Below are 57671 nucleotides of genomic sequence, written 5' to 3'. Positions count from 1 at the left end.
CTATTATTACGACTCTGAAACCGTTAATACTTACGAAATAGGGCTTCGCTCAGCCCCTACTAGCGATTTAAATATCAGTTCAAACCTCTTTTACAATAACTATAAAGGCTATCAAGCGAACGATCCAGAGTACAAGATTGCTAACATGGATAAAGTAATCACTTATGGCGCCGAGTTTGAGGTGTCAGCGATGCTTACTCGTAACCTCCAGATCCGTGGTGGCGCAGGACTATTGAGAACAGAAATCCAGGATGATTCAGCGAAATTCTCAGCATTTGATGGCAATGAACTCAGTTCAGCACCAGGTTTTACAGCAAACCTAGCGTTGAAATACTGGTTAACTGATGATTTGCACCTCGGATTCAGTACCATGAAAGTAGACGAGTATTACGGTGAAATTGGTAACACCAAAGAGCGTATTGCTGGTGATTACACTATCTCCCGCTTTAATGTCGATTATGAAGTTAATAACTGGTTGTTTGCTGCATTTGTAAATAATGTTTTTGACAAGCAAGCATTTACGCTAGTTTCTCCGAGTAGTCGTCGCTATGAATATGGCTATGTTGGTGTTGTTGACCCACGCAATATGGGGGTTTCGGTTACTTATCAGTACTAGGGCTTTCTACTTTTGCTAATTGGTAGCAAAGCGCAACAACTTCAATTGTTGCGCTTTTTTAATTCCCAAATTACCCTTACAAGAGGTAATTTGGGATGCGCTTGTCAATGCGGACTTTTCTATTCTTATTAATCGCTATCGCTTGCACAGCAATGCAGGCAAAAGCCGAAAACAAAGACATACATATTTGTTTTGAAAGGTGGTGGCCATACAGCTATTTTGATAAGCATAAGCAAGCTAAAGGGATAGAGGTTGACATTATAAAGGCTGCCTTGGCTACTAGTCACTATCGCGTCACATTTTATGAGTTGCCTTACCGTCGTTGCCTGGCGGGCGTCACCGATGGACTCTTTGATTTTACTTTACACGTTGATAGCGCGGATGGCTTTTCCACTATTTCAACCTCCTTTACTACTTGGCAACTGTCTTTAGCAGTCAAGCAAGGTCGCTTCACAAATCCCGATGACTTTTACCAACTTAACGCGCCAAGAGTTATGATCTCAGAAGACTACAGCTACCCAGAAACCGTACTCATGGGATTAAAAAAGCTCAATGCCGCCATTGTTAAGCGTTCATTCTATGAGCAAAATCATGAAGATGGGAAAAAGTTTTTTTCGGTATTGAGTAATAACCGTGTTGATGCTGTGTTGGTGGATAAAATATGGGCATTAGAAATGATAAAGCACCATCAATTAGCAGTCACATTTTTACCTCGTCCGTTTCATGCCGAACCGCAATTTATGGGCTATAAAACGTCAAATGAAGTAGATGCGAAGCAGGTTGAGTCGCTGTTAAAAAAAGTGCCTAAAAGCACTTTAAAGTCTATTAAAGTCAAATACCTAGGTGAAAGTTTTTAACGCTACACGCAATTTTTTCATGTTCAAATAACAAACAAATAACCACATGTAACCGTTCCGGCTTCTACACTTAAGGTATCGCTTTGCTTGAGTGGCTAGCACGCCTAGGAGTCCATTTATGAAGCCTCGTTTTATGTGGTTAACTGTATCACTGCTATTCGTTTTCTTTGTTGGATGTGGCTATTGGTATTGGGTGATCAATCAGCAGCCTGAAATACTTAGTGTGAAGGAAATTGCGACCAGCGATGAGCGTCCGACACTAGATTTTTATCCTCATATTGCTCAGATTGAAAGGCCACAAGAAACATTTCAGTTTCCAATCGCTATCGGCCAAATAGGACCGACAACTAACTTATATTCAGGGCCAAATCAATATCCCTTCTATTGTATGACGTCTAACTCGGGCCTGGGTCAACCTGAAGTCGATAATCAACTCGGGCTGGGTGTGCCAGTCGTAGCAAAGCCATCTGGTAAAATCATTGGCTACAGCAAAGATTGCTCAGCTAAAACTCGCCTAAGTTACTTTAAGATCACGCCACAAAACCAAATTATTGCTGTGGATAAACACACAGCACTAACTACCAGCGGTACGCTGTTACGGGTAGAGCAAGGAACAATAAATCGCTTTATCTATACGCTAATCATGCCAATATCTACAGAGGAAATAGGCGATAGAAAGGCGAAGTCTCGTTGGAATAAACGACTTATTTATCAATTTAATGGTGGCTCAGGTATTGGTTTTAGACAAGGCAGACAAAAGGCAAAACGGGTTATCGACAGACAAATTGAACAACTGAAGCTTGGCTATGCGGTAATAAGCTCAAGTGGCAACAAAACCAGTTACACCTACAATATGTTGCTCGCAGAAGATACCGCAAGACGAGTCAAAAAACAGTTCACTAGCCTCTACGGGGAGCCTCTCTATACTGTGGGTATCGGTGGCTCTGGAGGTGGCTTAGCTCAGTATCTGATAGCACAAAATAGCCAAGGGATTTTAGATGGCCTAATCCCCTTGTACAGTTACCCAGATATGATCACACAAACCACCTATGCCCTTGATTGTGACTTGCTCAATAATTATTTCACCTTTCGTGCAAACGATCGTAAAGCATGGAGAGACTGGACACGACGTCGTCATATCGAAGGAATGAATGCCATCAATGATTTTCCGCAAAGGGCTGGGTTTTTACAGCCGTTAAATCAACTGATGTCTGGATTTGTTCCGTCATTTCCAGATGGAAACAGCGAGTGTATTAACGGATATTTTGGTTTGTCTGCATTTATTAACAATCCTCGGCAAGGGTTTTTAAGAGCTTTTTTTGAGGATGATGTTGTAGACAGGACAAATTGGAGTTACTGGCAGGACATGGCAAATGTATTCGGCACCGACGAGCAAGGACTGGGGTTGAGTACATGGGACAATCAGGGCGTTCAGTACGGCTTAGAAGCATTAAAAGCGCAGCAAATCACCTTAGAGGAGTTTATTGATATTAATAAAAATATCGGGGCATGGAAACCACAAGCACAGATGCAGCAAGAGGAGATAGCCCTCCCCTTTGGTCACAATATGCCTATTTGGCTAACACTTTGGGGCAACCATAATATTACGACTCCAGATGAACATGGTGTTGCACCTCGGCATCAAGGCAGCCTTCAGGCGATGGAAAATGCTTATCGCTCTGGTCAAGTGTTTATTGGCAAGGTCAACTTGCCCATTATTGACGCTCGACATTATTTAGAAAATGAATTAGATATGCACCATATGTCTGCTTCTTTCTACACTCGTTTAAGAATCGCAGCTGCAAATTCAACCCCTAGCAATCAAGTAATTTGGGTCGCCCATCAATTATTTAATCCAACAGAACTAGCATTTGAAAAAATGGACGAATGGCTACTTAATCTCAAAAAAAATCCCAGTTTATCGGTAGCTGACGCAAAACCTGCAACGCTATTTGACACTTGCTTTGATGAACAAGGTAACGTCATCGCTAGTGGCGATAGTGTCTTTAATGGGATCTGGAATAACCAACCTCAAGGTACTTGCACAGCCAGATACCCGATGTTTTCTACTAGTCGGATCCAAGCTGGGGCAAGTTGGGCTGGTGATACATTTAAATGTGCACGAATTTCAATTGAACAGGCTATCGCCAAAGGCATCTATGCAGGTGTCGATATTACGCCAGCGATCCCCGCATTACGGCAAATTTATCCAGATGGGGTATGCGACTATAGTCAACCTGACGTTGGCAGGCCGCCAGACCTATATTGACTGCATTAAAGATGTACCTTAACCTCAAATGTATTAAAAAAAGGAGCTATTTGAGGCGCAGAAATAGCGTTAATAGCTAAGCCAAAATTTTGCTATTTAGTTGTTCTAAATATGAAATTTTTAACGATACTACGATGCTATTTCATCCTTCAAATTGATTAGAAAATTAATTCAATTGGTATGAGCCGTTATGCAAGCATTGTTTTCCTATGGCACCCTTCACCAGAAGCAAGTGCAATTAGATACTTTTGGTCGTTTACTTGAAGGTGAAAAAGCAGTGCTGTTCGGCTTTAGAGTCGGCCAAGTAAAAATAACAGATCCTGCCGTTATTGCCAGTAGCCAAAAGGATATCCACCCTATTTTGCTGTCCACAGATAACCAAGAAGACAAAGTAGAAGGGACTGTCTTTTTAATTACAGAAGCCGAGTTAGCTCAAGCCGATGAGTATGAAGTAAGCGACTATCAGCGAGTGTCTGCTCTCCTTGATTCAGGAAAAACGTGCTGGATTTACACCGCATCACCTCATGCACAAATAATATAAACCCACAAAAACCTGAAAAGCCTGAACTCGGCATAATAACTAGCTCTCTAGCTGCTGTTATAGCTACAACCGGCTAGAGCGACTATATACACTTTTGAACTTATGCATGTTAGTTGATTAACTCACTTGAACTTTGGTTAATTAATACCATTCTAGCAGCCCATTTTGGTGCTAATTGCGTTGAATTCACTTCCAATAGCCCGCTATTAGTACGTAAATTCGCCTTGCCTACAGGAGATTGAGACCTTGGCGAGAATAGGTCACGGAAGCGATGCTATCCCCAAAAACGTTCTGGTTAGGTAAGAAAATAACTTAATGTGTTCTGAAAGAAACAATGAGTTAGCACATCCCTTATCCAAACCTCGGATTAGATAAAATTCAAGCCATTCTCATCGGTGGCTGTTGTCTTAATTCTTTAAACTTTCATTAATTGAACGTTCAATAAAAATGAGATGAGCTGTCATAAAAGTTCCCCATAATTGCGCCGACTCTTTCAGCGATCACAATAAATTTAGAAGTTGGAACAACTATGAAAACGCAACGTAGATTAAATCTAATAACCACCACCCTACTTTCAACCTTAGCAATGAACTCCTACGCCAATGATGGCAAAAACCAAGACGAGCAGGTGCTTGAGGAAGTTACCGTTGTAGGACAGAGTGTTTCTTTTGCGAATAACGCAACAAGTGAAGAGATGACCAAGCAACAGTCAGCGATGACTTCAGCTCTTGCTGTTATCGACAACCTACCTGGCGTATTAATCAACGAAGGAGACACTTTTGGCTCTGATGATTGGTCCACTACAGTTTCTATCCGTGGTTTTCAGCTAAGCCTTGATGAGCAACAGATAGGGATCACGGTCGATGGTATCGCCAACGGTAACTCTAACTATGGTGGTGGTGCAAAAGCTAACCGCTATATCGACACCGAAAACTTGAGTGCAGTGCAAGTATCACAGGGTACAGCAGACATTGCTTCACGCTCAAATGAAGCGCTAGGGGGTACATTAAACTTTACCACTATCGACCCAAGTGAGAAAAAAGGTTTAACACTATCGCTAACCTCAGGCGACTTTGAAGCACAAAAATACTTCGCTCGCTACGAAACCGGAGAGATCTTTGCAGACACCTATGCGTGGATAAGCGTTTCAAGTTCAAGTAACTCAGATTGGATCCAACAAGTGGCCAATAACGAGCGTGACCACTTGGCGGCAAAAGTAAAACATCAGCAAGGCCCACTTACGGTAAAAGCTTACGCCTCATATGATGATGTGGTGGAGGCAAACTATCAACGTGTAAGCCAAGAGCAATTTGAAGCAGATCCAGCATGGGATAGGCTAACGGATACTATCACTGGCATTCCACATATTGACCAAGTATACCGCAATGGCTGGCGTACTCACCGCGAAAACATTTTCGGCTATATAGAAGCAACCTATGAACAGACTAATTGGACACTCACAGGAAACGCTTATTATCACACCAATGAGGGTCGTGGTGATTGGGTACCGCCCTATCTAGTTGACATTAACAATGACGGCCTTAATCAACCTCACTCAGAAGTGACAGGTAGCGCACCTTACACCGGTGGTAGCCCCATTGGACGAATTTACTTTGTTGATAATGAAGGCAAAGCGCTCAAGCCAAATGCTAAATGTACTTCAAGCCTCACATTCCCTTACGGTGGCGCTGACGAAGAATACGACCCAGCTTGTTACGGTGCGGGCGCCATTCCAGTCGGCTCTTATCGACATACGCACTACGGTAAAGACCGCCTCGGAATCAATGCCGACTTTACTTTTTACGGCAAGTTAGCTGATATGGACAACACTATTCGCGCAGGTTTTTGGTATGAAGATTATCAGCGTGAAGAGTGGCGAGATTGGCACAAACGGATTGACGCTCGAGTCTCCGCTAACTTTGACCATACGCCGTATTGGATCCAATATAGCCGAGAATTTAATGTTGATACAACAATGCTTTACATAGAAGATGAGCTGGACTTTGGCTTGGCTCGTGTACGCCTTGGTGCCAAAAAGTTCTTAGTGGAGCTTGAGGGAGTCGACAAGTTTAGCGGTCAAAAAGTCGCCCTAGACTCAGACTCGGATGCACTGCTAAGCGCGGGTATTGTTGCCCCCATGCCGATAGAAGGGTTAGAGCTTTTTGCCGGTTATGCCGAGAACTTTGCGGCCATCAAAGATAATGTATTGGAGCGTGAAGCTTCAGCACTTGAACAAATTGAGCCGGAAACCGCTGAAAATATAGACTTAGGTTTTAGATATTCGTCTACCGAATTTAATGCCAGCTTAACCTATTATGATGTTACCTTTGATAATCGGATCAGCTTTATTGCGCCAGATTCACCAGATGGCATTGATTATCTGATCGGTACAAATGGTTCTTATGTCAACGTGGGGGGATTGAGTCAAATGGTTTTGAAGCGTCTGCAACTTGGTATGTGACCACGAGCTGGGGCATTTATGCGTCGTACACTTATAATGACTCAACCTATACCGGTGGGTTAAATGACTTCCCAGCAGGCAATACCGTATTCGGTTCAGCTGAAGATTTAGCCGTCATCTCTATTGATTGGGCTGAAGGTCCTTACTTTGCAGGCTTGTCGACAAAGTGGGTTGGTGATCGCTACATGGATGCCAAAAATACTCAGCGTGTTGATAGCTATATGACTTCTGATTTCTATGCGGGTGTTGCAATCGATTCACCATTATCAGGTGTTGAAAATATGGAACTCAGACTCACTATTAACAACCTCACAGATGAAAGTTACTTAGGCGGAATAGCCGGTCAGTCGGCATGGATTGGTGCTCCTCGTACCGCAGCGGTAAACTTTAAACTGACTTTCTAATAATAAAAAATAAACGAATTGGGGCACTCTGGTGCCCTTTTTTGCTTGGGAGATGAAATGAAACGTATCATTTTTATATTGCTGTTCAGTTGTAGCCTATTTTCACAAGCGCAACAATCTGCACCAAATTTAATCTTAGTAACCATTGATGGGGTAAGGTGGCAAGAAGTCTTTTATGGTCTTGATGATGAACTACTTGCCGATCACACCTCAACAAGTAAACCGCAAGCATTAAGTGCGCTATTTAAAGGTCAAAATGTTGAGGAAAGTCGTGAATTACTAATGCCTTTTTTATGGCAAAAAATAGCGGCCGAAGGGGTCATATTGGGCGATAGAAAACAAAACTCTAATATGCGGGTTGCCAATCCTTGGTACTTTTCTTATCCCGGTTACAACGAGGTAATTACCGGCCATGCAGACCCGAGTATTGATTCAAATGAAAAGAATTCAAATCCAAATGTGTCTTTTTTAGAGTGGCTACAAACGCAGCCGGGTTTTAAACAGAACCTGGCAGTATTTGGGAGTTGGGATGTATTTCCTGCCATTTTTAATCGTGAACGAAGCCAATTACACATAAACGCGGGATTTGAAGGTGCAGAACAAACTCAGGACGCTAAACTCGCTTTTTTAAATGAATTGCAAAAACAAATTCCAAGCCCTTGGTCTTCTGTACGCTTCGATGCTTTCACCTATCAATATGCCAAAGCTTACCTGCAAACACGAAAGCCCAGAGCGATGATGCTAGCGCTTGGTGAGCCAGATGATTACGCGCATAACCGCAACTATGATGAGTACATAAAGGGGATCCACCGCGCAGATAATATTCTGGCTGATTTATGGCAGACATTGCAATCGCTGCCACAGTACAAAGACAATACCTACCTGCTTATAACCACCGATCATGGTAGAGGTATGCATCGCGAAGATTGGACACATCACTCTTCCAAAGCAGCAATCGAAAAGAACTACCCCACTATGCTTGAGCAGCAACCGAATGGCATTGTCGGCTCAGAACAAATCTGGTTTGCCGCGATCGGGCCGAAGATTACCGCCAAAGGACTGATCATACCAAAACAAGAGCAGACTTTGGCGCAGGTGACTGCCACCGCTCTATTGCTTTTAGGGCAAGATCCAGATGCATATAGCGATAAAATAGCACAGCCGATTGAGGGCGTAGTACCATGAATTGCTTCTCTTTTACTCTTCCTCAACGGTTAAAAATAGGAAGCTACCTATTACTATGCGTTCTGTGGATTCTCTTTACCGTCAATGCAAATGCCAATGAGCAAGCAGCAATATCGAAAATACGCTTCGGTTCTTGCTCACATCAAGATAAAGCCATGCCAATTTTGGATGCAATAAATAAAGAGCACCCCGAGCTTTTTATCTTTTTGGGGGATAATATTTATGGCGATACTAGGGATATGGATGTGCTTGCAAAAAAATATCAAACACTCGGGGAAAATGCCGGAATTAAGTTGCTTCGCCAACAATCAAAAGCCATCGCAATTTGGGATGATCACGACTATGGTGAAAATGATGCCGGACGGGAATACCCGCAAAAATCCGCCTCGAGGCAACTGATGCTAGACTTTTGGAATGAGCCTAAGAACTCACCTAGGCGGACTCAAGAAGGGGGAATTTATACCTCTTACGAATTTGGCGACAAAGCGCAACTAATCCGCGTCATTATGCCTGACTTAAGATGGAATCGCCCTCCAATAGCCTCCGTCTCAAAGTCAGATTACTATAGTAAACGAAAACCAAAAAACATGGGACCGTATAGCCCATTAGAAAGTACCAGTATGCTGGGTGAAAAACAGTGGCGATGGCTTGAGTCTGAATTAAAAAAGCCCGCAGCTATCAGAATAATCGCCTCAAGTCTGCAACTTTTACCAGAGTTTACAGGCTGGGAATCATGGGCAAACTACCCACAAGATAGACAACGCCTATTAGATTTCGTCACTCGCGAAAAATTAGCGGGTGTTATCATGGTTAGTGGTGACACCCACTGGGGTGAGATTTCAAAAGTGGATTACCGAGGTTACCCTTTTTGGGAAGTTACAAGCTCGGGACTTACCGAGGAGTGGAAACAAGTGAGTCCAAATAAACACAGAGTGTTAGGGTTTACTCATGATGTTAATTACGGTTTTATCGACGTTGACTGGTCGCAAGCTGACCCCACGATTACCATCGGCCTTAAAGGTCTTAACGGTGAAAAGGTGATGTCAAAAATGCTTAAGCTATCAACCTTAAGAATCAATAATATAGTGAATGTGGATTAATTATTAATGCAAACAAGCAGTGAAAGTTACGCCAGAAAAACACCTTGTTGTAAAATGTTATAATTTGTAAATTCCCATTCTAGATACTGTAAATATCACATACACTAAAGAAAGACCAACAGATATCAACAGCAAAGGATATGAAAGTGAAACATATTTATAGTTTGACAGTTTTGATCTGTGCTTTGAGCGCAACGGGCTGCTCAACAGAGTCAACAACATCTGATGTAGTTAAAACTGAAGGGATATGGGCTGACATTCGATTGACCTCTGATGGAGATCGCTCAAGAGTTGTCACAGAGTTCAATGTTAATCGCAGTACAGGAGCCAATATAGTTCTTAGTGATAATGACAAAGTACAAGCGACTGTAGGCAACGAAACTAAAGTGTTGGAGATGGATGAAGATTTTTTTGATATCGATTATCAAGGATATTTTAGCCAGACGTCTCAAGGCATTGAGTTTAAGCTAGAGCTAATGCGAGATAAGGAAAATGAAACACTTACCTCAGTAGTTAACCTCCCTTCCAAAGTCACATTGTACGCTCCCGTAACGTCTACTTTTAAACTCCAAGAGCAAATACTTATAGAATGGAAAGCAGCTTCAGAACCGAATACAATTTTAGAACTCGACTTTTCATCGACTTGTACTTCCAATACCAACGATCCTTTCTCGTTTGGTTACAACGTCAAGCTAGATGATAGCAAGGGACAATATAACCTTGAACTTAGCGACGTTGCATGGTTCGAAGATGAGACTATTGATAAAAGTAAACCTTGTAAATCATATGTCACCCTTTCTAGAAAGCGTAACGGCACGATTGATAGTCGCTTTAAGTCTGGCAGTACCATTTATGCAATTCAGCGAACACAATCTGAAAAATTCAGCGTTACTCTGAACTAAAGCAAAATGTTACTTCCCCCCTCTTCAAAGTAGATTTTGTTAATTCCTAGTAACACATAGCCCAAAAGCTCTCGTAAGAGAGCTTTTTACTATTTTATATTGGGCTTTTATTTGCCTAGAAGAGATACCTTATGTTGCCATAAACTCGGGTTAACAATAGCAAATTTTTCAATGAAGTAACTTGCTTTAACAAGAAATTGTGAAGGTTAACTGGTAGCACTACATATTCATAGTATCTCCATATTTACGAATTAATATGGCGATGTTTTTATCTAGGAACATGGATGTTTCCTTTTAACGCTTTCTTTTTATTAATTTGTTACATATTATTATATACCCATTACAGTAACTAAAAATTGTGTATACACTAAGTCGAATTCGACAAGTCAAAGGAAATGAAAATGAAAGTGAAAGTGAAACATCTTTACAGCTTAGTAAGTTTGCTCTGTATTATCGGTACCACCGGTTGCTCAAGTGAATCAACCACATCCAATGTCATTAAAACGGAAGGGATATGGGCCGATATCCGTCTTACTGCGAATGGCGAGCGTTCGAGGGTTGTGACCGAATTTAATCTAAACAGTAGCACTGGGGCTAACATTATTCTTAGCGATGGCGATCAAGTTCAGGCTACTGTGGGCGAAGAGTTTAAAGTGTTAGAAATGGATAAAGACTTTTTGGATATCGACTATCAAGGCTACTTTTCTCAGACAACGCAAGGGACTGAGTTCAAACTGGAGCTGATCCGTGAAAAGGAAAATCAGAAACTAACTGCATCTGTCTTCTTACCTGCTACTGTTACTCTATATTCTCCCGTACTCTCTAGCTTCAGAAAGGATGAACGAATCATTGTTGAATGGAAGCCAGAGATTAACCCTGATACGTCTTTGATCTTAGACTTTACTTCTACTTGTACAACTAAGTCGGGAGGCATCTCTACTTTTTCTCACCAGGCCGAATTAGATGATAACTCGGGCCAATTTACACTTCTACTTGGCAGTGTTGACGGTTTTAATGATGAAGACCTAGACAAAAGTAAAGCCTGTAGCTCATACGTAACCTTGTCTCGAATGCAAGAAGGCACTGTCGATAATCGTTTTAAGTCTGGTAGTAAAATCTATGCTATTCAACAAACAAAGTCAGAAGAGCTAAAAGTGACGCTTAATTAACCTGAGCTTCGGATAATTAATGCCTTTCTAACTGCTGGTTTTAGCCGCTAACTTCGTTGAACTTACTGCCAGTAGAGAGCTATTGGTTTGTAAATCCACCTGCCTTCAAGGTGTAGATACCTTAACGAAAGTAGGACACGGAAGCGCGGTTATCCCCAAAACTTACTGACTAGCTCAGGAAGTGATTTAATGTGATTTAAAAACAATGAGTGAGCTAATTCCTTATTCAAACCTCTGATTAATTAGAGAAAAGGTGTCATCTTCACCATTTAAATCATGCTTGGCAAAGATAAATATAAAAAGACCTCACAGTATGTGAGGTCTTTCGTTTAACCGTAGTGCTTGAAATTAGAAACGATAGCTAAGGTTTAGTGCTAGCTCCTTTACATCATTTGCAGAAACAAAATAGTGGCTATAATCAACACCTAAAGAAAGTGAATCAGTCAATCGATAATGAACCCCACCTCCGATATAGCCACTGGTACCACTATCCTCATAGCGCGTTGAGAATCGCCCCTCTCGCACACTATTTATCTTATAATCCCAATTAAAAGCTCCTAAGAACATTTTACCTACAAACTTATCCGCAAAACCTTTTGAATAGTTAAATTGTAGTGCTGGCCCTTCCGGTAATACAGGCGCAACACGCGCGAGGGCCGCCTGACTTTGCTCAGGATCGTCGCTCAAACCACTGAACTCAACTTTTCCACGACCAAGGTCTATATATCGAAATCCCACTTGCCAATTTGGAATTAGCTCGTAAAACGCGCCAATTGACCAACTGCTGCTATCTTCGTCTACATTTACAAACTCTAAATCGCCCGAATATAGCTCGCTATCAGCAGTTGATTGACCAAGTGTTGCTTCTAGTTGCCAATCACTTGCATGTACCTGCGTGCTCAGCAAACAAGTACTGCTTACCAAGGTAAATGCAGGTAACAGTGACTTTTTACGGCGGATCACCAACGCACTCACTAGTAGTAACAACATGCCTCCCATAGTCCCCGAAGACTTATTTGTAATAGATGTAACTTGTTTCACTGACACGGTAACACTGACCAGCCCTTCTGAAGTTGCACCAAACTCATCTTGAACAACATAGGTAATAGTATCAACCCCTTCAAAGCCAGCTTTTGGCGTATAGCTTAATGTACCATCTATGTTGATAGCTACACTCCCTTGAGTCGCAGTAGCAGAAACTAAGCTCAATACGCCCCCTTCAGGGTCCGTATCATTTGCTAACACATCAATGGTGATTGGTGAGCCATTTGAGGCTGCCGTATCATTCACTGTTTGCGGTGCTTGATTGGCAACAATAGAAACCGTTGCCGTGCTGCTGCTAGATCCTCCTTCACCATCGGTTACACCATACTGAATTGTTGCATTTCCAATGAATGAAGTTGGAGGGGTATAATGGAGCTTATTCTCATCAATCACTACATTACCAAAATCAACCGTTGCACTGGTAATGGTCAGCACATCATTGTCATCATCGGTGTCATTTGCAAGCACATCAATGATAATCGTTTGACCAGAAACAATAGTGACAGAGTCTGCGTTAGCAACAGGTTGAACGTTATTACTAGCTGGTACTGCAATGCCACCTGGGTCTACAATACTGCCATTCGCTATACCATCATCGTCATTCGGGCCACCATCAACTATCCGAAGTTGAACACACCAATCGCCTTCAGCAAGACCAGCAGTCCATTCATTGCTGCCTGGAGGTGGACAGAAGCCAGGCTCACCTTCGGTAGACAGCAATTCATTACCATCTCCAGTGACAAAGTCACGCCATTCTCCAGAGATTAACTTACGATACACGGCATTAAGCGGAATTGGCTGACGCTGTGGAAGCACAATACTGTAAACGTCACCCGGCTGTGGTAGGCCAGTTGCTATAAAGTCAAAAATACCACCGGCGTTACTCGCACTAGGATCTGACGGTAACTCTTCTTCAAGTAACTGCAACCCACCTGTATTGTTTTGTGGTACAGTCGCCCCTTTGCGGAGACAAACACCAGGATCCCCCTCAACTAAGAACTGACTGGATTCAAGTGCTTGCTCCTGGATGACATTACAGTCAGTGATAGCATCCATAAAATCAGGAATACCATCTTCATCGTCATCAGAGTACCCTTCTTGATCATCCGGAATTAAGTCTCCATCGCTATCTTCACCTGTGAGGGGGGCTAATGACGGCACAACTTCAACAAACACATTACGAGATGTAGACAAGCTAGGCTCAGCATTATCTTCAGCTGTCACTCTTACTTTATAGATTCCAGCTGGAATATTTGCAGGGTTAAACTCAAATACAAATGGATCGTTTGACACATTAACCAATGCGGCATCCGGCTGCCAAGTCACGCTTACTAAATCATTTGGATTAGGGTCACTAACCTGCGCTTCTATTGTTACTTGCTCATCAGAGGCAGTAATTAAGCTACGCTCCTCGTTATTCTGTAGAATGGTTGTTGTCAGGTTCGGTGCAACATTTTCTTCAACAATCGTGATTGTCGAAGAAGATTTTGCGCCCCTGTTCAGCGTGTCATCTAGGGTAACAACTATTGTTTCATTGCCTTCTGAAACGCCATCAGCAAATATATTGAAACTGATAGTCGCACTGGTTCCAGAGTTTATGACAACCTCACCTGACTGCAAGTCGTGATCTGTACTATCAGCAGTACCTGATACCGTATATGGTACAGTCACCGGATAGCTTGGCGCAGGTCCATTGAGGAATACCTGAATGGAGTGGCTGCGATCTTCAGCTACTCGACTATCCTTTTGCAACGATACCAACGGATTGACATTAAGATTTTGGCTCGCTGTCGCTTGACGCCCTTCATTGTCAGACGTTTGCCAGTAAACAATGTGGCTTCCTGGCGCGAAAATAGGAGCTCCCCTTACCAGTGAAACCGGTAATGAATTACCAGAGCTATCAACGGCAACGGCGGTGCCTAAGTTAACCTTAGTGAATAGCCCAGTTGCATCAACTGTTAAATCACTCGGTGCAGTTATCGTCGGCGCGCTACCCGCCCCCGTTTCGTTAATTGTAATATTGGCATTCGCCCTAGCCCTGGCTTTGCCCTCATCCTCAATTAAATAGGTAACAACAATAGGCCCTTGAGTATTCTGCACCGCTTCATAAGTTAACGTATTGTTTGCTATGAATGCGGAACCAATAGATGCTTTGGCGCCAATAATTCTCAGCTCTGTACCATCAGGGTCAACATCATTATCTAACACAGGAAGTACGTATTGATTCGAAGCGACCGCATCAAAGGTAAAGCTGTCGTCTACGGCAATTGGAACATCATTTACAGACGTCACCGTCATCGTCACAGAAGCAGTGTTTGACTTAAACTCATTGTCTGAAACAGTGTACGTAAACACGTCTGTGCCGTTGAAGTTCGGCAATGGGGTATAAGTAAACACCGTACCTTGAATTTGTACCACACCACTTTGCGGCTGTGATACTAGCTCCATTGTCAATGTGTCTCCATCAGCATCACTAACATCTGCAGAGAAGCTTGTTGTACCATCTTCGAGTACGCTTCTTTGCATGTTGTTCGCAATAGGTGCCGCGTTAACAGGCGCCACGACAATTTCAAATGCAGGTAAGCTTGCTTCGAGTTCACCATCACTCACACTGATTATAATGTTGCTATAGGTTCCAACATCTTCTCTCACTGGCGTACCTGAAAGGCTACCCGTTGTGCTGTCAAAACTTGCCCAAACTGGGGCATTTTCAATAGCGAATACTAAGTTTTCGGAGTCCACATCAGATGCTGTAGGCGTGAAACTGTAATCCTCATCTTGATTGACGTTTGTTGATGGAGTTCCCGAAATCGTAGGCGCGTCGTTAACAGGACTAACTGTTATAGCAAAAGCAGGCAACGAAGCATCAACTTGCCCGTCTGACACTGTAATAACAATATCTGAGTAAGTGCCATCCTGACCTTCAGTAGGTGTTCCTGAAATTGTTCCAGTTATATCATCAAAAGTTGCCCAAATAGGCAGGTTCGATACACTAAAGATGAGTGGATCATTGTCAGTATCTGTAGCAGTAGGCGTGAAACTATATGCTACATCTTCACTTGCACTTGTTAATGGTGTTCCAGAAATAACCGGCGCATCATTCACCGAGGTCACCGTAATATTTACTGTGGCAACGTTAGAAACTAATCCTTCAGCATCTTGTACTGTATAAGTAAAGGCATCATTACCGAAGAAGTTTGCAATTGGTGTATAAACAATATTACCTGATGCCAGTATCTGTAACGTGCCTCCTTGTGGTTGACTCACAATAGCCACGCTTGATGCATTTAATTGGCTATCAACATCAGAGTCGTTACCCAACACGTTAATTTCAATATTGCCATCTTCAAGTAATTGCGCAGTATTATCTTCTGCAACAGGGGCATCGTTAACAGCTGTAATATTCACCGTGACCATTGCAGGTTCAGAACGTAACCCTTCGCTATCATCAACTGTATAGGTAAAGGTTAAAATACCGTTTTGGTCTTGCTTTGGTGTGATATTCAATAAGCCATCGGCGCCAACAGTAACATCAGCCAGTTCATAATTACCCGCACCATCTCCTTTATCTTCGAGTACAATCGCGGAGCTTTCGAAGCCTTGATCCTCGACATCCGAGTCATTCGCCAGAATTGCAAGGGTAGTACCGGTATCTTCTTCTGTCGTCACCTCATCATTAGCTGCGATAGGTCTATCGTTTACTGCACCTATGTTTACGGAAATGGTCGCAATATTCGACTTTCCACCTTCACTATCTAGAATCGAATAAGTAAAGCTGTCACTACCGGTTTCGTTCGCATTTGGCGTGTAAGTAATGGTGCCATTGTCAAGGTCAACTTCTGCCTGACCAATTGTAGGTTGTGACTCTAGAGTTATGGTACCTGTAGGGTTTGTATCCTCTACATCTGTTGCACTTGCTCGTACTGCCAACGCTGATGTCGCGGTATCTTCATCAATATTTGGCGTAAAGTTTGCCGCTACTGGTAAGTCATTTACCGGTGTAATATTGATGCTGACTGTTGCCTCATTCGACTCAGCCTGCGTTGAATCCTTCACCGTATAAGTAAACGAATCTTCACCATTGGCATTTGCAGTTGGAGTAAAGGTAACTACACCGTTAGTTACACTCAATTGCCCTTTCGTTGGCTGAGTTTTGATTGTGACAGACGATGCAACCATGTTATTTTCAGGGTCACTGTCATTTAATAGCACATTGACTGAATTAGACGCATCTTCCAACGTTGTTAGCGTATCATTTACCGCTGTTGGGGCGTCTTCAATCGCAGTGGTGTTGATAGTCACGGTGTAGATTGGTGAGCTTGCATTCACACTATCTTCAACACGATATGTGAAACTATCTGTACTATCCTCACCGCCACTATGAATGTATTCAAAGCTACCATCAGCATTGAGCGTCAATGTACCATATTGCGGGTCTGTATCTTTTACAACAGTGAGACTGTCGTTAGAGTCGAGATCATCATCACTTGCAAGAGATAGTAATCCATTTTCAGAATCTTTGGATAAGGATCCCCCTTCATCAATAGTAAAGCTGACATCTTGTCCTATTGGCGCATCATTAGTATTGACTACCTCAATACTAAATGCTGCTAGGGTGTCACTATCCGTTCCATCAGTAACTGATATCTCAATATCAGAAGTAGTTCCGACATCCGAGTCTTCAGGCGTACCTGTCAGTTGACCTGTTTGTGTATCAAATTCAGCCCAATCAGGTTTGTTCACGATACTATAAGTGTGAGTATCATCGGTATCCGAATCTGTTAATGTTGGCGTGAAGTCATAAACACTATCTTCATCTACACTAGTATCAGGAGAGCCAGACAATACCGGAGCGACATTATATTTCTTAGTCACTGTATCAGTTACCGTGTCGCTATTATTACCAACATCGTCACTAACTATAACCGAAAGTGTAAGTGTTCCTTCGCCTAAAGAGGTAACATCAATATCCGTTTCTTGCTGTGTTGTGCTCGTGATTTCAATAGCACTTGAACTCGTTACTGAAGTATTTCCGTCAGATATCTCGTAAGTGAAACTCCCTGTTGACTCTAATCCAGTTAATGTGAAACTAAATGACGTTTCATTGTCTGCGTTAATCAACTCTTGATCAATTGAGGCTGTTATACCCTCTGGTGCTGAATTATCTAGTGTAACAGTCGTATTGGCTGAACTAGATGTATTACCGGATGCATCACTTTGTGACGCAGTTACCGTTAAGGTGCCATTAGTAAAGGTGCTAACATCAAACTCGCTGCCACTAATGGTCCAGGCACCGGTGTTATCCGCAGTGACCGTTCGACTTAAGCTATTCACACCATCATCAATTGTGACTGTTACACTGTTTTGCGCTTCTGCACCGCTTCCTTCAATCAATACATCGCTATCTTCAGTTTCATTTATTAAGTCGTCGCCTTCAATTGGAGTTGTGATACTTAATGCACTTGGAGCTGAATTGTCTAGGGTGATGGTGGTTGAGCCTGCGCTAGAGGCGTTCCCCGCACTATCGGTTTGAGTAGCAGACACTGTTAACGTGCCGTTGTTAAAGGTGCTAACATCAAACTCGCTGCCGCTGATGGTCCACGCACCGGTGTTATCCGCGGTAACCGTGCGGCTTAAGCTATTGGCGCCATCATCGATGGTTACCGTGACGCTGTTCCCCGCCTCTGCGCCAGTTCCGGCGATCAACACATCCGCGTCTTCTGCAGCGTTCACCAGTCCATCTCCCTCAATCGGGGTGGTGATAGACGGTGCACTTGGCGCAGCATTGTCTAGCGTAATGGTGGTGCTGGCGGCACTGGAGGTGTTACCTGCCGAATCACTTTGGCTAGCAGACACCGTCAAGGTGCCGTTATTAAAGGTGCTAACGTCAAACTCGCTGCCGCTGATGGTCCAGGCACCGGTGTTATCCGCGGTGACCGTGCGGCTTAAGCTATTGGCGCCATCATCAATGGTTACCGTGACGCTCGCATCCGCTTCCGCGCCAGTTCCGGCGATCAACACATCCGCGTCTTCTGCAGCGTTCACCAGTCCATCTCCCTCAATCGGAGTGGTGATAGACGGCGCACTTGGCGCGGCATTATCTAACGTAATCGTAGTGCTGGCTGCACTGGAGGTGTTACCTGCCGAATCACTTTGGCTAGCAGACACCGTCAAGGTGCCGTTATTAAAGGTACTAACATCAAATTCGCTGCCGCTGATGGTCCAGGCACCGGTATTATCCGCAGTAACGGTGCGACTCAAGCTATTGGCACCATCATCAATGGTTACCGTGACGCTCGCATCCGCTTCCGCGCCAGTTCCGGCGATCAACACATCCGCGTCTTCTGCGGCATTCACCAGTCCATCTCCCTCAATCGGGGTTGTGATAGACGGCGCACTTGGCGCGGCATTGTCTAGCGTGATGGTGGTGCTAGCAGCACTGGAGGTGTTACCTGCCGAATCACTTTGGCTAGCAGAGACCGTTAACGTGCCGTTATTAAAGGTGCTAACATCAAACTCACTGCCACTGATGGTCCATGTGCCCGTATTATCCGCGGTAACCGTGCGGCTTAAGCTATTGGCGCCATCATGAATGGTTACCGTGACGCTCGCGTCCGCTTCCGCGCCAGTTCCGGCGATCAACACATCCGCGTCTTCTGCAGCATTAACAACATCGTCACCTTCAATCGGGGTGGTAATAGACGGCGCGCTTGGCGCGGCATTATCTAACGTAATCGTAGTGCTGGCTGCACTGGAGGTGTTACCCGCGCTATCGCTTTGGCTTGCAGACACCGTCAAGGTGCCGTTATTAAAGGTGCTAACATCAAACTCGCTGCCGCTGATGGTCCACGCGCCCGTATTATCCGCGGTAACCGTGCGACTCAAGCTATTGGCACCATCGTGGATGGTTACCGTGACGCTGTTCCCCGCTTCCGCGCCAGTTCCGGCGATCAACACATCCGCGTCTTCTGCAGCGTTCACCAGTCCATCTCCCTCAATCGGAGTGGTGATAGACGGCGCACTTGGCGCGGCATTATCTAACGTAATCGTAGTGCTGGCAGCACTGGAAGTGTTACCCGCGCTATCGCTTTGGCTTGCAGACACCGTCAAGGTGCCGTTATTAAAGGTGCTAACATCAAACTCGCTGCCACTGATGGTCCATGCGCCCGTATTATCCGCGGTAACCGTGCGGCTTAAGCTATTGGCGCCATCGTGGATGGTTACCGTGACACTGTTCACCGCTTCCGCACCAGTTCCAGCGATCAACACATCCGCGTCTTCTGCAGCATTAACAACACCATCGCCTTCAATCGGGGTGGTAATAGACGGTGCACTTGGCGCGGCATTATCTAGTGTAATGGTGGTGCTGGCAGCACTGGAGGTGTTACCTGCCGAATCACTTTGGCTAGCAGACACCGTCAAGGTGCCGTTATTAAAGGTGCTAACATCAAACTCGCTGCCGCTGATGGTCCACGCACCGGTGTTATCCGCGGTGACCGTGCGGCTTAAGCTATTGGCGCCATCGTGAATAGTTACCGTGACGCTGTTCCCCGCTTCCGCGCCGGTTCCGGCGATCAACACATCCGCGTCTTCTGCGGCGTTCACCAGTCCATCGCCTTCAATCGGAGTGGTGATAGACGGTGCACTTGGCGCGGCGTTATCTAACGTAACCGTGGTGCTGGCAGCACTGGAGGTGTTCCCCGCACTATCCGTTTGAGTAGCAGACACCGTCAAGGTGCCGTTATTAAAGGTGCTAACATCAAACTCACTGCCACTGATGGTCCACGCACCGGTGTTATCCGCGGTGACCGTGCGGCTTAAGCTATTGGCGCCATCATGAATGGTTACCGTGACGCTGTTCCCCGCTTCCGCACCAGTTCCGGCGATCAACACATCCGCGTCTTCTGCGGCGTTCACCAGTCCATCTCCCTCAATCGGAGTGGTAATAGACGGTGCACTTGGTGCGGCATTGTCTAGCGTGATGGTGGTGCTAGCAGCACTGGAGGTGTTACCTGCCGAATCACTTTGGCTAGCAGAGACCGTCAAGGTGCCGTTATTAAAGGTGCTAACATCAAACTCACTGCCACTGATGGTCCATGTGCCCGTATTATCCGCGGTAACCGTGCGGCTTAAGCTATTGGCGCCATCGTGAATGGTTACCGTGACGCTGTTCCCCGCCTCTGCGCCAGTTCCGGCGATCAACACATCCGCGTCTTCTGCAGCATTAACAACACCATCGCCTTCAATCGGGGTGGTAATAGACGGCGCACTTGGCGCGGCATTATCTAACGTAATCGTAGTGCTGGCAGCACTGGAGGTGTTACCCGCGCTATCGCTTTGGCTTGCAGACACCGTCAAGGTGCCGTTATTAAAGGTGCTAACATCAAACTCGCTGCCGCTGATGGTCCACCCGCCCGTATTATCCGCAGTAACGGTGCGGCTTAAGCTATTGGCGCCATCATGAATGGTTACCGTGACGCTGTTCCCCGCCTCTGCGCCAGTTCCAGCGATCAACACATCCGCGTCTTCTGCGGCGTTCACCAGTCCATCGCCTTCAATCGGGGTGGTAATAGACGGTGCACTTGGCGCAGCGTTATCTAACGTGATGGTGGTGCTGGCAGCACTGGAGGTGTTACCTGCCGAATCACTTTGGCTAGCGGAGACCGTCAAGGTGCCGTTATTAAAGGTACTAACATCAAATTCGCTGCCACTGATGGTCCACGCACCGGTGTTATCCGCAGTGACCGTGCGGCTTAAGCTATTGGCGCCATCGTGGATGGTTACCGTGACGCTGTTCCCCGCCTCTGCGCCAGTTCCAGCGATCAACACATCCGCATCTTCTGCGGCGTTCACCAGCCCATCGCCTTCAATCGGGGTGGTGATAGACGGTGCACTTGGCGCAGCATTATCTAACGTGATGGTGGTGCTGGCAGCACTGGAGGTGTTACCTGCCGAATCACTTTGGCTAGCAGACACCGTCAAGGTGCCGTTATTAAAGGTGCTAACATCAAACTCGCTGCCGCTGATGGTCCACGCGCCCGTATTATCTGCAGTAACCGTGCGGCTTAAGCTATTGGCACCATCATGGATGGTTACCGTGACACTGTTCCCCGCCTCTGCGCCAGTTCCGGCGATCAACACATCCGCGTCTTCTGCGGCGTTCACCAGTCCATCGCCTTCAATCGGGGTGGTGATAGACGGTGCACTTGGCGCGGCATTATCTAACGTGACGGTGGTGCTAGCAGCACTGGAGGTGTTACCTGCCGAATCACTTTGGCTAGCAGAGACCGTTAACGTGCCGTTATTAAAGGTGCTAACATCAAACTCGCTGCCGCTGATGGTCCACGCACCGGTGTTATCCGCGGTGACCGTGCGGCTTAAGCTATTGGCGCCATCATGAATGGTTACCGTAACACTGTTCCCCGCCTCTGCGCCAGTTCCGGCGATCAACACATCCGCGTCTTCTGCGGCGTTCACCAGTCCATCGCCTTCAATAGGGGTGGTAATAGACGGTGCACTTGGCGCGGCATTGTCTAGCGTAATGGTGGTGCTGGCAGCACTGGAGGTGTTACCTGCCGAATCACTTTGGCTAGCAGAGACCGTTAACGTGCCGTTATTAAAGGTACTAACATCAAATTCGCTGCCACTGATGGTCCACCCGCCCGTATTATCCGCAGTAACGGTGCGGCTTAAGCTATTGGCACCATCATGGATGGTTACCGTGACACTGTTCCCCGCTTCTGCGCCAGTTCCAGCGATCAACACATCCGCGTCTTCCGCAGCATTTACCAGTCCATCTCCCTCAATCGGGGTGGTAATAGATGGTGCACTTGGCGCGGCATTATCTAGCGTAATCGTGGTGCTGGCTGTACTGGAGGTGTTACCTGCCGAATCACTTTGGCTAGCAGAGACCGTTAACGTGCCGTTATTAAAGGTGCTAACATCAAATTCACTGCCGCTGATGGTCCACGCACCGGTGTTATCCGCGGTGACGGTGCGGCTTAAGCTATTGGCACCATCGTGGATGGTTACCGTGACGCTGTTCCCCGCTTCCGCGCCGGTTCCAGCGATCAACACATCCGCGTCTTCTGCAGCATTAACCAGTCCATCTCCCTCAATCGGGGTGGTGATAGACGGTGCACTTGGCGCGGCATTATCTAACGTGATGGTGGTGCTGGCTGCACTGGAGGTGTTCCCCGCATTGTCGGTTTGGCTAGCGGAGATCGTTAAATCACCATTTGTAAAACCACTGACATTAAATTCACTGCCACTGATAGTCCAGTTGCCACTACCATCAGAAGTTACATTTTGGCTCAGTGTTGCTGACCCATCAGTTATACTGACACTGACAGTAACATTAGCATCAGCACCAGATCCGGTGATTAATACATCATTGTCTTCCGCAGCATTCACTTTGCCATCACCTTCGATTGGTGTGGTTATAGTTGGAGCACTGACATTAGTATCAATAGTGACCGATAACCCTGCACTGTCTACTGTGTTACCAGCGGTATCCGTCGCCCGAGCAGAAATTGTTTGAGCACCTGATGTTAGCTCTGAGCTAGTAATTGTCCACGTTCCACCGCTTACCACTGCACTGCCTACAGTACCATCTACATTTGAAATGAGTGTTACCGTGTCACCGGTAGTACCAGTACCTGTAAATGTAGGGGTCGTATCGTTGGTGATATTATCAGTGTTTGATGAACCGGTATCACTACTTGCACTAAGGTCTGGAGTAGAAGGTGCACTCGGTGCTGTTGTGTCAATAGTTACACTTAGGCTACCTGAAGACGTACTTTCATTGCTATCCGCATCGGTCGCCTTAGCAGAAATCCCATGTACCAGACCTGCGGTCAATGCACTGGTTGTGATCTGCCAGTTACCGCCAGTAGCAGTCCCAGTGCCAATGACTGTGGCTCCACCACCAACCTGATCACTGTAAAGTGTAACGGTTGCGCCGCTTTCGGCCGTACCACTAAGGGTCGGTGTTGTGTCGTTGGTTATATTATCAGAGTTAGAAGGCCCAGTATCAGAACCAGCGTCTAAATCAGGAGTCGATGGTGCATCTGGTGCAACATCATCATTCACTGTTATTGTAAAAGCTTTTTGGAATGTCGTAGTGGCATCATTTGTCTGCAAACATACCACATAGGTTCCGCCATTCAGAGCCGCCTGAGTTTCTAAAATAGAGCCATTGATTTGGAAACTGGCATTATCGGTATCAGCACTACACGTACCACTTGCACTTGAACCTGCGCTTACCAAAGAATACGTATGGCTATCACTGGTATCAACATCACTAGTTGATAATATGCCAATATTTGCACCGGCCCCTGTTGCCGATTGATTCACTGTAGTATTAGATAAACTGATGTCTGTTGGCGCATCATTTTGCGCTGTGATATTGATAGTTGCCTGATTAGTTCCTGTGCTGTTGGCAGTGCCGTCATTGAAGGTGAAATCTAACGTGACAGACGCAGGAGGAGCTTCAGAGCTATTTTGATAAGTGATATTCTGTAACACAGAGTCTACAATTGCAGACGTTGCACTAGAATTGAAAGTCAGTACTAAAGTGCCAGACGAATTCGTTGTTACCGTACCAACTGTTGCTGCATTGTAGGTAAATGTATTTCCCTCTGTTAATGTGCCGAGCGAACCATTATTACCAAACACATCTTGGCTATCTGCACCGCCATTTCTCGCGATGGTTAAAGATGCACCATCATAATTACCCGCTCCGGTATTTAAAGCGTCTAATTCTGTATCAGCAACAAGTACGTCAGAATCAATGACTACAGCCGAGCCATTTTCTACAAATGTCCCGCCACCATTGAGATTGCTAAATACAGGGACATCATTAGGAGTAATGAAAGTAATTTCGGTGTTGCCATTATTATCTGCTACCGAAAAACCTAAGTTATTGCCCGGTGCATTAGTCAGGCTAAGTGAAATTTCAACCGCACTGAAGTCGGTGGCATTAGTGTCTATTTGAAGTACACTCGTGCCATTAAAGCGTACATTACTTGTTGTCAGCCCAGTTACACCAGTTACTGTAACTATATCGCCAATACTTAGGTCAGCAATGGTATCTCCGTTAAGATCCGTCGCACTACCAACAAAATTATCGTTGCCTGCATTACCCGTCATCGAGTCGGTACCGCCACCAGGGCGGATCGTATCGGCACCACTACCACCGCTGATGGTGTCGTTGCCATTAAAATCGGTGGCGGTCATATTAATGGTATCACCGCTTAGTGCGCTGGCATTGAGTGTAATAGCATTAGTAATTGCACTACCGAATGCATTAGAAATCGTAACCGCGTTACCATTGGAATCAAAGTTATCGGTCAACGTAATATTGAAGATACTGTTGGTTCCAATCGCCAAGTTTTCGACTTCAGAGACACTGGTATTGGCGAAGTTAAATGTGCCGCCATCTACTAGTTTTAGTGTTTCAGATCCCGCAGCACCGGTGATCGCCGAGGTAAAGTTATTTGCAACATTAGCAGCATCAATCGTCACAGTTGCCCCGCTGACCAGCGATAACGTGCCGATATTAGTAAAGCCACCACCACTTACATCCGCGCCATCTGATGCACTCACAGTATCGCCAGTTGTAGGATCGCCTACCAACGAGCCATTAAAAGCACTGCCAGCAATATCAAACGTAATTGCATCGGTTCCAGAGGTTGCATCTATGGTAGCCGATGCATTGGTGACCGTAATGGTTCTAGTATTGGTATTGTCATCACCTACTGAATAAGTTTCTATGCCATTTAGCGTTGTAAAGTCGCCGTCACCACTGATGTTTATGGTCTCTGATCCAGTTGCAGTAATAGTGCCGGTAAATGCAGCGTTCTGTGCTGGCGTCATTGTGACCGAAGCACCGCTGACCAGTGTCAAATTAACGATATTCGCTATTGACCCGCCAGATATATTTGCTCCAGAAGACATTGATAGCGTATCAGCTGTTGTACCCTCACCTGTAAGCGTACCAGTGTATGTAAGCGTACCAACGTTAAACGTGACGGCATCTGTGGAAGACGCAGCTGTTACTGACGTGCCCCCAGCTGCTATCGTAACCGTTCGGCTATTACTCGAATCGTCATCAACAGAAAAACTCTCTATATTGGCAAGTGTTGTAAAGTCGCCATTACCTACAATATTAATGGTTTCAGTGCCTGCAGCTGTGATCGTGCCAGCAAATTTAGACGGCTGACTTGCACTAAGTGTCACACTAGCGCCGCTGGCCAAAGTTAAATTCTCAAAGTTCACCACAGTTGAGCTGGATATATTTGCCCCCGAACTCATCGCCATGGTGTCTGTGCCACTCGAGCCGTTTAGCGTACCCGTTGTGGTGAAAGTTCCAACATCTATGGTGTCATTACCACTACTACCCACAATCGTCTGACCCGCAGCACCCAAAGTGACCGTATTGGCCTGACCTAAGAAGTACGCTTCAATCGCACTGGATGCTGTAAATCCATCGTTGGCAACAGCAATTAAAATGCTCTCAGTACCACTACCTGTTATCGAGCTAAAGGTGTCGTGTTGAACCTCCGTCATAGTAGCTGAGGAGTTGTTTTCAACCGTAAGTGTTTCAAACCCACTCACAGTGGCATTGGCAATATTAGAGCCGTTTGCCATTTGCAGCACATCAGTACCGCTACCACCTGAGAGTGTCCCGGTGGCGGTTATCGCCCCGGTAATAACCGTGTCATTGCCACTACTACCGGTAATGTTCTGTCCGGAGCTCCCCATAGTGATCGAAAATGCCGCGTCGAGTACGTATGTTTCAATGTCACTGTCAGCTGAAATAACACCGTTTCCATCAGCGCTACTGAGCGTGAATTGATTGGTGCCCGCACCATTTATGGTGGTAAATGATTCGTGTTGAGACTCCGTCAATGTGATTGATGCTCCACTGTCGGGTGTAAGTGTCTCAAAGTTGGTTAATGAGGTAAGGTTTGCAAGATTAGTACCCGTTGGTACTGACAATATATCTGTGCCGCCACCACCATCTGCCGTAGAGCCTGTGGTATGGCTGGCATCAGCAATAGTAAGCATTTCATCTTCGCTGGAAAAGGTAATAGCGGGTGTAAGATTAGTGCCATTGGTGGTATTAAATGCAGCTGCACTCGATGATGCCGCTGTGGCATTGCTTACACTAACAGTTGCAGTTCGAGTTGTACTATTAGTCGAGCCATCATTGATCACAACCGTCACTGTACGCGCCGTTTCATTTGGCGTACTGGATGTGTTGTTATAGGTGACAGCTTGCAAGAAGGTAGCAACTTCGGCAGCCGTTGCAGTGGCTCCGGTAATAGAAATTGTATCTTGAAGTGTAATGTCCGATGCGCCAGACACACCCGTCAGTGCGTTTTGCGCCGCTGCTGTTACATTAAGGCCTTCAGATGCCCCATCCTGATCGTTGGTCAGTGTAATTGTTATGGTTTTTAGTGTATCACTGTCCGCTTCGGTCACAGACGCGCTACTCGCGATATTAACCGCGCCACTGCCTTCAGAAAAACTGGCGGTGTTATCATTACCACCGGTGCCAGAGTTCAAATCAACCTCAGGCGCTGTATTAGGCGTACTAAAATTAAAAGTGGTGTCGTCACTGATCCCTAGGAACGCATTTCCTGCTGAATCCTGGACTGCTGTTGCATCAATGCGGATGGCGTAAGTGCGATTACCTGTCAGATCAGTGGTAGGGTTTAAATAGACTTTGTCGTTAGTGATACTGACGCGCCCAGCACTTGGTGATGTGGTTGTGCCATCGCTTTCGGTGGCCACATCAAATACTTCGAAGTCACTATTGTCAGTAACATTACGAATGGTGATATTGCCACTATTGAGTGCGATATTTTCATCAAAAGCAATCTCAATGTTGTTGCTAACAGAGACATTGGTTGCATCGTCAGTAGGGGTTGAGCTCGCACTGACAAAAGTAGGCGCGGTTGAGTCAGAGACTGCGGCGTCATCAATCTTGATACTTCTTATAAGGTAACGAGAGTCAGAACCCGGACTACGGGTAAATGCCATAGTCACAGTATCAACGTCCTGCCATGCTGCATCAGTAAAATCTGTACCCCAGGCCAGGGTAAAGAGCTCCTGTAACCCAGAATTTGCATCATTTCCATTTGGCAAGGTGACAGTTTCTGTCACGGTCTGCGTACCACCCGAAAACCCGGTCAACACGAGTTGATAGGTTTTATCTGAGTCTCTGGCCGACCCCTGCATAAAGGTAATTTCGTCGAAACTGAAGTTAATGCTGGATTTTTCATAAAAGCGGAAGCCACGATCATTGAACTCACTAAGCATGGTATTTGAGTAAACCACGCCAGCCACAAACGCGAGATCATTTAAGCCTGTAAACGGAGTACTATCCGAGCTAGTGCCCGCATCTAATACCAAAGTCACAGGACCTGCACTGGTTAAAGTGACTGAGGGCATGTTACCCGTATTTGAGTCACCCGTTTCTACCTCACTGAATCCGGATCCAGACCCATTTGAGTAGTTGATCGTTTGCTGCGCAGCCCAAACCTCACCGGAAAGCAACGCCGCCGACACCCCTGCTGAAGTAACTGCGATAGCAACCTGACTTAATCTCATTATTCTCTCCTGATGATGCCTGCCTTTATCGACACAGCCTATTCATTATAATCTTCTAAAAAATGTAACCTATTGGTTACAAAAGGATTGGCGACTAGTTCAGCCAATCCTTTCTTGTTTGGTTAACTCCGCGGCGGGAATACACCTTCTGTTGCAATTAACCAATTAACCGGCAATACTGGATTTAAAACCGTAAGAGGCACTGAACCGCCAGTGTTAGTCACAGTAACGGTTCCACCCGCCGAACCTCCACCAGAGACACTTAACCCTTTGATATCGGTCAACGAAGCTTGCTGGAAAGATGGCTTAAAGAACGCAGCATCCGAACTTTGTGCAATATATGAGTCGCTGTCCGGCTCAGCAGTATTTGCCGCATTAGTTGCAACCTGCATAGTGCCAGAAACAGGGGTTGAGCCACCCAGAGGCGTAAAAACTGCAGAGTGTGAATGCGCAGGCATATGAGGGATGTCAATAGCTACTTGCTCTGTGCCTTGTCTTTCACCTTGACGGTAATCCATTCCACCAGGGCGCACACCTTGACCTACGGGGCTACGACCACGTAAATCAGGTAGCGCGAAGGTCGTGCGCGCATCACCGCCATAAATAGTACCTACCAAGGCAAAAAGCGCTTGGTTTTGTGAAATTGCCATTGTCTGACCTAAACACATCGCAAAGTTTCTGATTGTAAAAGCGCCACCAAAGACACCCATTGAGCCAATATACGGATCAGTAGACATATTTATTCCTCTTTAAATTTAACACATACCTTGTTCGATAATCGCTCAGTACAGCCCAACCTAGTAGTGACTTATCGATTCGTGGCAATAGTAGTATTGCCGTAACTCATTTAACTTGACATTAGAACGGTTTACATCTGTTAAGCACTATCCAAATCATTCAGTTTCTTCTGGGTTCCCCTCTGGCAAATGTGGTGTAAAAACCGGAGGAATAAAAAATTCAGGCAACTGCACTCTACGAGCTTCCCCACTCAGTACTTTATCAAGGCAAATAGTACCAATATCATTAATGCTGATATTCAGCTCAGCTGGAGCGTCGTTTGTAGGCGCGGGAAAGCGCCAGTAAAGCTCGTTAGTTTTATAGCGTAACAGCGCCATTTGCTCATATTGATCAAACTCACTCGGACTGTCACAAAAACGTTCGTGACAATCCTCTAGCTTTTGTTTTCCTAGAAATTGCACCAGCAAACTTCCCATTCCTGGAATGTCTAGTATTCCGCTTTCACCCTGTGCAACCGTCATTTCTCCAGTGCCTTCGAGTTTGCAAATATTTTGCCCCTCTCCCTTTGGCACTGCACCACAGTTATAGGGATACAACATAAGGTCATAGCCATAGCGGTTTGTTAGATTTATCTTTATGTTCATATCTACCTCGCTTCTGAGTTTATATTCAGAGCATAGTTAGAAATGCAGGATACAAAGTGAATAGGCACAGTTACCAATCAATCCTTCTCAACTAAGCTACCGTTAAAATTTAGTTTAAAAATACTGCATTACTACTGATTTAAATCAGTTAAATAGTTTTTCTATCTATAATCAAAGTATTCTTTTTACTATCAGAAATTGGAGACCTCCATTCCAGGCTCTAACCCAAACAATATCGCAAAACGATACCCGTCAAATATGCCCTGTTCAGTTAAAACAGAATCTAAACGTACCGCCCCATCTATAGTTTTAACTAATAAACCGTTGGTTCTTTCAAGTTCAACCACAGTTCCAGAGCGCACACCAACCAAATCACAATCTACTCTAGTTGCCTGCATAAGCTGTATTAGACCATCTCGAAACTTGAATCGCGCGCCCCCTAGCTCAGCGTTTGCTGCACGAGCAAGGTTAACGATTTGTGTACTGGTATGTTGTTGAAAGTCGATAATCAGATCTTCAATTTTAACGTGTCTAGCGTAATGTATTTTTTGAAGCACTTCGCCTTGAGGCTGTTCACACCAGTTTAAAGACCCCACAACTTCTTGTTGAACAAACTGCTCCAATAAAGCGGGAACCATTTGTGCGACTTTTTGATGTAAACACTGTGAAGTATCAAATGGGTGGACGGGTATATCTAAATCCGCACCTATTGCACCACAATCTAACTCCTCAGTGACCTTATGCAAGGTTAGACGAACAGTTTCGGCTCCCTCTTTAAGCTGCCAAAAAAGCGGCATGGGACCGCGGAATTCAGGCAAAGCACTGGGGTGGATGTTGACAATATCATTGTCAAAATAGCGAATCACTTCAGACCGAATTTTGTGTCGAAATAGATACACCAAACCCCGGTTTGCTCCAAGCCTGTCCAAATCTGAAATCAATTGACTATCAGACTCTTCCCGATATTGAAGCGTAGGTATTTGATGATGGCGTAAAAACTGTTTCAACTGGTCAAGATCAGGATTCGCTTCCGCCTCAACTAAAACAACACACGCCAGCGCTTCACGTTGCAATAGGTATTGAACAGCTAGCAAACATAGGCAGCTTCCGCTAAATAACGCAAATTTAGATTTCATCAATGAATTCCTATACTTTAACGGGTACAAATCCCGGCAACCCACTCAGTTGGTAGTAAAACTGTACGGTATCACCACCTGATGCAACAAAATGTGTGTGCTCTACTTCTTTTGGTTTGGCATCAACGTAAAATGTCATATCAGGTCGAGGGTGAGTGATCCCAGAGTCGTATTGCCCCACTCCTTCTGCTGCAAACGTCTCAACATCTGCATAAATCGCTAAAATTCTTTTGCCCATATCCGCTACATCTTTTGGTATGGTGATCAGGTTACCTGCTACTACTTTAATACCATCGGCCAATTCCAATTCTTGCATATTAAGAAGAGATGATTTGTCGATTAGCAACAACTCTCCAAGCTCGATACGGTCATTCAAAGCCACTGCTTTTACATGTTCAGAGTGGCTGTAGTCCGCCTCTTTCCATTGCTGATTAAACTCGGTTTCGCCGTCAACCATCATGCCCTTGATGGAGATACGCTTTGGCACCATCCAGCCATCAAGTGAAAGGTGCTTGACCAAGTGTTTAGCTATACTTAATTGGCCTTCTTTTGTAAAACCGTGCTGCATCGCTTCGAGCACCAGTAAATCAACTGGAGAATCAGGGATATATTGAGTTGCATCAGCTTGTTCTATATGCTCGATATACTCTTCTAATGCCAGATCTTCGACCAATTGCTGCAAAGACAACACAGCACCTGGATGCGCATCGATTAAACTGACTTTAATTTGGTCACCGGTAAAAACACCTTGCTCTTTGTAATAACTGAGTAGCGGTAATAATAGCGGGGCAAAAGGCCCACATGCAGGATAAAGCAAAGAGATCTTTGCTTTGTTTTTAAGCATCCCACGGATTGCTTGATCAACACCGCGCGCTACCCTTTGATACGATAAACATCTTTAATCGTATGTTTACAGTTGTGAGGAGACATGATTAAACCAGTCGGTGAAATGTACTGCTTGGTCAGCAGTTCTTGACTTAACTTAGCTTGTGCCATGGATTGAACTGCACAGTCATACATAGTTTCGAAGGCGTTAACTAACTCTAGGTGCGCGACTTTTGTGTCTGCCAACACTAAACTAATGGCGTCAACAAAACTCTTCTGTAACACGGCTTTTCGCTCGCTCGTGGTAAGCTGAGCCTTTAGCATTGACTCGAGTTGCGTTCTGATTGAATGCTTTAATAAATCATCGATTTGCGGATCAGCGAAGTCGAGTTTGGACTCTTCAGAAAACAGCTGCTTTTCCATAGAATGTTGCACTCCTAAATCCTTAGTATTAGTTCTCATGTAAAAAGGAGGTATAAATCACTAACTCACCTTCTAATTAATGAGTTTAGTTCAGTTTTAGTTCAGCGCTAGCAATTTATTGGTTTTTTTATCTAACACCCAACGTCTATCTCCAAGCTTTCCACCTGTTAGTGTAATATCTTGATAACCATCGATATTATTAAACTTTCTCTTTATCACACGACTACCACCATACGAGTATGAAAAAGCGCCATTATTGTCGAAGACCTTAACGCGATTGCCGCTTGCATCAACTACGTGTAGTCGGCTTCGGTCATCTACCGTAATACTCTTAGGGCCATTCAATTGTGATTCTAGCTCGTACCCAAATTCACCGAGGGTTGCCAGTTGTCGGCCATAAAAATCAACAACAGCTATCTGATGACTTCCCGGGGTGAGCAAATATATCTGCTGTAGATTGAAATCTATGGCGAAATCTTTGACATCTTTTATCCCTTTGGGTAACTCAATATCTGTCATCCCTTGCCCTGACAAACTAAATACACGAATAACAGTCGTTAGTTCAAAGTAAACATAAATTCCCGACTCATACTTTCGAATGATCTTAGCTTTTCTGGACACCTTAACTTTTTCTCCTGTCGGACTCTCCATACTCATTATTGGTGACTTGATGTTAAGCGTACTCAGCACGTTTGGATTTAACCTAGTGACTTGCGCATTTTGGATTGTAAAATCAAGGGGTTGCTCAGATGCGAAACAACTAAACGGCATAAAGGAAGTTGCAGTAATTGCTGTTCCCAAAGATAAGAAAGTCCTACGTTTCAAGAGGTTAGCCTTTATTATTATTTTATTATATAAGATTATGCCAGAAATATGGAGAATAGGAAATTACATTATATTACAGCACCTTGTAATAGAGATTTAACCTATAGCGCGTGCTCTTGCAATACAGTCCGATTAACCTACCTACTAAATGTGCAAAATAGCAGCAGTTAAGTTTTGTTTTTTTGAACAATCAAAATCTTTAAGCTAGACAAGTATTTACATTCCAATTAACCTATATCATTAACATAATATAAGAAATAGTAATCATATGTCTCTGACACAATTTTCGGATAGCCATATTGTCGATACTTTTGAATCTGACAAATACCAACTACTTGAAAAAATTGGAGAAGGTGGGTTCGGTAAAGTGTTTAAAGCACGCCAACTGAACACTGGTCAAATCGTTGCACTGAAATTCTTGGCGATAGAACCACAATTAGAAGCGACAAAAAAGCAGAGATATGCAGAGCGTTTCAATCGCGAAACCCTACTTTGCAGCCAATTAAACCATCCGAATATCGTACGATTGTTAGATAAAGGGCAATTAAATGAAAATTTAATGTTTGGAGTATTTGAGTATGTTGAAGGCCAAACACTTAGAGACTATTTGAGCCAAAATGGGGCGATTGATTCTGTCTATGCAACAGACATCATGTTGCAAGTGTTAGACGCGCTTATTCATGCACACCAACAAGGTATTATTCACCGAGATATCAAACCAACCAATATCATGCTCAGCCAGTCGGGTGCCAAAACCTATGCCAAAATACTCGATTTTGGTATTGGTACTTTAGCCCAAGAAAGCCGCCAGCATGATTTTGAAACCATCACACTCACCCAAGAAACGCTAGGGACACCGTCATATAGCGCACCTGAACAGTTGCGTGGTGAGCCTGCCTCAGAAAAGTCCGATCTGTATGTTTGGGGTTTAGTATTTTTGGAGTGCTTAACCGGTGTGCCAGCGGTAACAGGTACGAGTGTCGCTTCTATTTACCATAAGCAATTAAGTGATGTACATATTCCAATTCCAAGTGCGCTGTTGGGGCACCCACTGGCAGGGTTACTTAGGCGAGTACTGAATAAAAGCGCACTAGAGCGTGTCATCACTGCCACCGAAGCCTTTTCTGAACTTGCCCGTATGAACGTGTCAAATCTAGTCGGCGTGCTAACCGACGTCAAGGCGCAACATGGGTATGATGAAACCACGGTAATGATCCGTGACGATGATCCAAATCATCGCGCGATTCAAGAATACACGGCACTTACCGAACGAAAACAACTCACGGTGTTAGCGGTTAGATTAAGTGTTAAAGCACTCGACAACAACGAAAAAGACTTAGATGTCATCGACACCGTTTATAAGTCCCAGCGCAACCACTTTATAGACATAGCGACTCGTTATGGTGCATATCACGTTGGCAATTTAGCCGATACCAGTTTGTTTTACTTTGGCTATCCAGTTAGCAGTGATAACGACGCTAGGTTATCTGCCCGTACTGCGCTCGAAATGATAAGCGAACTTGCTAAACGTAACGCGCTAATGCAAGAAGCCCACAGAGTGTCGCTTAACGCACATATTGGTATTCATACTGGTGTGTTTATTACTTATGCCAATGCAGTTCCTGAAGGACACCATGCAAATATTGCCGCTGCGCTTTCCCGTGAAGCGGGCGAAAGGCAAATATTGTGTAGCGCAGAATGTCGCTCGCTTCTTGATCCATTCTCAGAATTTAACCTATATGGTCAATTACAGATCGGCCCATTATTCGAATTAACTTCCGTCTATAACTTACAAGGCGAACGTCGTGTTGAAGCATTTGGCTTTATGCGAGGAACCAAGAACCATCACGAGCTCATTGGCCGACATGCAGAACTTGAACAGACACTTTCGCTGCTCAACGGTGAAACAGCTGACACAACCCGTATCGCCCACATTCATGGGGAAGCTGGTATAGGTAAATCTAGGTTATTACAAGAAATTCGAGTTAATGCTCCCGAATATCAGCATTTAGTTGCCCAATGTTTACCTGAACACCAGAACAATGCTCTGTACCCAATACTTACATTGATCCGCTATCTTTTTAATACCGAGCAACTCGACTCACACTCAGCGCGAAATATATTTAACTATGTGCTGTCGAGCCAAGTTTGTGAGCAGGAAATAGAACAAGTGCTTCCGGTGCTGCTCGTGTGGCTTAATATACCGCTCAGTGATGACATGCAGCCCTCGGCATTAGCACCGGATGTACAAAAGCAGATGCTATTTAAGGGACTCGGTGCTCTTCTGCTCTCTAATCGTCATGGGATCAATAAGTTTAAGCTCTACATTATCGAAGACATTCATTGGGCTGATAGCACCACATTAGAGTTTTTGCATCACTTTGCCAGCCTATTAGGGTCTGGAAATGTACTACTTAGCACCTCAAGACAAGATGTACCAAGTCAACTACAAGATCTTACCTTAGTAGATGTATGCCTGAAAAAGCTAGCTGAAAAAGCCACTGAAGATTTTATTATTAACTTGTTTGATGGTAGGCAAGTTTCTGAGCAAGTGCTAAAAGTACTGACTGGTCGCACAGACGGTATTCCGCTATTTATTGAAGAGCTTGTTAATATGCTAAAACAAAAAGCACTAGTAGGCGATAAAGGCGGGGTTATCGACTTTTTATCGCCAGAGAAACTTGACCAAGTACCTACTAGCTTAAGGGAATCCCTACAACAAAAGCTTGATAACCTTAGTCACGCCAAAGAAACAGCGCAACTGGCAGCAACAATTGGCCGCGAGTTTGAATACGCTTTACTAGTAGCTACGTCTTCGTTGAGCGAAAGCCAAATTCAAAATGACTTAAATGAGTTGATAGCAAATGAGCTCGTTGTGCACCAACGTCGCGTTGATAACGATAGCTATATCTTCAAGCACGCTTTAGTAAGGGATGCCGCTTACAATTCATTGGCAAAAAAAGATCAAGTTCAGAATCACGCTCATATCGCCGAAAAAATCATTGCCTTGTATGACGCCGATGAATATATATCCGAGCTTTACAACCATTATAGTTCATCTGAACAATATGTTCGGAGCGCCGAATATGGGTATAAAATTGCCCAGTCATATTCAAGTATCGGCTCTTACAAACTCGCTTATGAATTGCTGCAGAGATGTAACGTAAAAGTTTCTCAAAGAGATATTGAGGCTAACTTTTTACTATTTATAAAAATCAACTGTCTTAAAATCAGTTGTCTTGTTGCACTTGAAGGTTCTGGTAGCGCTGAAATATTGTCATTATCTTCTTATAATCAAGCACTTTTAGCTAATGTTAATGAGGGGGCGATACCCAATGAGCTAACTCATTACATCCACCACATTAACTGGTCAATAATGACTTACTACCATATGACCTCTAATCGGGAAAAAGCATTGAGCCTAGCTTTATCTGAGGAAAATAATGCAAACATCCTAAACTATTCAGATGACCAAAAACTAGTCTCGTATGTTCAGGTTGCAAACTGTTACCTGCTTGATGGCAAAATAAAAGAGTGCGAGCAATTTATCAACAAAGCGCTCGCTATTTTTCAGTACGATGGTGGTCACTTTGTCGACCAGTCACCGCTTGAGTATGGTTTTTCAAGCAAAACCTTTCTCTATATGATAAAGGCTGCGCAAGAAGCTGCCACTAATAATTCTATGGCAAAGACATCAATAGAAATAGCAATAGCTATCAGTAAAAATGCTCAAAGCCCAATTAGTGAACTCATGTCGCTTGGTTACGGTGCAATCTGTGGATATTTATTAAGTGATAAATGCTTTATTTCAAACTGTACTGAGCAAATGTCGGCATTACTTGGTAAGCACCCTGACTTGGCCCATTTTTCCATGTACCTAGATATACCACATGCTTTTATTTCTCAAGATGAAGAAAGCCTAGAAAAGGCTATCAAGGTGTTATTAGACACAGGACAAACTCAATGGTTGAGTCTATACATGTGTATGTATGTGGATATTTTAGCTAACCGTAACAAGCGAATAAAAGCGAAAGAGATTTTAAATAAGGCATTAACTTGGTGTCGTGAGTCTAATGAAAAAGTGATGCAAGGAAAGTTAAACTGCTTTGAACAGGAGTTAAATCATGAAGCATAGCTATGCAAAGAACGGTTATATACATATTAAAAACTTCTTTAATGACGATGAATTCGATGAATTAAAAGTAATCGCAAAGAATATCATTAAAGAGAGTGAGGGCTTAAGTTATAACATTGAAGAATTAGCTAAACTGCATGAAGTTGATAATGCTAAATTTAATTCCTACAGCCCAAGAGGATATAAATCCAACGACCTGTTAAACTATATAGAAGATAAAACAAAAACTAAAATAGATCATATTATTAGAGAGATCTATCGTGATGACTACATAATAGAAAAAGATGCAACCCTATTAGCTTGGTACCCAGAGAGTCTGATCAAGGGCTTTACGGGCTTTCATCAGGATGGTCCAGAACAAGAAATCCCCCACGGCTACCCTCATTGCTGGCTTCCTATCACCGAAGAGCGAGCCTGCAACTTTGAACTGATCCCTAATACTCATGAACTTGGTAATTTTCCTCATAGCCATATGGGCCACTTTATAAAAGTGAAAACAAGTATCGTTGAAAGATATATTGAAAACAAACAGTCTCTACTAGTAGAGCCAAAAGACTTATTTATTTTTAATACACGACTTATGCACTGTCTAACCATAAACCACACAAACTCAATAGCTTGGTCTATTGAATTCATTCTCAGATAAGGAAAAAAGATGAGTAACTTACTTAAACTTCTTAGTGAAATTACGAGCAATAAAGCAATGTTAAATAGCTTTATTAACAATGAAAATGTACTTTTCAAAGCGTTTAACATCAGTGAGCAAACACAAGATGCTTTTAGAAAAAGTGATGACGGCCAATCTCTTTTGGCTGCAATCAAACTTGAGCTTGATGCTCATGCTGCTCCATCAAAAGTCGTTGTAAACCCTGATCACCACAGCCCAGCTCCAGTTTTACACCTACTAGATGCCCTAGTACAAAACGAAGCGCTGAGAAGTGTATTTGTATCAAACGAAAATGGTATTCGTGATGGCGCGGCAAAAGCGTATGGCGTAAGCGATGAACAAGCAAATACGATTGCTTCACTAATTGAGAAAAAAGACGGCTACGAAAATGCGCTTGAGTCGGTCCTTGCTGATATCAAAGAAGAAATTGTAAAGCTTAAGACTAAGTAATCAGAACTCGGTATAACAACTTACTCTCTAGGAGCTGTTATACCCTACTACGGCGTTAAATTTGCATTCATTAGGCTGGCTACTGACGCACTAATTTGCTTTTTATTAAGCAATAGCTTCTAGCTAGAGTGATAATACAATTTTGAGCTTATGCATTTTAGTTGATTAATTAACTTTTTATTTATCCCATGCTCAGGTTAAATAATTAAGAAAGGGCCTATATTAGGCCCTATTTTCACTTCAAAACAGTATTTACTACTTGTAGAAGCTTTCTAAGCCAACTTTCCTCGTGCCGCATGAAGCTTCTTATAACTCTCAATTAAGCGCAAGTGCTTATCTAGACCTTCTAACTTCATGTTTGTCGGTGTTAGACCATAGAATTTTACATCACCATTAATTGAACCAATAACCGCATCCATCACGTCTTTAGAGAACATGCGGGTAAAGTTATGAATGTAATCTTCAATTTCTAGTTCCTCATCCAACGCGACTTCAAGTGTGGCATGCATCGCTTGGTAGAATAAGCCTCGCTCAACAGTATTGTCGTTAAACTGCAAGAAGGTTTCAACCAAATCAATAGCCGCTTCAATATCGCCAAGCGCTAGATAGATTAAAATCTTAAGCTCTAAGATCGTGAGCTGGCCCCACACCGTATTTTCGTCAAACTCAACGCCAATAAGAGTAATAATATCGATATAGTTATCCAGTTGGCTGTCTTCCAAACGTTCAACCAGACTTGCTAATGCTTCATCGTCTAGAGCATGGATATTGAGAATATCTTCGCGATATTGCAATGCTTTATTAGTGTTATCCCAAATAAGATCTTCCGCAGGGTACACTTCGGAGAAACCCGGAACTAAAATACGACACGCGATCCCTAAATCCGTAAACTCTGCAATATAGGCCTCTTTACCTAATGCTTCGAGAATACCAAATAGCTTATCGCATTCTTCTTCATTGGTGCCAGTGAAGTCCCACTCCACAAATTCATAGTCATGCTTCGCACTGAAGAAACGCCATGAGATAACGCCGGTAGAATCGATAAAGTGTTCAACAAAGTTCTCAGGTTCAGAAACAGCCATGCTATTGAACGTTGGCTTTGGCACATCGTTTAAGCCTTCAAAACTGCGGCCTTGTAACAGTTCAGTTAGACTGCGCTCTAATGCTACTTCAAAACTTGGATGTGCACCAAAAGAGGCAAACACACCACCCGTTTTAGGGTTCATTAAGGTTACACACATCACTGGGAACTGGCCGCCAAGCGAGGCATCTTTCACCACAACAGGGAACCCCTGCGCTTCAAGCCCCTTAATCCCCTCAACAATACCTGGATATTTTGCAAGTACAGACTCAGGTACGTCAGGGAGCACGATTTCTTGTTCGATGATTTGCTTTTTCACCGCGCGTTCAAAGATCTCAGATAAACACTGTACTTTCGCTTCAAACAGGTTATTGCCTGCACTCATTCCATTGCTTAGGAATAAGTTCTCTATTAGGTTTGATGGAAAATACACTGTTTCGCCGTCTGAATGACGAGTGTATGGAATAGAGCAAATACCGCGTGCTGTGTTACCAGAATTTGTATCAACAAGATGAGAGCCACGTAGCTCACCTTCTGGGTCATAAATTGCACGAGTGTAATCGTCTAAAATTTCGTTAGGCAGCGCATCATCAGCACCTGGTTTAAACCATTTCTCGTTCGGGTAATGTACAAACTCAGCGTTAGCAATTTCTTCGCCAAAGAATTGGTCGTTGTAAAAGAAGTTGCAGTTTAAACGTTCAATAAACTCGCCAAGTGCAGAGCAAAGCGCACTCTCTTTGGTTGCCCCTTTACCATTAGTGAAACACATTGGTGAGGCAGCGTCACGAATATGCAATGACCAAACATGTGGTACAATATTGCGCCATGACGCCACTTCAATCTTCATGCCTAAATCCGACAAGATTTTTGTCATGTTCGCGATAGTTTGTTCAAGCGGAAGGTCTTTACCTAGAATAAAAGTGCTATCGCTTTCATCGGTATCAACCATCAACATCGCCTGAGCATCATCTTCAATGCTTTCAACCGCTTCGACCTGGAATTCAGGCCCAGTTTGGATAACCTTTTTTACAGTACAGCGGTCAATTGAGCGCAAAATACCTTGGCGGTCTTTTTCAGAAATGCTTTCTGGTAACTCAACCTGAATTTTAAAAATTTGGTTATAGCGGTTTTCAGGATCAACAATGTTGTTTTGTGCCACACGAATTCCATCAGTTGGAATGTCACGCGCATTACAATACACCTTTACAAAGTAAGCAGCACAAAGCGCTGAAGAAGCGAGAAAGTAGTCGAATGGGCTTGGCGCTGAGCCATCGCCTTTATAGCGAATTGGCTGGTCCGCAATAACAGAAAAGTCGTCAAATCTGGCATCAATTCTGAGATTGTCGAGGTAATTTACTTTGATTTCCATTGGAAGGTTCCGGTGTGTTGCAATCGAAAACGCTAATTGTACTTGAGGATGCAAAGCCGTGCCAATGGAAGTTTATGTTTATTTGGATTGATCTGGCATAAACAAAAGTCATTTCATACCATGTAACTAGCCGTAATTGCTCTACACTTTGTTTTACGACATGATGAAACACTTTGCAGCGGCTACCTTTTTAACCTAATACTTGACAAACTTAAGAGAACAAACCCATTTAGCTAAGTTAAGTAATCTACTTTGGGACGAAAAAACCTTGTTCATAGCCAGACAAAAGCTTTGCTGTTTAGTTGTTCTAAATAAAAAATTTTTAACACAGTTAGCGTCGGATTTAGGCCCTTTAATTAGGCAAGTAGTAAGACTGGATAGTATAAACACTGCAAACCACAATTGTGATTCCAGACCAGTAATTCAATGACTAGGATGTACACTGATGACAATAGTGAACAACAGCAAACTCGACTTTTACAATAACAATGGTTTTGTCTTATTTGAACAGACCTTACCCACCCCCCTGCTTAAACAACTAAGGCAGCTATCCGATACACTGGAGGATAAAGCTAAAAAAGCGCAACAAGCGGGTGAAATAGCTAACCAATATTATTTATCAACTGAATCTGGGGAGCCGAGACTCTTTCGCTATAATGATTTGCTCTTTGAAGCGCCTGAGTTAATCGTTGAGTTACTGGCTACACCTGCGATGTTAGCCATCTGCGAGCACCTTTGCGGTATTGGCTGTGTGCCCATGCAATGTGATTTAGTGTATAAGTATCCGCATCCGCACCCTCATATCGCATGGCACCAAGGAGCCCCCCATCCACGGAATTACGCTTATTTAAACGTAGGTATTTACCTAGATGATGCCAATATTGATGACGGTTGCTTGCGCTATCTGCCTGATTCACAGCATGAACTGGTAGATATTTACGCCCTTTCCAATGAATATGGCTGGAATATTCCCGGAGTCGTGCAACAGCCAGCCAAGGCGGGCGATATATTAGTTCAAGATATGATGATTTTACACAGTTCAGAGCCTAAGCGAAGTGAAGGTTCACGAAAAACAATTTATGTAGAACTTAGGCCCCTTGCAGGTATTGAGGAGAGTCAAGCGCAAAGTAACGACTGGGCAGAGCTCAGAAAACAGTGGATGGCCCATATTATCCAAGCAGCAAAACCAGAAGATGTGCCACAGGGTTGGCTAGAATTTTACGGCGAGCCAGACTGTGACTTAAACTCGCTCGTTGCGCGCATCAAGCAACGATGGGAGCCACCAATCCCTGCTGTTTGGTCAAACCAAAACGTTGATCATCCAGATTACCCAACACCCGCAGATCTGCGTTGATCCCGTAAAAGTAGTCATCACTGTTCATATATGTGGTGACTACTTCGCTGTGATCCAACTTAACTTATGAAGCCCATATCTTATCAACTGAAATCAAAGACACGATTGACTTCTATACCATAGCATACCTCGTCAACCATAAAACGATCCATGGTCATGCCTTGAGCCTGATCTAAGCACACCGCTCCATGCTTTTCGTAAAAGCTTCTGGCTTGATTATTTTTTTTATATATCCATGTGTAGGCGCTATGACAGCCCCGCTCATAGAGTGTTAACAACCGGGCCTTGAGTAGCGCTTGGCCAAGCCCAAGGTTTTGGTGACTAGGTAAAATGTATCCACGATAAAGCTCTCCAGCATTTACTTTCGAGACTTTATGACTTACTGGATTATGCATACGGCGGTAAACACCTGCCGCACCACACCCGAGGATTTTTCTACCATCCGTGATCACTAATGCGGTTTGATTGGATGTGTTTTTAACGATTTCAGACCAAATCGATGTAAAAAAAGCGGCGCTTCCGCCATGTATTATTTGCTCGGGCAAAAATCCCTTAAATGCAGCTTGCCAACTCACTTGAGTGACCAGTGCCATTTCTTCTATGTCCGCGCTAGTAGCGGGTTTGATGGTAATTTTTTTAGGCAGGTTAAATACGTCTACAAATGCCTTTTCATCTAACTCAGCGATATCCATATAAACTCTCAAAAAGCCACATACGTAACAATTAACACATTATTGTTACATTTTAAGATTTATACAAATATTTATTCTATTTTTTCACTGAGCTTATGTTAGTTAGCTTCGACTAGCGGTCTAGTTGAGGTAATTAGACTCAGGCTTACTTCAAGTAAAACGTCACGCACTGCCGCAACAGTTCTATATAGTTAAGCTAAGATTTGAATAAGGCATAAGCTAACCGATTGTTTTTAAAATCACATTAAATTATTTCCTTATCTTACCAGAGTTCTAGTCAGAGCGCTTGGGGATCACACCGCTTCCGCGCTCTGCTATGGCTAGTTACAAAGCTGAAATCAAATCCTTTGGACTCGCATTACCTAGGCGCAGTTGCTCGTAAGAGTCATGAATCGCTTTTTTGGTATGTTGCAACCGCTCGGTAATATCTTCACCTTCTAGTAAAGCAGCTTGCGCGGCTTCAAGCCGGTCTTGTAAATCCTCTATGATGGTGCGTAGTTTTGCTTTGTCAGAGCCCAATAACTTACCATCTTGCTCAATTTCCTGTTCCGTCATTGACAACAGTTCCGATCGAACTGAGAGCGATTTATATTCTTTAAAATCTAACCCTAAATGATTAAACAACAACGCTTGGTTCATTTCTCCAGGGTCAATTTCCACCTCAATTGGCATTTCAATAATAGACGTCATTACTTCTCTGTAAAACTCAATATTGTATTCTCTACTACCGATTGGATTTCGAGAACCAACCAATGCTTCATGAGAGAGTTTTTCAGCTTTTTCGTAATACTTTGTCAGATAGGGAGAGTGTGTATCGGTTTCATTCTTCTCTTGCAGTGCTTTTGCCGCCGCCATAAAGGAATTGGATTTTTTAGTTTGCTCTAGTGAGCTCGAAAAATCATGATGCTTGTCACTGCTATTGAGTTGCCGACTATTGCGATCGTTTGTTGCTGATAGTTGTGTGTAAGGTGAACTTTGAATATACATACCCGCTCCTTGTAGCATTAATGGCAGTTATAAAGCAAAAAGTGAGCCAATAACCAATATAGCTTACCGCCTTTTATACTCGGTAAAACCGTAAGTTTGCCTTGATGACATACAATATTGACTGCCGCCAAGGCAAAAGTTTACCGCTCCAATAAACTGAACTCTGCGTATTATCTGAGCTAAATAATCTGGTTTTACCAGGATGATTAACCTTTCACTTTAAGGCGCCACCTAATCATTAGCATATACACCACAGGTAGTACGACTAAAGTAAGCAATAACGCACTCGCCATACCGCCTACCATAGGCGCCGCAATGCGGCTCATGACTTCAGAGCCGGTACCAGACCCATAAAGGATAGGTAGTAACCCGATGATAATGGTGGCCACCGTCATCATCACTGGACGAATACGCTTACCCGCACCTTCTAAAATGGCACTGTTAATGGCCTCAACAGTCAATATTTGCGGCTTACCTTTAAGCTCGCTAATGGCTTGGTTAAGATACACGAGCATGATCACGCCTATTTCAACTGCAACGCCTGCCAGTGCAATAAACCCAACACCAACCGCCACCGAAAAGTTAAAGCCCTCAAGGTAAAGTAGCCACAATCCACCTATCATCGCCATGGGTAACGTTGCCATGATGATTGCCACTTCGCTAAAGCTTCTAAAGTTCAAATAGAGCAAAACAATAATGATCCCAAGCGTGAGTGGTACAACATAGGTTAGCTTAGCCTTAGCACGCTCCATATATTCGTACTGGCCAGCCCAACTAATGGAATAACCTGCGGGTAAGTCCAGCTGCTCGTTTAATACTTGTTTAGCATCTGCCACATAGCTGCCAACATCAACACCGTCTAAATCAATAAACGTCCAACCATTAATGCGAGCATTTTCGCTCTTAATGCCCGGTGGCCCGTTTTCAATATAAATAGTTGCCACATCTCCAAGGGTGATATTTAACCCCTCAGCGGTCACGAACGGTAGTTTTCGTAGCGCTTCTGGAGAATCTCTTAAGTCTTGTGGGTAGCGTAAACTAACCGGATAGCGTTCTTGCCCTTCAATGGTTTGCGTAACATCCATCCCACCAATTGCGGTAGCTACAACTTGCTGAACATCGGCTATATTTAGTCCAAATCGCGCGGCTTTGTCACGTTGAATATCAACCTTAATATAGCGACCACCAGCCACTCGCTCGGAGTAGACCGAAGCGGTCCCCTCTACCTTACTAAGTATCCGCTCAAGGTCTTGGCCAATCTTTTGAATAGTATCTAAGTTTGGACCTGCGACTTTAATTCCAACCGGCGTTTTGATGCCGGTTGCGAGCATATCAATACGCGTTTTGATTGGCATCACCCAAGCATTGGTCAAGCCCGGAAACTGTACTAGCTTGTCGAGTTCAGCTTTGAGCTTTTCAGTGGTCATCCCCTCCCGCCACTGCGCTTTCGGTTTTAATTGAATAAAGGTTTCAATCATCGTCAATGGAGCAGGATCGGTTGCCGTTTCAGCGCGACCAATTTTACCAAAAACATTTTTTACCTCGGGCACTGTCGCTATCAACTTATCGGTTTGCTGTAAGAGTTCTCTGGCTTTACCAATCGAAATACTTGGATAAGTGGTCGGCATATACATTAAGTCCCCTTCATCCAAGGGTGGGATAAACTCGCTGCCGATCTTATCCATTGGATAAAAGCCAACTACAGTAATAGCCGCTGCGGCCAATAACGTCAGCTTAGGAAAACGTAATACTTGCTTTAATATTGGCGTATAGACAGCGACCAACATTCGGTTGATTGGGTTTTTATGCTCAGGTACAACTTTACCGCGAATAAAATACCCCATCAGCACAGGTATAAGCGTAATGGCAAGTCCCGCAGATGCGGCCATTGCATAGGTTTTAGTGTATGCCAATGGCGAAAACATACGGCCTTCTTGCGCCTCCAGAATAAACACAGGTAAGAAGCTCACGGTGATAATCAACAGACTAAAAAACAGCGCAGGGCCAACCTCAGAGGCAGATTTTGCGACGATTTCCCAGCGGTTTTCATCATTGAGTGGCGTTCTTTCCATGTGTTTATGCATATTTTCAATCATCACGATTGCACCGTCGGTCATCGCTCCGATAGCGATAGCGATACCACCAAGCGACATGATATTTGCATTCACGCCCTGAAAGTACATCACGATAAAAGCAACCAAAATGCCAAGTGGCAAAGTGATCACCGCAACCACAGAAGAACGAATATGAAATAAGAACACCACACACACTAAGGCTACCACCACCAGCTCTTCAAGTAGCTTAGACCAAAGATTATCAATGGCTTTGGTGATAAGCTCGGAGCGGTCATACACCGTCACCACTTCCACCCCTTCAGGTAAGCCTTGTTGCAGCTCGGCCAGCTTTTGTTTCACCCCATCTATGGTTTTTTGCGCGTTTTCGCCAAAGCGCATAACCACTACACCACCAACCACTTCTCCTTTACCATTCAGCTCAGCGATGCCCCGCCGCATTTGCGGTCCAATATTAACAGACGCGACATCTGCTATCGTTAATGGCGTGCCCTTTATTGCTTGCCCAAGAGGTATAGCCTCAATGTCTTTAACGCTTTGAATATATCCCGTACTTGTCACCATATATTCGGCTTCAGCCATCTCAATCACAGAAGCGCCCGATTCTTGGTTACCACGCTGTAAGGCTTGCTGCACATGCGTAAGCGGAATACCGTAAGCGCGCAATTTATTGGGATCAACCTGTACTTGGTATTGCTTTACCATACCGCCAATAGGCGCCACTTCAGACACGCCTGCAACCGATTGTAGTTCAAATTTTAAGAACCAATCCTGTAAGCTGCGTAATTGGCTAATATCGTGTTTACCTGTTTTATCCACTAATGCATAAAGATACACCCAACCCACCCCAGTGGCATCGGGACCTAGCTGCGGCTTCGCTGCATCGGGTAGTTGTGGTGCGACTTGGCTCAAATATTCAAGCACTCGGCTGCGCGCCCAATAGAGATCTGTTTTATCGTCAAAAATAACGTAAACATAGGAATCACCAAAAAAGGAATAGCCACGTACCGTCTTTGCGCCAGGCACAGAAAGCATCGCTGTAGTCAGCGGAAATGTCACCTGATCTTGCACTACTTGCGGTGCCTGTCCTGGATAAGGTGTTTTGACAATAACTTGTACATCAGACAGATCCGGAATGGCGTCAACTGGTGTGTTTTTAAGGGTAAATAGTCCAGCCCCTATCAGCATTAATGTCAGCAGTACCACAAAGAAGCGGTTATATACTGACCAGCGAATTATTGCTTGGATCATACGAATCGCTCCTTAGTGACCAGAATGCATGTTCATCGACATCTCACCTACAGGTTTAATGTCAGTAACCACAAATTCTTCACCTACTTCAAAGGTAAAGGTCACCTTCATTCCGGTCATAAGCTGGCTTAAGTCAATGTGCTCAGCGGCAACAAAGTCCATCGTAGTCGCTGGGCGGTCCCATTTCTCAATGGCATCGCGAGAAATATTAAGCACTCGGGTGTCTGCATTGATGGCGTTTATCACACCACCGACCGTTGCTGTCGGCAAGGTGCTGTCAGTCATATTGCCTTCGGACATAATATGAATACCTGTGAGCAGCACACTACCATCATCATTTTTTGTGGCTTCAAAATGCAACGTCTGCCCAGCGTTTAGGGCGTCAATATCGACACTCTCTGCCACTGTAAAATCCATTACCATTTCAGGCCACTCCCACTCAGGCACAGGTTGATGATCGATATTTACCACTCGACTGGAATAGTCAAGGTGGCGGATCTCCCCTTCAATCCAGACTGATTTAGCCTTTACAACTGGCGCCATACGCATAAAGTCAGAGGTAATGCTCGATTGTGAATCTATCAGGAAGTGGGCTGACGTGACTATCGCATCGCCCTCGTTAAGGCCATCTAGAATTTCAATATTTTCATCACCAATTTGGCCCAGCTCAACAGCAATGGACTTAAAGCTACCAGGGGCAACTTCAACAACGACACGGTTTTGTTTCGCCGTGCGGATCACCGACTCACTTGGCACTTGCAGTACCTCGTTGCGAGAATCAGCATGGATCTTTACTTGTGCAAACATATTCGGCTTTAATAGCGCGTCACGGTTGTCGAACCTAAGCCTTACTCTGAGTGTCCGTGTTTTTTCATTGAGCGACGGATAAACGTAATCCACTTGCCCTTGCCACGTTCTACCCGGTAAAAAATCCAGTGTCATAGAAACCGTTTGCCCCTGAGCAACCAACATAGCATCGCGCTCAAAAACGTCGGCTTCAACCCAAATTTCGTCAAGCTTGGCGATACTCATAAGGGTTGTGCCAGGCTTTACATAGAATCCTTCTCGGATCTGTAGTCCGTCCAATACCCCAGATTGACGAGCATAGAAGGTGATACTTTGGTGCACTTCTCCCGTTTTTTTAAGCGTATTAATAAAGCCATCACTCAAGTGCAATGCTTTGAGCCTTTCGTGTGCGGCGTTAATCAAAGCTTGGTTGTTCCGCTTTCTAGCGATGAGATATTCTTCCTGTGCATTGACCAATTGTGGCGAATATAAGGTGTATAGCGGCTCACCTTGTTTTACTGGGTCGCCTACGGCTTTCACGTAGAGTTTTTCAACCCAGCCCTCAACTCTAGGGTGAATATGCACTAAGCTATCTTCGTTGTACTGAACATAGCCTACGGTGTTTATCTGATGTGACATAACATCACGAGTGGCTACGGCTGTACGGACACCCAAATTGTTTTCAACATGGGGAGCTATCTCCACAACCCCCTCACCAAATTGTGCATTCGCAGACTCTTCTTCATACACAGGCACAAGATCCATCCCCATCGGAGACTTACCCGGTTGATCGCGGCGATAATTTGGATCCATAGGCGCAACCCAATACAGTGGTGCTTTTTCAGCCGACTTTGCTGTTCCTGCGTCGTTCTGTGAAGGAGCATTGATGCCAATGACGACCCCAAGAGCCAGTGTGGTCACAGCAACAAGGGCTATTTTTAGGTTGTTATTCATGGTTTAATCCCTCCTCAACTTGAGCCAAGTAATAGTTGCTGCGCACCACCGCCTTTAGCAGCGCGATATCAATGGAAAGTGCAGATAATTGCGCATTCAATTTTGCAATACGCGCTCTTACCACCTCAGAAAAGTCGCCATCATCATTGGTGTATGCCGTCAATGCTGCTTCAGCCTGTTCAGCGCTTTGTGCAACTATTGATTCCATATACAAAGATTGCCTTTCCCGTAAGCGTTGTATAGTTTGTATTTCCCCAGTTAAGCTAGAAAATAACTGCTTTAATACCAATAACCTATCCGTTTTAGTTGCTTCAAATTGTGCAGTGGCCGCCGCTTTTTTCAGGTCTTGCTTACCTTCAGTGAACAGCGGAATATCAAAACTGACACCCACACTAAAAAAGTCGGCGCGAGACATTTGATTAGGTGCATCGTCTCTATAGGCGTAGCTAGCGTTCACAGAAAACTGCGGCTTGTAGGCTTGCTCAGCTAACTTCACCCCTTGACTGGCACGAGACGTATCAAGGTCAGCCGCAACGACCAGCGGATGACGCGTCAAATGTTGAATAATCGCTTGGCTGTCTACCGAACTTTGCTGCATTAACCGTGGGGCCAGGGAGTGAATTAAGGGCAGTTTCACCTCTTTTTGGCTAGGTCCAATCTGTACATTGGAGTTATCTAATGCGTCGTTTAATAACCACTGAGAAAGTTTGGCTTGCGCTGTGTTTAACTGTTGATATGCCGCAGCACGTTTATCATCTAGTTGCATCACTTCAAGTTGTGCGCGGATCACATCTTGTTGTCGTGTTGCACCTAACGCACTGGAATAACTAGCATTTGCTATTTCTACCATTTGCTCAAACAGTACGCTATCTCGCTCGATCAATGCCAAGGTTTTTTTAGCTTGCACAATGTCGAGCCATATTTGCGACACTTCTCGGCGTATTTGTGCTTCTCTATTCTGTTGCAAAATGGGTTGCTTTTTTGCTTCAAGCAACAATTGCTCGCTTTTTATCTCTAGGCTATCTCCGCGCGGAAGCATCTGCATCACTCCCACCTTAAGTTGAGTCATTCCTTCTTGATTAAACTCCCAGCTATCTACCGGTAAGTTCATCATACCAATGGAAACCTGAGGATCTGGGTAACTCAGCGCTTCACGACTCATTGACTGCATCGCTGCATCTTTATGCTGACTGGATTTAAGCCATGAGTCATGACTAATTGCTACCTCTACGGCTTGTTCAAGAGTACGAATGTTTGCGTGTGAAACAGCTGGAAACAATATAGCAACAACCAAAATTAGCTTTGCGGTTTTCATCAGAACTGCTCCTCGTAGCTATCGATTTCAGCAAAAATCTCATAGCTGCCATCTTTTTTGAGCAACAATACTTGATAAGGCATAAAACGCTCTCCAACTTCCATCCCAGGAGAGCCAAGTGGCATAGCTGGTACACTTAATCCTATGATTTTATTATCTTGCGTTAACTGTTCGTTTTGCAAAAACTGTTTAATAAACTTAGCGGGTACATGTCCTTCAAAAACAAAGCCACTTTTGGAGACACCGGTATGGCAAGATTGATAATTTTGTTTAATCCCAAACTTACTTTTAAGTGAGCCAAGATAATTTAGATCGGTCGCTTTGTGCGCAATACCTTGTGCCGTTAAATGATTTAGCCATAGCTCACAACAACCACAGGTTGGAGATTTAAAGACTTCTAGTTCAATGTTGGACTGACTGTGCGCAGCAGCGCTCGTTAGCCACAACGTCACCATTAAATAAAACTTGTTCATGCTAACCTCGCATGTAGATTAATACCAACTGAAGTAATTTTTTAATCAATTTGGTATAATTCGTTGAAAATCACGCCAAAAAGTGGCGAAAGAACATACAAAAAGTAAAATTAAGGCAGATCTGCCCTGAGGTTAGGCGCTTATAGGTGGCTTGTAGAGGGAGCGTGGATGGTCACTAAGCTGGCCGCTAACAAAGCTAAGTTTGTCATTATCGATTGCTATGGCAGTGAGCCAATTATCTGGAGAAAACGCAGCAACATTAGTGGAACACATGTGAGTTGGACATGTACAATCACTGCATTGTGTTGCGTTATTTGGATCGCAGCAATCCATATCATTCATCTGCATGTGGTGAGTGTCTGCGTGTTGTGTATCAACTTGTGACATAGAGTGGCTAGTTGCACCATGCATCTCACATGCCGCCATAGAGGCAGCCGCGCTTTGACCACTCAAGGTAGCAACAACGAACAGTGTGATTAAAATGCGCAATACTAGCTGCAAAATATGTTTCCCAAATAAGTTTACGCATCAATGATAAAAATCAAACCAAATAAATGCAAGCAAATAGCCAATATCACATTATTTTTTCTTTCATCATTGATATACTTCACACCTGAAAACACGAGAATCAAACTCGATCAAGGATATGAAATTCATGAAATTATTTTCTATTGTGGCAACAGCGGCGTTGATGACTTCCAGTGCCGTATCTGCTGCCAGTTATGGCGATTTTGGCGTATCGGTGTATGGTGGTAAAACATTTAGTAGTGATATAGAGACTTCACGCCATCAAAAATACGAATTAGAAGACGACACGCATTTTGGCATCAGTTTCGATAAATATCTCTCCGAAGGCCGCTATGGCATTTATTATGGTACTACTGAAACACAACTTACAGCGTATCCTATAAATAAAGTTGAGATGGAGTATCTGCTTTTTCAAAGCGCTGCGGTACGCCCTGTGACAGACAAATTAGACGTTTACTTTGGCGCTCAATTAGGTGCTATCTTTGTAAATCCAAATTTTATCGATTCCGATACCTTTTTCGCTTCAGGCTTATACTCAGGCTTAGAATATAACTTTGGTGCAGGATTTCACTTTGGGGCGGAATTACGCTGGATAGCGAGTATTTTAAACAATGACTCGGAAGTGACCTGCGATAGCGATCCTAAGACCAAAAACACCTGTAGCTGGCATTTCGATGATGAGCTCATGCGGCAAGTACAAGCAAGTGCAACACTTAGCTATCGCTTTTCACTCTGATCACTTGTTAGCTGACGGATTATAAACTCAGCAAAGACACTCACTTTAGCGGGAATATGGCGGGTCGCAGGATATAGCATCCACAACTCGCCTGAATAGGTTGTCTCAAATACCCACTCAGGTAAGACGTGCACTAACTCTCCCGCAGCTAGCGCTTCTTGGGCTACAAACATAGGTAGGCTAGTAATACCAAGCCCTTGCAGTGCGGCGTCTAACCTTACTCGAGTATGATTGGCCTTGTAACGCCCTTTAACTGGCACTGTACACTTTTGCGTACCTTTCCTAAATCGCCACTTAGCATCGGCGTCGTTTTCTCCCAAGGCTATACAGCTATGTTGAGTCAATAACTTCGGGTGGGCTGGGTTCGAATGAGATGCAAGATACTCAGGAGAAGCCGCTAATATATGCTCTACCTTCATCACACTTCTACCAATTAACCCTTGTGGTGGCTCATTGGTAATTTTAAAGAGGATGTCGATTTCGTCTCGGATCAAATCTAACGCATTGTCGTCCAACACTAGATGAACATCAATATCTGGAAATTGAGTTAAGAAAGTCATGACATTTGGGTGGATCAACGTATGTGCAATCGCTTTAGGCGCTGCAATTTTTACCACACCTTGTGCTGTTTGATGATGACTTTCACAAAGCGATATCACATCTTTCGCCGCCTGCTCTAATTGACTACAACGTTCATACACGGCCCTTCCTGTTTCGCTTAACCTTAAGCTCCGTGTGGTACGTTGAAGCAAACACACGTCCAGCTGCTGCTCAAGGAGTTTTATAGCGCGGCTAATTGCAGATGGCGATACGCCCAATTGCCTTGCAGTTTCAGAAAAGCTACCGGTATTGACAACAGAGACGAAAATGGACATTTCCTGCATCAACTGAATATGTTTATTGGGTGTCATTGCAAGCTCATTTATGCGCTGAGCGCAAAAGTTATTTCTATTTTTAGATTATTATCTTCTCAGGAGAATAAAAATACAATGCTCTCAATTATTCAATATTACATTGGGAGCTTATTATGGCGCAGTATTGGCCAGAGTTTTTATCATTAGCCATCATTCATTTTGTTGCAGTGATCCTGCCAGGGCCCGACTTTGTTATTACAGTTAGACAAAGTCTCAGGTACGGTAGACTACATGGCGCAATGACAGCTTTAGGGATTGGCATTGGGCTTAGCGTCCATATCTTATATACTTTACTTGGTGTCGGTGCACTAATGCAGGCGTCACCTTGGGTTTTACAACTAGCTAAATTGATCGGCGCTGCGTATCTTATCTACATCGCTATTCAATTGCTAAAAAGTGCAGGAAAGATTCAACTAGATGCAGAAAATGCCCAAGCCGGTGGAAGCTCACAGTCGCTAACAAAAGCCTTTGGTCTTGGTTTTTTAACTAATGCTACAAACCCAAAGGCAACGCTGTTTTTCTTAGCAATAGTTACCAATGTCGTCAGTCAGGGGACACCTTTATACATTCAGATGTTTTACGGCGCCTGGATGTGCAGCGTTAACGCCTTGTGGTTTATCTGTGTCAGCTTATTATTCTCAGCGCCGTCTTCCCGCGCGTGGTTTTTAAACAAGATGAGCCTTGTAGAAAAAGCACTTGCTGTTTTGCTGATGGCTTTTTCATTAAGGCTGTTGATTGCTTAACGCTAGCAAAATAAATAAGGGTTTTCGCCACTTAGCTTTAACCCTTATTCGACTGACGCTCAACTGGTACTAGGGCAGCAAGGCTTCCCACCAGCTATGACGAGGAAGTGGCTCAGAAAGAGATAACACTTCACCTACTAGAGGGGTTACAAGCGAAATTTTACGTTGCTGAGCGGCGGCCTTGACCCTTACAAGTGGGTCAAACCAAGCGTGAAAAGCCAAATCAAAAGTCCCATTGTGAATGGGGATCATATAGGTTCCTCGCAAGTCTATATGCGCTTGTACGCTTTGTTCTGGAGTCATATGAATATCAGACCAGTCCTTATCATACGCACCGGTTTCCACTAACGTCACATCAAACGGGCCCAACGCTTCTCCGATAGTTTTGAACCCAGCAAAATAACCGGAGTCACCACTAAAGAAAATATTTTTGTCGGCTGTACGAATAGCCCATGCCCCCCATAATGTTTTATTGGCATCGCCAAAGCCTCGCCCCGAAAAGTGCTGCGTAGGCGTAAATGTAAGCGTAAGATCAGACGTTACCTCAGATTGCCACCAGTCAAACTGTTTTACTTTTTCAGCGGCTACTCCCCATTTCTGTAAATCCCCTTCCACTCCCAATGGCACATAAAACGCCTCTGCTTTATCCCTTAACAATCTCACACTGTGTTCATCCAGATGATCATAATGGTTATGTGATATCAATACCTTATCGATTTTAGGTAATGACTCAATGGCAATGGGAGGCTGATGAAACCGTTTAGGGCCCATAAAAGAAAAAGGCGAAGCGCGCTCTGCAAAAACAGGGTCAATGAGAATATATTGCCCTTGCGCTTTGATCAGCACTGAAGAGTGACCAAGCTTAATAATATGCGTTTGCGTATTGGAGAGTTGATGCAGTTGATCCGCAGTAATGTGCTCTACAGGCATAGCAACATTTGGTACTGCATTTACTTTTTGCTCTGTAAAAAAACGCCAAAAAATCCCAAGTGTTTTACTTAGACTTGTTTTATTTGTTCGTTGGGAATTGTGAAACTTGCCATCGCTAAACTGAGCGGATGCATACCCACTTTGATTAACCACCGCATTTAAATTAGAAGCCATACCCCCTCCTACTCCTATCAACAAGACCAAAATGAGACCAAACCCTGTTCGCTTTTTCATATCACCACCAAAAGTAAACTACACAGTGTAGTTTACCACCAACTTGTAAAAAGTAAACTATTCAGTGTAATTTATTTTGGTTTTGCTAAAATAGAAGACAACCAGTTGTAGTTAGCCTCTTGTGTAATATGGATAAAATGAAACAATCAGAAAAAAAACGTCGACAGATTCTACAAGCTACTGAGACGCTATTTGCCCAACATGGCGTACAAAATACCAGTATGGATCTGGTTGCAAAAGAGGCTGAGGTGTCTAAACGCACTATCTACAACCACTTCGAGACCAAGGAGCTATTACTGTATAGTGTACTTGAACACATGATGTTGCAAATCGACCAAGGTGACATCTATCAGTTTCAATCTGATAAAAGTATTGAGCAACAATTGCAAGACATTGCTCACAGTGAAGTCCGATTACTCACTTCAGAGCCATTTATTAGAGTGGCACGTGTCGCATTTATAGAGCTACTACAAACACCAACGCTGGCTTCACATTTTAACAATAACAAAATCGGCTGTATGCGATACCTTGAGCAATTTTTAGCTGAAGCTGTAGAAAACCAGGTACTCGAGATAGAGCATATCGGTTTTGCTGCTCAACAGTTTTTGTATCAACTCAAGTCTTTTGCATTCTATCCAAAGCTCTATGGATTTGAATTAGCCGATGCGCAAAGTCCAGAGTTTATCGTAGAGCAAACCGTCAGACTCTTTCTTGCAAGATACAGCGCTGTTAAGCTATAACACAGGCCACTCTGCTCAACTCCCAAAACTTGATTACAATCAGAAAAGTTACCTGATATAGTTGTTTAGACGCTAAAGAGTAAGGAAATCTGATGAGCGAACTCGTATCGATCGGCGATAACATTTGGCTCCACAACGGCCCAGCTGTACCATTTTTTACCATGCCGTATACCACTCGCACTACTATTATTAAGCTTTCGTCCGGTGGGCTTTGGGTCCATTCTCCAGGGAAGCTAAGCGCGGCTTTGCTCGATGAAATCAATCTTATTGGCGAGGTCAACTATTTGGTTTCTCCAAATAAATTGCACCATTTGTTTATGGGTGATTGGCAGGAACAGTTCCCCAATGCCATGATGTTTGCCTCTCCTGGACTGGAACAAAAACGTCCTGACTTGGCTTTTCAACGCACTCTGGGTGAGGTTGCAGAGCCTGAGTGGCAAGAAGATATCGCTCAGCTCATTTTTAAAGGCAGCCCAGTGATAGAAGAGGTGGTATTTTTCCACAAACCGACTCAAACCCTAATTCTGACCGACTTAATAGAGAACTTTCACCCAAACCACTTTACCGGATTTAAGAAAATACTTGCCAAAATAACCGGTATTATCAGCCCCAATGGTAAAACTCCTATCGATTGGCGAGCGTCCTTTATATTTGGCAAACAACAGGCGAGAGCATGCTACAAGTCTATGGCAGCTTGGCAGCCTCGTTATATTGTAATTTCACATGGCGAATGTATTGAAAATGATGCTGAAGGTTTTTTAACCCGATCGTTTTCTTGGTTGGGTATTTAGAGTAGAAGAGTGTTTAATAATTTAGGCCTATAATACTTTGCTCTCAAAGTGAATAACCTCAACGTGCAAACGCTCTTTGTTTATAAAACTAAAGGAGCACTTGAACTAGAGATTTCCTTCATTTCCAAACCGCCTAAAAAACAAACACGAAGTACATTTTATATACTGCTATATTTTTTAATAATATTATTGATTAAGGATTCATTTATAGTATAATTATTAACTTATGATTGATTTCTATTCTTATAATTTTATAGTGTTAGAATTTTAAATTTAAAATAGGTTAAAGAGCAACAATGAGATTCGTATTAGTATTTACATTTTTTTTAGTGTCTTTTCAGGCAAGTGCTACATTTCAGGCATCAACAATTACTAAGATTAAACATATTGAATCGTATTCATCATATGGCAATGGTGATGTTGTTTTTACTGTAACTACGCCACAAAGGGTTTGTACCGGGGGTTATTGGTTGAAAAAGGATGATGCAGGTTTTGAAGCAAATTTAAGTATATTACTATCCGCTTACCATGGCAGTTCAGATGTCCAAATTAGGGGGTTAGTTAATGAGCTTTGGGGTGGTTCATCTAAGGAGTTTTGCCACATTCATTCAATCAAAGTGATTAGTCCTTCTTCGTTTTAAGCTCAAAGCAATGCAGCATTCACAAGCGAGTAAAGGTTTAATATTTTAGAGGTTATTTTGAAAAAAATAATAATACTTTTTCTTATCTGGGTTTCTCCAGCTTTTGCAAGTACAACTTGGATACCTGTTTATAATGGAAAAATAAGATTTGCCATTCCTTTCATACCTGAAGGAGTTTTTCAATCACCTAATAATATATATAAAAAGGTGATTGATGGTGTTACCACATTTTACTGGGATGACATAAAGCACGCGAGTAAGTATTTGATCCAAGTGATGAATAACAATGGACATTGGGTTAATTTTAAAGTTGTAACGGTTAACAAAGTTGTTATCGATCGCAGCTTTAACGATTATCATAAATTTCGTATCATTGCATGTAACTATAAAACTTGCATAAACACCGGGATAGCTTCGAAAAGCAGTGCAATAAATCGAAATGTTACTTTTATTCACACCGATTTATTGGGTAGCCCGATCTCTGAAAGCAACTAACTTAACAAAGCCCCCAAATAAAGGTAAGCGTGCAGCTAACTACCTAGAGGCTAACGTGCCAGGGCAGTAAACTGTCGATATCGCACTGTGGCTGGGCTAATTTGTTTAAGCAATGCATCACATAGTCGAATGGGGTGTGGCCGTTTGCTCTGGCTGTTTCAAGCACGCTGTAGAGGATTGCACGACTCTCTGTACCACTTGTGGTTAAGCTAAACAGCCAGTTCTTTCGGCCTATGACGAACGGTTTGATTGCGCGCTCGGCTCGGTTGTTGTCTATCCTCAGATGTCCGTCATCGAGGTAGCGTATCAGTTTCGGCCATTGTTTTAGCGTATAATGAACGGCTTCGCCCAGCTTCGATTTTGGTACTGTCCACTTCCCCTCTAATGGCACACCTCTAAACTGGAGTTTTCCAACTTAGTGCGGTAAATCGCCGGAGGCAAGTTACCAATACTTTCGTGTGTTCTTTCTTCGTTGTAATCTAAACGCCAGTACCAAGCCATATCTCTCACTTTATTGAGGCTCTCAAACAAGTAAGTATTTAAAAACTCCCTTCTAAATGAGCCGTTAAAGCGTAA

36 protein-coding genes and 2 pseudogenes (1 of these 38 running past the window's edge) are annotated in these 57671 nt (G+C 43.8%); 19 read left to right on the top strand and 19 right to left on the bottom strand.

Translation table 11 applies throughout. The features are described 5' to 3' along the window. The 9 genes and pseudogenes from CEX98_RS05220 to CEX98_RS05180 all read left to right on the top strand — a co-directional run. Positions 1 to 616, top strand: the final stretch of a protein-coding gene (locus CEX98_RS05220; protein WP_099641056.1) for a TonB-dependent receptor. 1433 nt of this gene lie to the left of the window's left edge; 616 of the gene's 2049 nt are visible here — the last part of the coding sequence; the start codon falls outside the window, past its left edge; the stop codon is at positions 614 to 616. 107 nt (positions 617 to 723) lie between these two features. Continuing rightward, on the top strand, positions 724 to 1473 hold the full coding sequence (locus tag CEX98_RS05215; protein WP_099641087.1) for a substrate-binding periplasmic protein: 750 nt from the start codon (positions 724 to 726) through the stop codon (positions 1471 to 1473). 118 nt (positions 1474 to 1591) lie between these two features. Further along, positions 1592 to 3742: a DUF6351 family protein gene (locus CEX98_RS05210; RefSeq protein WP_099641055.1), complete on the top strand. Its 2151-nt coding sequence runs from the start codon at positions 1592 to 1594 to the stop codon at positions 3740 to 3742. A 190-nt stretch (positions 3743 to 3932) separates the two neighbouring features. Continuing rightward, positions 3933 to 4283 (top strand): gamma-glutamylcyclotransferase family protein, encoded by a 351-nt coding sequence (locus CEX98_RS05205; RefSeq protein WP_099641054.1) that lies wholly within the window; start codon positions 3933 to 3935, stop codon positions 4281 to 4283. A 529-nt stretch (positions 4284 to 4812) separates the two neighbouring features. Further along, positions 4813 to 7148 (top strand): annotated as a pseudogene (locus CEX98_RS05200) (TonB-dependent receptor). A gap of 57 nt (positions 7149 to 7205) precedes the next feature. Then, the gene (locus CEX98_RS05195; protein WP_099641053.1) at positions 7206 to 8333 is read left to right on the top strand and encodes an alkaline phosphatase family protein; all 1128 of its coding nucleotides are present in this window, start codon (positions 7206 to 7208) and stop codon (positions 8331 to 8333) included. Next, positions 8330 to 9433 (top strand): alkaline phosphatase D family protein, encoded by a 1104-nt coding sequence (locus tag CEX98_RS05190; protein WP_099641052.1) that lies wholly within the window; start codon positions 8330 to 8332, stop codon positions 9431 to 9433. Before CEX98_RS05195 ends, CEX98_RS05190 begins: the two co-directional genes overlap by 4 nt. A 146-nt stretch (positions 9434 to 9579) precedes the next feature. Further along, positions 9580 to 10335, top strand: coding sequence for a hypothetical protein (locus CEX98_RS05185; protein ID WP_431520154.1), 756 nt, complete (start codon positions 9580 to 9582; stop codon positions 10333 to 10335). A gap of 401 nt (positions 10336 to 10736) precedes the next feature. Then, positions 10737 to 11504: a hypothetical protein gene (locus tag CEX98_RS05180; protein ID WP_242441631.1), complete on the top strand. Its 768-nt coding sequence runs from the start codon at positions 10737 to 10739 to the stop codon at positions 11502 to 11504. 348 nt (positions 11505 to 11852) lie between these two features. Here CEX98_RS05180 and CEX98_RS05175 read toward each other — a convergent pair whose 3' ends face one another. From CEX98_RS05175 to CEX98_RS05150, 7 genes are all read right to left on the bottom strand, one after another. After that, complete coding sequence (locus CEX98_RS05175; protein ID WP_143484325.1) at positions 11853 to 28166, bottom strand: Ig-like domain-containing protein; 16314 nt, start codon at positions 28164 to 28166, stop codon at positions 11853 to 11855. Positions 28167 to 28288: 122 nt separating this feature from the next. Further along, complete coding sequence (locus CEX98_RS05170) at positions 28289 to 28903, bottom strand: phage tail protein (protein ID WP_099641050.1); 615 nt, start codon at positions 28901 to 28903, stop codon at positions 28289 to 28291. 156 nt (positions 28904 to 29059) lie between these two features. After that, positions 29060 to 29548, bottom strand: a complete 489-nt coding sequence (locus CEX98_RS05165; RefSeq protein ID WP_099641049.1) for a hypothetical protein — start codon at positions 29546 to 29548, stop codon at positions 29060 to 29062. Positions 29549 to 29739: 191 nt separating this feature from the next. Continuing rightward, complete coding sequence (locus tag CEX98_RS05160) at positions 29740 to 30684, bottom strand: methionyl-tRNA formyltransferase (protein ID WP_099641048.1); 945 nt, start codon at positions 30682 to 30684, stop codon at positions 29740 to 29742. A 10-nt stretch (positions 30685 to 30694) separates the two neighbouring features. Further along, on the bottom strand, positions 30695 to 31528 hold the full coding sequence (locus tag CEX98_RS05155; protein WP_197707195.1) for a hypothetical protein: 834 nt from the start codon (positions 31526 to 31528) through the stop codon (positions 30695 to 30697). A 29-nt stretch (positions 31529 to 31557) separates the two neighbouring features. Continuing rightward, positions 31558 to 31932: a hypothetical protein gene (locus CEX98_RS23045; RefSeq protein WP_197707194.1), complete on the bottom strand. Its 375-nt coding sequence runs from the start codon at positions 31930 to 31932 to the stop codon at positions 31558 to 31560. Positions 31933 to 32028: 96 nt separating this feature from the next. After that, a complete protein-coding gene (locus CEX98_RS05150; RefSeq protein WP_143484324.1) occupies positions 32029 to 32757 on the bottom strand; it encodes a hypothetical protein in 729 nt (242 codons plus the stop codon). 268 nt (positions 32758 to 33025) lie between these two features. Between CEX98_RS05150 and CEX98_RS05140 the strand changes: the two genes are divergently transcribed. From CEX98_RS05140 to CEX98_RS05130, 3 genes are read left to right on the top strand one after another with little or no spacing between them, the layout of a single operon-like run. After that, the gene (locus CEX98_RS05140) at positions 33026 to 36892 is read left to right on the top strand and encodes a TOMM system kinase/cyclase fusion protein (RefSeq protein WP_099641045.1); all 3867 of its coding nucleotides are present in this window, start codon (positions 33026 to 33028) and stop codon (positions 36890 to 36892) included. Then, a complete protein-coding gene (locus tag CEX98_RS05135) occupies positions 36882 to 37538 on the top strand; it encodes a hypothetical protein (RefSeq protein ID WP_099641044.1) in 657 nt (218 codons plus the stop codon). Before CEX98_RS05140 ends, CEX98_RS05135 begins: the two co-directional genes overlap by 11 nt. 9 nt (positions 37539 to 37547) lie before the next feature. Then, complete coding sequence (locus CEX98_RS05130) at positions 37548 to 38009, top strand: hypothetical protein (RefSeq protein ID WP_099641043.1); 462 nt, start codon at positions 37548 to 37550, stop codon at positions 38007 to 38009. 272 nt (positions 38010 to 38281) lie between these two features. Here CEX98_RS05130 and CEX98_RS05125 read toward each other — a convergent pair whose 3' ends face one another. Next, on the bottom strand, positions 38282 to 40459 hold the full coding sequence (locus CEX98_RS05125) for an OsmC domain/YcaO domain-containing protein (RefSeq protein WP_099641042.1): 2178 nt from the start codon (positions 40457 to 40459) through the stop codon (positions 38282 to 38284). Between the two features lie 445 nt (positions 40460 to 40904). Between CEX98_RS05125 and CEX98_RS05115 the strand changes: the two genes are divergently transcribed. Next, complete coding sequence (locus CEX98_RS05115; RefSeq protein ID WP_099641040.1) at positions 40905 to 41813, top strand: phytanoyl-CoA dioxygenase family protein; 909 nt, start codon at positions 40905 to 40907, stop codon at positions 41811 to 41813. Positions 41814 to 41896: 83 nt separating this feature from the next. Here the strand turns inward: CEX98_RS05115 and CEX98_RS05110 are convergent, their stop codons facing one another. From CEX98_RS05110 to CEX98_RS05080, 7 genes are all read right to left on the bottom strand, one after another. Then, complete coding sequence (locus CEX98_RS05110; protein ID WP_099641039.1) at positions 41897 to 42505, bottom strand: GNAT family N-acetyltransferase; 609 nt, start codon at positions 42503 to 42505, stop codon at positions 41897 to 41899. A 324-nt stretch (positions 42506 to 42829) separates the two neighbouring features. Beyond that, complete coding sequence (locus tag CEX98_RS05105) at positions 42830 to 43492, bottom strand: hypothetical protein (RefSeq protein WP_099641038.1); 663 nt, start codon at positions 43490 to 43492, stop codon at positions 42830 to 42832. A 206-nt stretch (positions 43493 to 43698) separates the two neighbouring features. Then, the gene (locus CEX98_RS05100; RefSeq protein ID WP_099641037.1) at positions 43699 to 46815 is read right to left on the bottom strand and encodes an efflux RND transporter permease subunit; all 3117 of its coding nucleotides are present in this window, start codon (positions 46813 to 46815) and stop codon (positions 43699 to 43701) included. Between the two features lie 12 nt (positions 46816 to 46827). Then, positions 46828 to 48555: an efflux RND transporter periplasmic adaptor subunit gene (locus CEX98_RS05095; protein WP_099641036.1), complete on the bottom strand. Its 1728-nt coding sequence runs from the start codon at positions 48553 to 48555 to the stop codon at positions 46828 to 46830. Beyond that, positions 48548 to 49870, bottom strand: coding sequence for a TolC family protein (locus CEX98_RS05090; RefSeq protein ID WP_099641035.1), 1323 nt, complete (start codon positions 49868 to 49870; stop codon positions 48548 to 48550). The genes CEX98_RS05095 and CEX98_RS05090 overlap by 8 nt, the downstream gene beginning before the upstream one ends. Next, positions 49870 to 50343: a DUF411 domain-containing protein gene (locus CEX98_RS05085; protein WP_099641034.1), complete on the bottom strand. Its 474-nt coding sequence runs from the start codon at positions 50341 to 50343 to the stop codon at positions 49870 to 49872. The genes CEX98_RS05090 and CEX98_RS05085 overlap by 1 nt, the downstream gene beginning before the upstream one ends. A gap of 132 nt (positions 50344 to 50475) precedes the next feature. Further along, positions 50476 to 50844, bottom strand: a complete 369-nt coding sequence (locus CEX98_RS05080) for a hypothetical protein (RefSeq protein ID WP_242441630.1) — start codon at positions 50842 to 50844, stop codon at positions 50476 to 50478. 154 nt (positions 50845 to 50998) lie between these two features. On the opposite strand from CEX98_RS05080, the gene CEX98_RS05075 reads away from it, so the two are divergent. Beyond that, positions 50999 to 51607: an outer membrane beta-barrel protein gene (locus CEX98_RS05075; RefSeq protein ID WP_099641033.1), complete on the top strand. Its 609-nt coding sequence runs from the start codon at positions 50999 to 51001 to the stop codon at positions 51605 to 51607. Here CEX98_RS05075 and CEX98_RS05070 read toward each other — a convergent pair. Continuing rightward, a complete protein-coding gene (locus CEX98_RS05070) occupies positions 51589 to 52518 on the bottom strand; it encodes a LysR family transcriptional regulator (protein WP_099641032.1) in 930 nt (309 codons plus the stop codon). The two genes, CEX98_RS05075 and CEX98_RS05070, sit on opposite strands and share 19 nt — an antisense overlap. Before the next feature lie 116 nt (positions 52519 to 52634). Here CEX98_RS05070 and CEX98_RS05065 point away from each other — a divergent pair, with 116 nt between their 5' ends. Beyond that, the gene (locus CEX98_RS05065) at positions 52635 to 53264 is read left to right on the top strand and encodes a LysE family translocator (protein WP_099641031.1); all 630 of its coding nucleotides are present in this window, start codon (positions 52635 to 52637) and stop codon (positions 53262 to 53264) included. A 69-nt stretch (positions 53265 to 53333) separates the two neighbouring features. Here the strand turns inward: CEX98_RS05065 and CEX98_RS05060 are convergent, their stop codons facing one another. Next, on the bottom strand, positions 53334 to 54368 hold the full coding sequence (locus tag CEX98_RS05060) for an MBL fold metallo-hydrolase (protein ID WP_099641030.1): 1035 nt from the start codon (positions 54366 to 54368) through the stop codon (positions 53334 to 53336). 197 nt (positions 54369 to 54565) lie between these two features. Between CEX98_RS05060 and CEX98_RS05055 the strand changes: the two genes are divergently transcribed. From CEX98_RS05055 to CEX98_RS05040, 4 genes are all read left to right on the top strand, one after another. Beyond that, positions 54566 to 55168 (top strand): TetR/AcrR family transcriptional regulator, encoded by a 603-nt coding sequence (locus CEX98_RS05055; protein ID WP_099641084.1) that lies wholly within the window; start codon positions 54566 to 54568, stop codon positions 55166 to 55168. 92 nt (positions 55169 to 55260) lie between these two features. Continuing rightward, a complete protein-coding gene (locus tag CEX98_RS05050) occupies positions 55261 to 55959 on the top strand; it encodes a DUF4336 domain-containing protein (RefSeq protein ID WP_099641029.1) in 699 nt (232 codons plus the stop codon). Between the two features lie 296 nt (positions 55960 to 56255). Continuing rightward, entirely contained in the window at positions 56256 to 56600 is a 345-nt protein-coding gene (locus CEX98_RS05045) for a hypothetical protein (protein WP_099641028.1), read from the top strand. A gap of 57 nt (positions 56601 to 56657) precedes the next feature. Next, positions 56658 to 57095 carry a hypothetical protein gene (locus CEX98_RS05040; protein WP_099641027.1) on the top strand — a complete coding sequence of 146 codons (438 nt, stop codon included), beginning with the start codon at positions 56658 to 56660 and terminating at the stop codon, positions 57093 to 57095. 43 nt (positions 57096 to 57138) lie between these two features. Here CEX98_RS05040 and CEX98_RS05035 read toward each other — a convergent pair. Then, positions 57139 to 57462, bottom strand: a pseudogene (locus CEX98_RS05035) (IS66 family transposase); the annotation flags it as partial. Positions 57463 to 57476: 14 nt separating this feature from the next. After that, positions 57477 to 57671: integrase core domain-containing protein (locus tag CEX98_RS05030; protein ID WP_143484323.1), on the bottom strand; the 195-nt coding region annotated here is incomplete at its 5' end.

It is taken from the genome of Pseudoalteromonas piscicida (assembly GCF_002744175.1).
In the GTDB taxonomy this organism is placed as follows: domain Bacteria; phylum Pseudomonadota; class Gammaproteobacteria; order Enterobacterales; family Alteromonadaceae; genus Pseudoalteromonas; species Pseudoalteromonas piscicida_B.
This window is presented reverse-complemented; position numbering and strand designations above follow the sequence as displayed.

Excerpts from the sequence above, each read along its gene's own strand:
- CEX98_RS05215 (WP_099641087.1), top strand. The coding sequence starts at position 724 with ATGCGGACTTTTCTATTCTTATTAATCGCTATCGCTTGCACAGCAATG.
- CEX98_RS05210 (WP_099641055.1), top strand. The coding sequence starts at position 1,592 with ATGAAGCCTCGTTTTATGTGGTTAACTGTATCACTGCTATTCGTTTTC.
- CEX98_RS05205 (WP_099641054.1), top strand. The coding sequence starts at position 3,933 with ATGCAAGCATTGTTTTCCTATGGCACCCTTCACCAGAAGCAAGTGCAA.
- CEX98_RS05195 (WP_099641053.1), top strand. The coding sequence starts at position 7,206 with ATGAAACGTATCATTTTTATATTGCTGTTCAGTTGTAGCCTATTTTCA.
- CEX98_RS05190 (WP_099641052.1), top strand. The coding sequence starts at position 8,330 with ATGAATTGCTTCTCTTTTACTCTTCCTCAACGGTTAAAAATAGGAAGC.
- CEX98_RS05180 (WP_242441631.1), top strand. The coding sequence starts at position 10,737 with ATGAAAGTGAAAGTGAAACATCTTTACAGCTTAGTAAGTTTGCTCTGT.
- CEX98_RS05175 (WP_143484325.1), bottom strand. The coding sequence starts at position 28,166 with ATGAGATTAAGTCAGGTTGCTATCGCAGTTACTTCAGCAGGGGTGTCG.
- CEX98_RS05170 (WP_099641050.1), bottom strand. The coding sequence starts at position 28,903 with ATGTCTACTGATCCGTATATTGGCTCAATGGGTGTCTTTGGTGGCGCT.
- CEX98_RS05165 (WP_099641049.1), bottom strand. The coding sequence starts at position 29,548 with ATGAACATAAAGATAAATCTAACAAACCGCTATGGCTATGACCTTATG.
- CEX98_RS05160 (WP_099641048.1), bottom strand. The coding sequence starts at position 30,684 with ATGAAATCTAAATTTGCGTTATTTAGCGGAAGCTGCCTATGTTTGCTA.
- CEX98_RS05155 (WP_197707195.1), bottom strand. The coding sequence starts at position 31,528 with ATGCTTAAAAACAAAGCAAAGATCTCTTTGCTTTATCCTGCATGTGGG.
- CEX98_RS23045 (WP_197707194.1), bottom strand. The coding sequence starts at position 31,932 with ATGGAAAAGCAGCTGTTTTCTGAAGAGTCCAAACTCGACTTCGCTGAT.
- CEX98_RS05140 (WP_099641045.1), top strand. The coding sequence starts at position 33,026 with ATGTCTCTGACACAATTTTCGGATAGCCATATTGTCGATACTTTTGAA.
- CEX98_RS05135 (WP_099641044.1), top strand. The coding sequence starts at position 36,882 with ATGAAGCATAGCTATGCAAAGAACGGTTATATACATATTAAAAACTTC.
- CEX98_RS05130 (WP_099641043.1), top strand. The coding sequence starts at position 37,548 with ATGAGTAACTTACTTAAACTTCTTAGTGAAATTACGAGCAATAAAGCA.
- CEX98_RS05125 (WP_099641042.1), bottom strand. The coding sequence starts at position 40,459 with ATGGAAATCAAAGTAAATTACCTCGACAATCTCAGAATTGATGCCAGA.
- CEX98_RS05115 (WP_099641040.1), top strand. The coding sequence starts at position 40,905 with ATGACAATAGTGAACAACAGCAAACTCGACTTTTACAATAACAATGGT.
- CEX98_RS05110 (WP_099641039.1), bottom strand. The coding sequence starts at position 42,505 with ATGGATATCGCTGAGTTAGATGAAAAGGCATTTGTAGACGTATTTAAC.
- CEX98_RS05105 (WP_099641038.1), bottom strand. The coding sequence starts at position 43,492 with ATGTATATTCAAAGTTCACCTTACACACAACTATCAGCAACAAACGAT.
- CEX98_RS05100 (WP_099641037.1), bottom strand. The coding sequence starts at position 46,815 with ATGATCCAAGCAATAATTCGCTGGTCAGTATATAACCGCTTCTTTGTG.
- CEX98_RS05095 (WP_099641036.1), bottom strand. The coding sequence starts at position 48,555 with ATGAATAACAACCTAAAAATAGCCCTTGTTGCTGTGACCACACTGGCT.
- CEX98_RS05090 (WP_099641035.1), bottom strand. The coding sequence starts at position 49,870 with ATGAAAACCGCAAAGCTAATTTTGGTTGTTGCTATATTGTTTCCAGCT.
- CEX98_RS05085 (WP_099641034.1), bottom strand. The coding sequence starts at position 50,343 with ATGAACAAGTTTTATTTAATGGTGACGTTGTGGCTAACGAGCGCTGCT.
- CEX98_RS05075 (WP_099641033.1), top strand. The coding sequence starts at position 50,999 with ATGAAATTATTTTCTATTGTGGCAACAGCGGCGTTGATGACTTCCAGT.
- CEX98_RS05070 (WP_099641032.1), bottom strand. The coding sequence starts at position 52,518 with ATGACACCCAATAAACATATTCAGTTGATGCAGGAAATGTCCATTTTC.
- CEX98_RS05065 (WP_099641031.1), top strand. The coding sequence starts at position 52,635 with ATGGCGCAGTATTGGCCAGAGTTTTTATCATTAGCCATCATTCATTTT.
- CEX98_RS05060 (WP_099641030.1), bottom strand. The coding sequence starts at position 54,368 with ATGGCTTCTAATTTAAATGCGGTGGTTAATCAAAGTGGGTATGCATCC.
- CEX98_RS05055 (WP_099641084.1), top strand. The coding sequence starts at position 54,566 with ATGAAACAATCAGAAAAAAAACGTCGACAGATTCTACAAGCTACTGAG.
- CEX98_RS05050 (WP_099641029.1), top strand. The coding sequence starts at position 55,261 with ATGAGCGAACTCGTATCGATCGGCGATAACATTTGGCTCCACAACGGC.
- CEX98_RS05045 (WP_099641028.1), top strand. The coding sequence starts at position 56,256 with ATGAGATTCGTATTAGTATTTACATTTTTTTTAGTGTCTTTTCAGGCA.